Source organism: Paenibacillus sp. GQ49 (assembly GCF_059759055.1).
In genome coordinates, this window is the sequence record NZ_JCAXEL010000004.1 from 403,530 (window position 1) to 461,200 (window position 57,671).

A 57,671-nucleotide genomic window follows, 5' to 3' on the forward strand; every position below is an offset into this window, starting at 1 on the left:
TCATCATATACATCCTTATGAATAATGGCACGGGAACACGCCGAACATTTCTGTCCTGAGAAACCAAATGCCGAAGCGGTAATGGACTCTGCCGCGAGTTCCAGATCACTGTCACTGTCTACAACGATAGAATCCTTGCCGCCCATTTCTGCAATAACCCGTTTGATCCACTTTTGACCTGGAGCTGTTCGTGCCGCACGTTCATTAATTCGCAGTCCTACATCTCTGGAACCGGTGAAGCTGATAAACCGGGTAAGCGCATGATCCACGAGATAATCACCCACTTCACTGCCTGGTCCTGGTAAAAAGTTCACGACGCCATCCGGCAGGCCAACTTCTGCAAGCAGCTCCATAAACTTCGCGGCAATCACCGGAGTTGTGCTGGCGGGCTTTAATACCACCGTGTTGCCGGAGACCAGTGCAGCAGAGGTCATGCCTGCCATAATCGCCAGTGGGAAGTTCCAAGGTGGAATGACAACACCTACGCCCAGCGGTATATAACTCAGTTCATTATCTTCCCCTGCAATTCGCACAAGGGGCTGTGATTCACTCAGTCGCTGCATATCCCGTGCATAAAATTCCATAAAATCAATGGCTTCCGCTGTATCCGCATCGGCTTCAGGCCAAGTCTTGCCGGCTTCATAGACCATCCATGCGGAGAACTCATGCTTGCGACGGCGCATAATGGCAGCTGCTTTGTATAGATAACGAGCCCGTTCATTCGGGTCCGTATGTTTCCATGTGTGGAATGTCTCCGCCGCTGTCTGAATGGCCTTTTCGGCCAATTCCTGATCTGCCTGATGGATCGTTCCGACAACTTGATTCTTGGCTGCGGGGTTCACGGAAGTTAACGTGCGGCTGCTTGTTATTTTTTGCCCACCAATAATAATCGGGTATTCCTGCCCAAGTTCAGCTTCTACCTGACGAAGTGCGTCTTCAAATGCTTCCTGGTTCGCCTGGACCGCAAAGGGTGTGAATGGTTCGTTAACAAAAGGGATATTCATCAATGATTCCTCCTTCAGGATGTGGGATTCGCTGGCTGCTCGCCTGAATTATTTTGCATGTTACTCATCACCAAATATATGTAGCAAAATCCGTGCCAACTCCGGTTGGAACTGAAATATTTTTCTCGTTAAATTCAACTACTGAAAATCACACGGGCCACTCCGATGACAGAATAACCTTTCGATCACTGTTATCCCCAGATTTTTTTGATTCCTTTTTATAGAGGGAAAATCCGGGGATAAAGGCGAGCGCGATAATTTTCATGAAAAATAGTAGACCATCGCCAAATCTGGCACGTTTCTTGCTTGAATTAAGGATGCACAATGCTGAAGGAGGAAACAAAAATGAGTGTGGGAACGGAAATATATCGCAAAACCTTATTAACCGTGGCAGGCAACAAAGCTGTAGAAAACCTGTCCATTAGATATGGTAAGAAGCTGGCAGGCAAATTTATTGCAGGAAACACCTTGGAAGAAGCTCTCGAAGAGATCCACATACTCAATAATAAAGGCATTATGGCTACGCTCGATCATCTTGGCGAAGGCATCACCCGACTGAGCGAAGCGGCATTGTACAGGGATGAGTATGTACGACTGGTAGAAGGCATTGCACGTGAAGGGGCAGACTCCAACGTCTCGCTGAAACCGACACAAATGGGCCTCGCACTTGACCCGGAAGAGGGTTATCGAAATATCCGTACCGTTGCCACACAAGCCAAATTGCATGATCTATTTGTCCGAATTGATATGGAGGATAGTCCATTTACTCAAGCAACGCTGGATATTGTTCGAAGATTGCACTCGGAAGGACTGAACAATACAGGCACAGTATTGCAAGCCTACCTGCATCGCACCGAAGAAGATACACGTGATATGATTCGGGAAGGCATTCGGCTTCGGCTGGTTAAAGGTGCTTACAAAGAACCCGGATCAGTCGCCTATCAGAATACTTCTGAAGTCATTCATCAATTCAAAACGATGATTCGTAATCACCTCGATCAGGGTGTGTACACTGCGGTTGCCTCGCATGATGATCACATCATTAACTGGACGAAACAATACGCCAAGGATCGGGGGATCTCGACGGATGCCTTTGAATTTCAGATGTTATATGGTCTGCGCATGAGCGAACAGGAACGTCTCGCCAAAGAAGGTTATCGCATTCGCTGTTACGTTCCTTATGGCACCATGTGGTATCCGTACTATACCCGCCGTTTGGCCGAAAAACCGGCTAATCTCTGGATGGTCGTTAAGAATATGTTCCGATAGTTATTCTCCAGCTGGATCAATATATATGAAAAAAGACAAAAGAAAACCATGTTGCCTCTTTTTTTCTGGGCACATGGTTTTTTCAGTACGAACACCTTACCAGAGCATCCAACATTCCTTTTCTCCGGTTCTTCTCTTAATGTCTAAAAAATTAGCATCCCCAATTTTAAATGTCTATTTATCTGGACACACTCATTTATTAATCAAAATTACAAGCTCGAAAAGTTTAACTGCTTAACTGTTGAATAAGAATAGAAGCATTAGCATTGGTCTGTGTTCCACCTGCTAGTGTTTGCAGATCAACAGCGGATGCACTGGAATGATTCCGCAATGTCAGCACATCACCGGGAGCAGCCGTAATAATGACCATGCCTGGATTCGGTTGAGTCCCAGCTCCTGAACCATAGACACTGCCACCTACAGGGGCTCCGTTTTGATAAAGGGTGAATTGGTTTGCCTGCACACCTGCAACGTTGAAAAATACCGCATAGTCCCCAGCATTACCAATAATAATCGCAGCGGTATTGAGTGTGTGAGTAATACCGGTAAGATTTGCGTTGCTGTCGAAGATTACATCCGCTTCAATAGCTACAGTTTGAGCTGAAGTATTAAAAATATAGGCGTACGAGGACAACCCTTGCCCTGCTGTACCGGTTGCTCCAGTGACACCTGTTGTTCCGGTGGCCCCGGTGCTTCCCGTTGCTCCCGTAACGCCCGTGGCTCCTGTCACTCCAGTGGCCCCGGTGCTTCCCGTTACTCCCGTAATACCCGTGGCTCCTGTTACTCCAGTGGCCCCGGTACTTCCCGTTGCTCCCGTAACGCCCGTGGCTCCTGTTACTCCAGTGGCCCCGGTACTTCCCGTTGCTCCCGTAATGCCCGTCGCTCCTGTCACTCCAGTAGCTCCGGTGCTTCCCGTTACTCCCGTAACGCCTGTGGCTCCTGTCACTCCAGTAGCTCCGGTGCCTCCCGTTACTCCCGTAACGCCTGTGGCTCCTGTCACTCCAGTGGCCCCGGTACTTCCCGTTGCTCCCGTAATGCCCGTCGCTCCTGTCACTCCAGTAGCTCCGGTGCTTCCCGTTACTCCCGTAACGCCTGTGGCTCCTGTCACTCCAGTAGCTCCGGTGCCTCCCGTTACTCCCGTAAACCCTGTGACGCCCGTGGCTCCTGTGGCTCCAGTTACACCCGTTGTGCTCAGCGTTTCTCCCAACAACTCCTGGGATACCAATCGGTGAGCCGCGACTAATTCGCCTTCGCCATCTTTACCCCATACGGATATTTGTGCTTCTGGAGCAGCCGTGTCTGAGGTTGAAAATACAAACTCAAAAGCATCAAAATTCCCATTATAAACTTTGGTTATGACCTGATTAGGTGATACATTGAGCAGTTCTTCTACATATAACGTCCTAACCCCATTAAGATAATAGCCCAAAAGAAGTACGGTGAACACATCTGTTGCGTTCCGGTTATCGATTTTGACCGTAACGGATTGAGTCGGTCGGATCCCTGTTATCCCTGAAATATTATTCTCAATGGGCCCAGTTGATAGAATGGCCATTTCATCACCCTCCTTTGGTTCTTTTTCATGCGGATTGCCTTCATATAGCATTATTCAGAAGTTTCATAATGGTGTGGACAATTCATGTTCTATATGAATAATCACTTCAACTGACCGTGTAACAGATTTAAAAATAACAGTTCTATCAGATAACTCAAATGTCATTTTTAATAACTCAACCCTCACCTAAATCACTGAATGGACAGTTCAAATTAACATTAATTCCTTAAAATATTATTTAAAAGGAAATATCAGAAATGAAAATTCAACATTCATCTCTTCTGTGCGGATAACATGTATGCTTCATGTCAAAAAATATATACACACTACAACTGGAAAGTTATAATATGGGTAGCCATCATTCTCCAGTCATTTCATTTGCAGATCACTTGTAAGTAACTCATGTAAAAGAAGCCGTTTCCGAAAAGTTATGCTCTAACTGAGGTGATATCGATGAAACATTTACTTCCAGAATTAATGTCTTTATTGCGTACGGATATGGATGTTCTGGATACAGGCCTCCCCACACTTACCATTCCGTCATCAACATCGTTGGTAGATGCCTTCTCCTTATTCGACACATCTTCTTATCTATTCATTCAGGATGATGGACCCCTATTGGGATATATCGCCGTATCCGATGTTTTGCATGCCATGATGCATGCGCATCGCTTAATAGAAGCTTATTTTGAGACCACACTGGAGACAGCGGGTTCAGCTCTGACATTAATTAATGAAGACGCCAAGGTGGCCTACTGGACAACTGGCGCGGAGCATGTTTTTTCGATCAGCAAAAAAGACATCATTGGACAACCCGCAGCGGACTTTTTCCCCCCAGATCGGCTACAGTCTCTCAAGACGTTATATACCGGCGAAACGGTCTATCGCAAACAGCATCAGCCACGGCCCGACCTGTTCGCCCTGATTAATGCTCGTCCTGTCCAACTGGATGGACATATTGTGGGTGCAGTTGCTGCCGAAGTGGATATAACAACCGAAATCCGATTGCATCAAGAACTATTACATATGACTTCCAAAGTCCAGCATCTGGAGAAAGCCGTTGCTCGGCTAAGGCCCGAATTAGATCCATTCGCCAGAATCAAGGGCAGTAGCACGGTCATCAAGCAGTGCATGGAGACCATTCGCAAGATCAGTACCACCTCAGCAACCGTCCTTATCCTCGGAGAGAGCGGCACAGGCAAGGAGTTATTCGCCAAAGCCATTCATGATCTTCGTGAATTGCAGACTGCACCGTTCATCGCTATTAACTGTGGGGCAATTCCTGCTTCATTGTTTGAAAGTGAATTATTCGGTTATGAGAAAGGTGCGTTCTCTGGCGCGGATCCCAAAGGCAAAAAGGGCAAGATTGAGCTTGCCGAAGGGGGTACTCTTTTTCTGGATGAGATCGGTGAGATGCCATTGGAATTGCAAGTGAAGCTTCTTCGGGTGTTGCAGGAGAAGAGTTACTTTCCTGTGGGGGGAACACGCATGAAACAGGCCGACTGCCGGATTATCGCTGCGACCAATCAGAATCTACAGGGTATGATTGCCCGCAATCAATTCCGGGAAGATCTCTACTATCGGCTGAATGTCATTAACCTTGTCATCCCTCCTTTACGCATGCGCAAGGAAGATATATATGAATTAACCCAGACGTTCCTTCAAGAATTCTCATTGCTCTATAACCGTCATATTGAGTTGCTTCCACCTGAAGTGTTTAAGTTACTGTTCCAATATGATTGGCCAGGCAATGTACGTGAATTACGAAATGTGATAGAACGCCTGACGATTCTGACGACAGACGGTGAGGTGAAGCAGGAATACCTGCCGGATACCCTTACCTCCCTCACCATGCAAGAACAGTCCGAAGTTCAATTGACATCCGGAATTTATTCACATGCCAATAACGAAAATCAACAACGTCAGGATTTGGCGGGAGCAGAACCAGAACAAGAACCTCGAACGGTTGCAAATGCGGACGAATTAGATCATTCAGATGATTCCGAACTTGTCTCCAACGTTACCTACCAGCAAAAATTGGATACTTATGAGGCTCAACTTCTAATTCAATATCTGAAAGCAGCAGGTGGCAACAAACGAACACTCGCCAAGCAACTTGGCATCTCAAGGGCAACGCTCTATAATCGCATGAAGAGGCTTGGTCTATGACCAGCCTCTTCTTGTCGTTATTATCGGTATGATGAACGAATAGAACCCTACAAAATCCTCGCCAAGCGAGTCAGCGCTGTTCTGAGATGGCGATAAAATGTCGCCCGACTCATGGAACACGTCTGGGCTGCGGCAGTTGGATTGCCAGCATGCGTCCAGTAGGCCGCGTATAACAGCATCTGATCCTGTGGAGATAGGCCATGCACTCTGCCTTCCAACAGATCCATGACATACAGCTGTAACTGGATTCCATCCCTTACTCCTCTAACCCTGCCAGCATATTCATGCAATTCTCCCGGAGAACGAAGGTATCCCAACATCTTGCGAACATCCTGTTCAGTCCAGACTACACCATCCGCTTTCGTTGTTTCCAGGGGTATACGTTTCTCCGTTGATTCTGGGTCAAGCAGAGACATGACCCACTCTCCGAATTGCCCACTACGCAAATCCAAATCAAGTATGTCCGCCCGGTCCTCGAATCTGTCGCAGGCACGGGTGCGGGTTCTTCGCATCTGGAATCCAATACTCTGCAAAAATAGTTTCAAGTGAGGATTCGTTGCAACGAGCATCGCTCGTGCACCATCACCCAGCAGAGATAGTCGGTCCAATGCCATATATCCCACCAGTTCTTCTCGTGTATAACCAGGCACATCATCTCTTGCCGCCGCCAGTAAAGCAAAGTGCGTATCACTCTGATCCGGGTCATTTTCGAGTTCCTGTGGTGTGAAGCATTCATGCATCTCATTTGGAAAATATTTTAGTAACAACTCACTGCTTTCCCTATGTACAAGGATGGTAATGAACATGGCAATTGTCTTCCCAAGCTTGTCACGCATTAATACGATTCCTTCGGGATAACGATGTGCCAGTTCATCCAGGAAGGGGCCATAGGATAAGGCCTGCCATGGTTCCACGCTGTACTCGCACCATTGCTGTAACAGGCTGTGCAGAACGGGCAGATCCTCGCTTCTCATCGTTTCGAGAGGTGAAAACAAGGAATCACGGGACACATCCGCGTACTTGCGGTATTGAAGCATGGATTCCTGACAGAGCAACAGCATCTTCCGGGCGATCTGGCGACGCTCATGTGGCCCCGCCTGCTCATGCAGCGGTTTCAGCAACTTCACGATCTTGATACGCATGGTCTGTAACCGATGAGGCTCACGCTGTCGAAAATCCCGTAGCAGATGCACCCTGGCCATATCATGCAGTCCAAGACCATCCGGACCGGAACGGATAAACGACATCTGTCTCAGCATGTGGTAGTCTTCTTGCGTCACAGTCATATCCAGTACTGATGATAATAATTCCTGATTGGCTGTCTCAAGCAGTGTTAGTACCTCCACCACAGGATGCAGACGGGGTGTCGTAAGTTCCAATAATAATCGAGCACTGATCATATGCGACAGTTCAGCCCATTCGGACTGCGGAAGATTCCTCTTCTGACCCGCAGCTTCTACAGCAAGGGCCAGCCCCAGCGGATGCCCATCGGTCATTCTCGTAATGGTACCTGCCATCCCCTGATTCAGAAAGCCTGCCACCGTGATGTATTCCGTAATCTCATCCACTGTGAAATGTTGAAGCCGCATCTGTATAAACCTCTGATGTAATCGGGGATGTGTCCGCCAGGTGGACGCCAGTTCCGGGCGTGATGCCAGAATGACAAGTATCCCTCTTAACGGAAGTTTGGATACAAAGACTTCCATGAACCAGCTTTCTAACAGAGCAAGCTCTTCATAATTATCCACGGCCAGAACCAATCTCTTCTCGATCGATGTGTCTCTCAGCAGACTCATTGGTCGCGGGTATCCTTCACTATCCATTGTTTCCAAGCCTAATGTAGAGGACAAATAATCCATAAAAACGGAGGGAGTCGCCCCACATGATCGACCATCCATCCAGATTGCCGTCGCACCTCGATCCCGAGAGACAGATAACATCTCTGAAAGCAAGGAAGATTTACCAATGCCTCCCATGCCCGTAATTGAAAATATGGTTAATGGGGCTTCCGGATGATTGAACCACCGCTCCAGTGTCGTCAGTTCCTTGGTTCGACCAATGAAACGTTTGCCATCCTCAACATATTTGTCGTATTTCGCCTCACTACTGTTTCCCATATATGTCCTCCGTACTAGATACTGGTACTTTTAATATACTTTTTTCTCTCACAAAATTGAGACTATATTGAGACGCGCAATTGCATGTGAAGTGATAGAATCTTGTTAAAAGCCAATTTAATGGAAATATTCAAAACAGCGGACATGGAAACGTATAACAAGGTATACATAAACGCCTCTGCATTATTTCTTAACTTAATGAATCATTCCGCCGATCCAGCACAGCCAACATGCATATGAGTATTTACTGATCTCGAATTCATGCTTCCCTTTCATACCCTACTACCAGCCCGATATTCCAGGAAAGGCGGATTTGTGTGAGAATAAACCTCGATATCTGTAATCTGAGCGGACAACTTGGAATCAATCCCAAACGACTTAATGAATGGCTGCACCAAAGTGGCATTTCAATGGAGGACAACGACGCAGAACCGGAAGTACGCCCTGACCGGTCATCCCCCCCGTATCGGCTGGCTGCACCTTCTTCCTTATCACTGGCACCATCCTCCGGTCAAACGAAGCTATATCGGGGCCGACGCTCCACTTCCATTCTGCAACGCCTGCCTGCTTCATTACAACATACCCGGCGGATTAGTAGAAACTGCTAGACTGTGCTCAAAGTAGTGTAAGATGGGTGCACAGTCTGTCTTGCATTTCATTCACCTCATCAAGAGGATTGCCACTGCCCATTCTCAATCATCGCGTGCGCGAGCAGCGCCATCTCCAGACAGATTCTTCTCCCTTGATCCATGTAATCTGGACCCATCAGTTCTTCCAGCTTCTCCAGTCTGTTGTACAATGTTTGCCGATGAATAAATAACTGGGCAGCCGCATCCCGTTTGGAACCAAAGTTCTGCAGGTACGCATCCAACGTCTCCACCAATCGCAGGTGATGCGTTTGGTCATGTTCAATCAACATACCCAGGTGATCCTGGACAAAGGGTTGCAGGAAGGATTGGGGTAACGCTTTTAACATTTGATATATACCCATACGTTCGTAAAAGTGAACATGTTCCATCAGATCTACCGATCTTGAAACTTCGATCACCTGATAGGCCTCCTGAAGGCTCTCCAGCAGGCTGGTCAAACGGTTGCGTAACTTGCCAAATCCCACATGAATCATAACCTGTTTCAAGTTACGACTGGCAAACCGTTTCACGTCTTGCGCAATCCCCTCCAGCAATCGCAGCAGTTGATGACGTGCAGCAGCCGTTACCGCTTCCTTCGCACAGCACACATATACCTGGTTGTTCTTCAGCATAATCAGGCTAGGCAGATTGTTCTTCTTGAGCAGGGAACGCAGCAGGACAAGAACATCCTGATGATTGGCTTCCATTCGCTCCCGGCCTGTACCCTTCAATCGATGCTCAATCTCGATGACCCCTCCTGCAAACCAGTACTGTCCCTTCACCAGCAAACGAAGCCCCATTCTAGTCTGAGCCTGTTCCTCCTGATGGATGTTGCCATTCATCAGATCCTGGATCAGCTCGTTCTGATTGCGGACCATCTTCTCTTCAAGAAACTGGGATCGAAGCGTGAGCGCTGCCGCCGCCTTCGCTGTATAGTCGAGCAACAGCTTGAGATATTCGGCCGGAGCTGCGGGATGCACAATCATGCCTACAGCCGAAAATACCTGGCCAAAACAGACGACCGGATGACACAGCAGAGCCTTCTCTTCGTCGATGTGGAACCATAATTCGGTATCTGAATCATTCAAATCCAGATGTTCTACCTCCTGCTCATACCAGGTATAGATGGCCTGTTCCATCTCCGGAACAAGTTCGGGCACAAAACTGCCTGGCTCCATGGACGAAATGTACACCACCGGTTTGGTAGCATACTCATGCAACAGGTTCAGCACAGCAGACATATCCGTACTCTGTAACGTTCGTTGCTGAAGCTGACGGGAGTATGCTTCCAGACTTTTCAGCAACTGGTGTTGATGATTAATGAGCAGAGAGTGAATATCCTGTGTAATCTCGACAAAACGGACCGGTTGTTCAAATACGATCAGCGGAAACTGGTGTCTGTCCGCCAGTTCAATCAGTTCTTCCGGGATTCCGTATATGCTGGTACCAAACTCCACACATAGCCCCGCTGCCTCACTGCCAATGAGCTGAAGCAGATACTCTTCGCGCCCTTCTTCCGATTGAAGCCACAGTCCAGTGGATAAAATAAGATCATGGGGGCTTACGAATGGAGATACATTGGTAATCTCCAATACATGAACCCAACCAACCTGACGGTTCACTCCATCCTTCCCTGCCGCTAGTCGTGCTCGGCCAAATACCGGACGTGCAAGGATATCTTTGATCGTAAACACACGGTCATTTCGCAATGTCGATCCCTCTTTGTGTTATTTTTTCTTACATTATAATCTATGGACAAATGTCCTGAACAGTCTTTTTCGACAATATGTTGAGTTCAATGCCTAAAAATTAGACATCAAGTAAGGTGCAAAACGATTATCCAAGTCATAAACTTGTAGTATAATCTAACAACCAATAAATGGACGAGGTGCATGGTGATGAGAATCGGAATTCCCAAAGAAATCAAGAACAATGAGAATCGTGTAGCAATGACTCCGGCCGGGGCTGCTGATTTCATCAGAGCCGGTCACCAGGTACTGATTGAACAAGGCGCGGGGATCGGCAGTGGATTCACGGATCATGAATATCAAGCTGCGGGCGCCGAGATTCAGATTGATGCCAAGTCAGTGTGGACCGAAGCCGATATGATCATCAAGGTGAAAGAACCGCTTGCCAGTGAATATGGATATTTTCGTCCGGGACTAATTCTGTTCACCTACCTGCACCTCGCAGCGGAACCGGAGCTTGCCAAAGCGCTTATTAAAAGTCGGGTAACGGCTATTGCGTATGAGACGTTGGAGGTTAACAATACCCTCCCCCTGCTAACCCCTATGAGTGAAGTTGCAGGCCGCATGGCCTCCCAGATCGGGGCACAGTTACTGGAGAAGACCGAAGGTGGCAAGGGCATTCTGTTGTCCGGTGTACCAGGCGTCAGTCGGGGGAAAGTGGTCATTATTGGTGGTGGAACGGTGGGAACAAATGCAGCCAAAATTGCTATTGGTCTTGGCGCCGATGTGACCATCCTTGATCTGAATCTGAATCGTCTGCGCCAGTTGGATGATATCTTCGGCAATCAGATCCACACGCTGGTATCCAGCCCGTCCAACATCGCAACAGCTGTTGCCGCGGCAGATCTGTTGATCTGTGCGGTGCTGATTCCGGGCGCCAAGGCGCCAACGCTTGTCAGCGAGCAAGTGGTTAAGACGATGGCACCGGGTTCGGTCATTGTGGATGTGGCGATTGATCAGGGCGGGATCGTTGAGACCATTGATCATATCACAACCCACGATGAACCAACCTATGTGAAACATGGCGTCGTGCACTACGCGGTGGCGAACATGCCAGGCGCCGTGCCGCGGACGTCCACGGTGGCGCTGACCAACGCCACCATGCCTTATGCGCTGCAGCTGGCCAACCACGGTGCAGCCGCCGCGATTCGCGGCAGTTCGTCCATTCGCAGCGCGGTCAACGTGCTGAATGGACATATCACGTATGAGGCGGTTGCCCGGGATCTCGGGCATGCCTATGTTCCTGCGAGTCAGGCGCTGGAGAATGCCGCCGCTGTCCAGTAATCTTGATATGATCGTTCCACCCGGCGCCTTGTTGCCAGGCCTGTGGAACGCAATAGAAGCGCAAGTCGGGCAGATGATGTTCCCGGCTTGCGCTTCTTGATTTTTTTCACATATGAAATAACTCATTAGTTGGTATAAGGCCTTTAGGTTCCTTTGGTTTTGGCGCTTCAGACTGCTCGCTCACTGCACACTTCGCGGAAGTTGCAATCTCGGCAGGACCGGTGCGAAGGCATCGCAGTAAAGTAGGTAACGTCCTTGGGACGGTTGTAATACTCATCTTCCACGCAGGATCGCATCTCCTCAATGTAACGACCTACGTTCTCCTCCACCTTCCGGATATCCTCTTCTGTCGCTGTAAACTTTCGGTGTTTTCCGGTTAACAGGTACTCCACTCGCAGTTCAATCTGTTCCAGAGGAACCCGGTAGTGTTCTCTCACATAGGATGCATACAGCATTAGCTGATCCGAGAAGTCATCTTCCTTGCCCGTCTTCCAGTCCACAATGACAATATTGCCGTTACTGCGCCGATACAATAAATCCATCTTCACATACACGCGTGTATTGTGCAGCATCATGGTATCCCATTTCTCAATCTCCAGAATATCCGTACTTGCTCGGGACAAGTCCTCCCACGTAAGCGTCTGGTACAGGTTGCTGACACAGGACGAAGCCCGTTCCTTAATCGTGGCAATCCGGTCATTTAACGTATCATCCCCGTAATAGATCTCGGACAGCATCGTGCGATTCTTGGGGTTCAGCCGCCACTGATCCGCGTCCATGGATTCCACATACGCCTGATTCAGCAGCTTGCGTATCGTCTGTTCCAGGAAGTGTTCACGCGGTTTATCTTTGCCCTCTTCCCTGCTGCGTACCGCCGACTCACACATCCGATGCGCGAGGTCCCCGAAGACAAGATACAGATTGCTGAGCTGCTTCAAACGGTACAGACGAACCTGCATCTCATCAGCAGCGTCTGCCTTCCAGCCGTTATGGGCACCGTAATAATGATAATAATATTTGCGCAGGCACTCATCGAACATACTCGCCCGCGACTGCGAATAAGACCATTGCGGGTATTGTGCCATAAGGTATTCTGCCTTTCTGTATGCCGGATCTGCATGAGATCCCTTAATGCTCACAGTATAAAGCCCGGGCAACATTGCCGCAAGCATGCTTCCGTTATTTTCTTCTGACGCAACCGTTTCCGATTCGATCCGTATCGTTTATATAGTAACATCACCAAAAGATGAAATTGCGGAGCAGAACGCTTAATATACTCTATAGAGGGCAGCGAATCCGGAACCGGGATGCTTGTACGGGTCCAGCCCGGGGCCAGTGTGGGCCCGGCGCTAACGAATCTCACACACCTTATCACGTGGATCACGAGGTTTTACGGAATCTAACGAACTCCAGACACGCTAATTAGTCTTATTTTGGTTGTAGAACGTGTATACTGCAAGCTATGAGCCAATAACGTGTCTCTGATTCGTTACATTTTCAGATCTGCTAGTTTACGTGAAATAAGACTTACTCGGTTCGCTAGAAAATGATTATATGAAAAAAATTGTACAGGCATATCCTAAAAGGGGGCACCACCCATGAATCGACCGGATTGGTTCCAGGCGGAAGAAGCATTACAACATATCCAAGTCATCGGAAGCGACCGGAATGAGCTCGTGAACATCATCGGCGATGTAGAAGGATTGAATTGCATTGGCACAGGTACGGATGCGGCTGTATTTACGTATGACGGCTTGCCGCAGTATGCCTTCAAGATGTACTCGGATCATGCCTTGGACAAACTCGAAAATGAAAAACAGGTATACGAGCAGCTCAAAGGTCTGCCATACTTCCCTACCTATTACGGCAGCGGCCGGAATGTACTCGTGATCAGTTTTGAACCCGGGGATACACTGCTAGAATGTTTGGAAAAGGGAATCCCCGTCCCCGAGCAGGTGATGCTCGATGTGGACGCAGCGCGAGAAGCCGTTCGCAGCCGCGGGTTGAACCCTCGCGACATTCATCTGAAAAATGTAATTCTCCAGAACGGACGCGGGAAAGTGATTGACGTATCCGAGTATATTCAGGACGGCAATGACAATCGCTGGGAGCATCTCGTCTGGGCTTATCACAACATCTATCCACGGATCAAAGGAACGCCCATATCTCCACGTATGCTGCAAACGATCAAATGGGGATACAATCAGTTCGATCATGCCAACGTCAAAATGGACGACCTCGCCAAGAAAGCCAATCGTCTGTTCTCCAGGTTTATGAAATGAGCACGTTGTACACATAGATAATTGTCTTGTTATTATTGAATCAAAACCACCCGGATAACAGCCTTGAAGCGGCCTTTATCCGGGTTATTCTTTGTATATGTGCTCTGCTTCTGCTTCTACTTCTACTTCTACTCACAATTGCGACTGCGAGTTACTTAGGGTCACAATCATCTTTATAGACATTTTATTCGAGACTACTACTAAACTGGTCGTACTCAACCTTCTTTTCTCCCCCGTCCCTGCGAGGGGGTCATGCCCTTGTATTGTTTGTATAACTTCGTAAAATAGTTGGCATTGTCGCAGCCGACTCTGGCGGCGATCTCCGTAATGGTCAGACTACTGCCTTGCAGCAGTTGCTCTGCCTCACTCATCCTGCACCCGTTCACGTATTCCACAAAGGTACGTCCGGTCAGCTTTTTGAACATTTTGCAGAAGTGATACGCATTCAATCCCACATGACTTGCCGCTTCCGTAACAGACATCTTACCTGTGGGGTCCGCTTCAATCTGTGCAATCAACTGTTTGAAACGTTCGCGGTTTGGAAAATACGATCCAACCGATTTATCCGGTAGCTGCTGCGGCATAAAGGTTCGCGCAAGCAGGGTGAACAAGGCATGCAGCTTGGATTTCACCACGAGCTGATAAGCCGGGGGCTGTAACGCCATTTCCTCCACAGCTTCATTCAATAAAGAATAATAGCCTGTGCAGGCTGTGTTTTCCTCTGCCGGTTTGACCGGAAATCTCACTCTTCCTTCCAAATACGGCGCGACATATTGCTCATGCACAGGATCATGAGTGAAATCATGGAACAGTGCACGGTTGACCACAACGGAATCATAATGCACATCCCCGTCATCCAGAGCATATCCAACATGCAATGTACCTCCAGGAATGATGATGACCTCACCTGCTCGAACTATATAAGGTTTGCTATCAATATGAAAAAGCGCACTGCCCTTACGCATAATAATCAGTTCAAAATGTTCATGCCAATGCAAATACAGAATACATTCTTCAGCTTTCATATCTGAACACCGATTTTGGAACAGCTGAAATGGATGTGATTTATGGTCAATTCGGGTATTTTCGTGAAGCGCTTTCAGATCCAGCACGACTTCTTCCCCCTCTTCACAAGATCCGACTATTAATACACAAGATTGTTTAGAGCCATCCCGTTAATCCACGGCTATAATGAGTGTCACGAAGTACTATAAGCCAATATTGGAGTGAATTACAACCATGAATAAATCATTACGCATCGGTACCCTTGTAGGCGGGCAGGACGCCGTCCGCGTTATCCCGCAGATCATGCAACACGGCTTTGAATCATTTAACCTGACCTTCTGGCAAACGACTGGTGACCTGGACTTGGCAGAGACAGCCAAACGTGTCCGTGAAATCGTGGACGAACAAGGTATTGTCATCTCCGCGGTGAGTGTATTTGGTAATCCGCTCACCGGAGCCGGAGACAACGCCGATACACTGGCGAGCTGGGAGCGAGTGATCGATCACGCACAACTCTTTGGTGCAGATATCGTCTCCGGGTTCACCGGACGATTGACCGATCAACCCATTAACGAGTCCATCCCCCGGTTCAAGGAAGTATTTGGTGAACTGGCACGCCGGGCAGCAGACCGGGGTGTACGGATTGCTTTTGAAAACTGTGATATGGGAGGAACCTGGCAGACAGGCGACTGGAACATTGCCCATAACCCAACGGCCTGGGAGATGATGTTTGATGCTGTTCCGGATGAAAATGTAGGCCTGGAATGGGAGCCTTGCCATCAAATGTCCAGCCTGATTGATCCTATTCCACAGCTACGCAAATGGGCTCATAAAGTCTTCCACGTACATGGCAAAGATGCCACGATTGCCTGGGATATTGTCAAGGAATACGGTGTGCATGGCCCACGTGAATTTGTCTGGCACCGCACACCCGGCTTCGGGGATAACAACTGGGCAGACATTATCACCATTCTGCGCCAGAACGATTATCAGGGCACGATTGATATTGAAGGCTGGCATGATCCCGTCTACAAAGACGAACTCGAAATGACCGGACAGGTGCATGCATTGCGATATTTGAAACAATGCCGCGGTGGTGATTTTGTGCCCAATCCGGTATAGAACCCTTGCGAGCTGTATAACACAATCCATGCAAAGGAGATGAGAACATGACTCATCCTTATCGGGTAATTATCGCTGGCTGCGGTGCCATGGCAAACACATGGGCGGACTATGCCTTGCAAAGGCCAGATACAGAAATCGTCGGGCTGGTCGATCTGTATGAACAGACAGCCATTGCTTTTGCTACAAGACATGGGCTCACCTGCCCTACGTTCACCGATATCCGTGAAGCCATTCAGACGACTGGTGCAAATATCGTATTTGATGTCACGATTCCGGCGAGTCATTACGGCATTGCCATGACGGCGTTGAAGGAAGGATGTCATGTATTTGGCGAGAAACCACTAGCAGAGTCCTTCTCAGACTGCACAGATATTGTGCAAACCGCTCGCAGCACAGGACACATTCAAGCCGTCATGCAGAATCGCCGTTTCGATCCGCGTATCCGCGCCTACCAGCACCTCATTTCCGGCGGAGCTATAGGGCAGGTAGGTTACGCAGGGGCTGACTTTTTCCTCGGGCCACATTTCGGCGGATTCCGTGATCTGATGGATAGTCCACTGCTGCTCGATATGGCGATACATACATTTGATCAGGCACGGTATATTCTCGGAGCCAACCCGGTATCTGTGTACTGCCATGAGTTCAATCCTCCAGGTTCTTGGTATCAGGGAAATGCGATGGCGTTATGTATATTTGAGATGTCCGACGGGTCCGTATTCAACTATCGCGGATCCTGGTGCGCAGAAGGTGTACCCACATCATGGGAAGCAAGCTGGCGCGTAATCGGTGAAAAAGGAACCGCCATCTGGGATGGTCATGATGACATCTATGCAGAAGTAGTTACTGCGCAAAGCCTGGATGCTGACGGCAAACCATCCTTTTTCCAGCCAAGTGAGCGGATTGAAGCGGAACTGCCTGTCATGGACAAAACAGGACATCACGGCTGTCTCGAAGACATGTTCGCCGCACTGGAATCAGGGCGATTGCCTGAGACCGATTGCAACGATAACCAGTTCAGCATGGCCATGGTCCTCGCATCACTCGAAAGCGCCCGTACAGGACAGAAAGTGTTCATCGCCGATCTGCTGAAAAACACATAGCAAAGCGCCTGTGTTTTTCACCATAAGCAAAGCCCAAACTGCAAATTTCAGCAGTCTGGGCTTTTTGTCTGCCTACTCTCCTATTCAAGTAATGATGTCAAAAAAAGGTCATGCCAAATAGCAGAAGTAGTGCAGGGAACGAAATCGATTCTGAAGAAACGAAGTGCTCGCCTTTATCACCGGATTTCGACTTTACAGAAGTCGATCAGGAAATCCGGGGATAACAGCGATCGAAAGAACGATTCGTAACCGGAACGGCCACTTTGCAGGCAGTGAGCAATTATTTTTTTGAACTACATCTTTTATAGAATTCCTTTTTTCATTGCCTTATACACCAACTGCGAGAACAGGCTGTTGGACCAGGCAAACCATGGTCTAGTGAACGTGCTGGGATCATCGGCGTGGAAACCCTCATGCATATATCCAGTACCTGCATCCGTGTTCTCCAGTAATTCAATCATCGCCAGTATTTCCTCGTCATTGTCTGCGGTCAGACCCTGCATGGATAGCGCCATGTGCCAGATGTATCCCGGAGGGGTATGGGGGCTACCAATACCTTTGGCTACCAGCCCTTCATAATAGAACGGATTTTCTTTGCTCAAAATGAATCGACGTGTGTTCTGATACACCCTGTCTTCAATCGAAGCATATTCGATATACGGAATGGACATCAGTCCAGGCGTGCCCGCATCATCCATCAGACAAAAGTTACCGTAACCGTCCGTCTCATAGGCATAGATCTGTCCATACTCTGGATGACGGTAAGTACCGTACAGGGAAATGCCATGTCGTATTTCTTCTTCCAAACGAGCCATTTGACTCACCAGCTGCTCATCCCGGAACACCCACTTCGCGATCTCCCCCATCTGGCGCAAGGTTACCGCAGCGAACATGTTCGCCGGAATATTATAATGAAAATCACAGGCATCATCACTCGGACGAAATCCGGACCAGATCATCCCCGTATAATTCACCGGCATACCCAATCCTTCATTACGCAGCGTATCATGGGGTGGACAATTGCGCCGCATGAACCGGTAAGATGAACGCTCTGCGTGATGCTGTTCTGTCTCCCACAGGTGTACGATATTCTCCATCACTTTCTTGAAGCGCTCATCGAATATATCTGTAAGTTCAGTCTCCCGCCAATATGTATAAGCCAGCTTCATGGAGAAACAGAGGGAATCCAATTCAAACTTCCTTTCCCACACCCAAGGTGACGTCTCCGTCTCATCATTGGCATCCCAATGCCATCCATTCTCCGTTTCATTGAATGCATTAGCATAGATATCCATCTCAGCGTAGAACGTATGCCGTTTGATCAGGCCTCCGATAATACGTTGCAACTTCTCGTCATCCTTCGCAAGCGGAACATAATGCATGACCTGCTCTACGGAATCCCTTAACCACATGGCGGGAATATCCCCTGTAATCACGAAGGTTGTCTCATCCTCCAGTAGCTTCGTGGTCGTTTCCAGTGTATTCGGAAAACAATTGCGAAACTGAGTCAGCAATCTCGGTCGATGTTGCAAACGCTCGTCCGCCTCAGTCAGAATATCCTGCACAGCTTGCGGCAATTCCAGATGCGGCATAGGGATTTTCGGTAATCTGAACTGTTCCATGGATGTCGTCTCCTTATAACTCTATTGTTATTTTTGTTATGATAAATTATAATAACATTATTATTTGTAAGTGTACTGTGTCAGAAGATGATCGTCAAATGAAGGAGTAATGATATGTCACGCAAAGTATCCATTCAGACGCTGGCTGACCAGCTCGGATTATCCAAATATGCCGTCTCCCGCGCACTCAGTGGCAAGACGGGTGTCAGTGAAGCAACACGCGCACGGGTTCTGGAACTCGCTCGGGCACTGGGGTATCGCCAAAGTACTCCAGGTACTAGCAATAGTTCTGCTGCTGCAAACCATGCAGATCCGTCCGATCCACCGTTTGCTCTCATATGCATGAATCAGCTCAATCGCGGTGAACCTCACTACTGGCAACGTGTTCTGTCAGGCATGATCTCCGCCTGTAATGAGCGTGGTTGGCATCATGCCATTGTATCTCCCTCACTCGGAGTGACGGACGGGAACACCTCTCCCGAAAAAGCTATTGCTCCTCATTTGGACTGGGAACGATGTGCCGGAATTATTGTCATGGGTGCTTTTCCTCATACGGTTCTGCAACGACTCTCTCAGACGGGTCGGCCTATTATTCTGGTGGATCATCAGGAACCATTGTTGAATTGTGATACGATCAGCCATGATAATCTGGAAGCTGGCATCACCGTGGCTAGATATCTAATGTCTATGAATTGCCGAAGGATCGGCCTCATCACAGATGATGGTCGTGCTGCAAGCTTCGCCCAGCGGAAGATCGGGATTGAGTTGGCTTTGAACCATTTCCATGTGGACACCAGTCATACGACCAGCTTCAGAGAATGGAACATTCCGTATGAGAACGGCGAATGGGTTAACCAACTGGCTACCACCATTCAAAACATGCCAGATAACGAACGCCCTGATGCCTGGATCGGTGTTAATGATGATATTGCTTTGCAATGGATGCACAAACTACAGGAGATAGGCATCTCTACACCTAAAGATTGCCTTGTCATTGGTATCGACAATGTACATTCTGCCGTTACGTCCTCCCCGCCCCTGACCACAGTTAATCTATGCAAAGAGGAACTTGGACAGCGTGCCGTTGAAGCTTTACAACGCCGGATCGAACGCCCGGGGACGCCGAAAGAGACGGTTATGTTATCGACCACGTTGATTCCAAGGGAATCGGCATAATTCGGAAAGGGTACTGTTCTCTTCTGAAGATGAATTCGTTAGGTACTTGCCTTCGCCGTAAATCTGGTAACATACAAAAGAGGCCCCGCATACCATTATGCAGGGCCTTTTCGTATATTAGGCTTATATCCTTATATTCCTGTACATTTACACTTAAATCTACTGATCCATCCACCCATCCTTATACATCCATTCGAAGCTTCATTTACTTTATGTCTGAGAATTGTACTACTGGTTATTTCAGCCAAGGCAGGCTATCGTACGACGGAAGATCCACTTCCCAATTCACATCGCGATACTCTCTATTGACTACGGTTCTTTTCAAAGTGAATTTTGTACCCTTTTCTTCGTTAAACCCCCGAATTTTTAATTGCAGGTCATCTTCAACGTATTCACCGTTATTATTAGGTTGATCCGGATAACCGTTCACTTCAACAGGATACTCTTTTCCATCCGAATCTACTGCAACCCAGCGATCACCCATGAAAGCATTTCGGAACGTCCCACTCCCCTTCAGAACTAGTGAATACCCTTCCTTTACATCAATCTTCGGAGGATCATACGATTCCATCAGTGGCTCGTACTCAAAATCATAGAATAATATTTTATCTCCAAGCTGTTCAAATTGTGCAAAAGTATAAAAATTCGTGTCCTTACGCCTCTTCTCCAGATCAACTTCCACTGATTTCTCTTCTTTCACCGGCAAGGTGTAACCATCCAGAACAAAGCGAATGTTCTTCGCATCTACCGTTACCAACGCAGGGTCCCATGTCTCTGACAACTTCAACGGCCCACCATTTCTTAAGTCACTCTGATCTTGGAGCTGGAACTTGGCTTGACGGGCATCTGGTCTTATTCCATTGAAAATTCGATATTCATTTGTTTCAGGAATCTCAAGATGGTAGATGATACTCATATAGCTCGCCCAATTCTCATCAACTTTGGCACGAAGTTCATCATCCAGACTCACATTCAGGTCAAGCCGGGTTCCGTTTGGCGTGCGTACAAGCTGTGTCATATCAAGCTTTAGTCCTTCTGGCGTCGTATATGTGTTATCCATAGAATTTTCAACAGCCAATGATTTGGCTTTGGTCATATCGATCTTGAATTTGAAGCTCCAATCCACCGTAACATCTCTATCTTCGTAGGATTTCTTCTCGTAATCATAATATCTGCCCACATTTAAATTACGCAGTTCACCCCGCACGACCACTTGATCCGGAATTTCATCATGAAACTGGAATAACAATCGTTCAGTTAGAGGGCCCTTTGTTCTTGCATCTCTTGCAAGAGTGGCAACCTGTCGCCCCTCTTCATCCGTAACATGAATTCTCCCCAAATCAGGCAGAAACCGTGATACCCCTAATCCATCAGGTGTTGTTTGTTGCATGGTCATTACCATATGAGATCGGTCTACAAGCACGTCTTCAATTTTAAGCGTGTAGCCCTGGTCATTGATATTGATATCCGGATTAACCACAAGTCCAAGAGGTTTAAGACGTTTATAATCATCCGCAAAATAGGAATATTTCAATGCTTCAGGCACAGGTATGTTAGGCAATGGCAGACGATCCACAGCATTTACCGCGGGTTGTGCTGGCTCTGCTGTTCGTTCGAAAGCAAACCAGGCCCCTCCCGCAAGAATCACAACTGCCGCTGCGGCGATTCCAGTCCGGCGCATCCAATGCGCTCTCTTGGATTTTTTCACGAATGGATGCTCTTCTTCTCCATTTTCCATAGACACGCCATCCAGCTTCTGCATGACCTTAAGCGTAAAATCCGCATCCGGCTCCTCACGGTACAGGTGATCCTCCCACAACCGATCTTCATCCTTTGAAATAGGCTTCATACGTAGCTAAACCTCCTTTGCGTTCCATTTGCTTCCTCAGCGTTTTTTTCCCGCGATAAAGGGCGTTACGCACTTTGGTTGAACTCATGCCTGTAATATCTGCAATCTCTTCATAGCTCAACTCGTTTGTGTACTTCAGTAATAACACCAGGCGATATGATTCCGGTAACTGTTCTAGCTGGCGGTATATTTCACGCTGCATCTCCTTATGCAGCAGACGCTTTTCAGGTGTTTCATTACTGACAGGTTCGATCCCCTGATCGACTGGAGACATGACGGGTTTCTTTTCCCGTATAAAATCCCGCATCCGATTCACCGCAATGGTGTACACCCATGACGAGAAACGACTTCCCTCCCGCCGTGACGGAAGATAACGATAGATGCGAATGAATGTATCTTGAGCGAGATCCTGTGCATCCGGATGACTCGCGCCCATTCCGCGCATGATGCCGTAGACTTTATTTTTATATCGATCCACAAGCACGGAGAACAACTGCTTATCCCCTGCAACAATGCGCTGAATAAGCTCCTCCTCCGGTATCTGTTGAGTCATGTAATCCCCCTTCTCTACAGCTTCCATGCATGGTTCTGTACTATATAGACGGAAGCCGTTCCCGAAACCTCTCACTTTATCCAAAAAAAGAATTCGCCCTTATCGGCGAAGCCGACTGGGTGAACTCTGCTTACTTGCCTCTTAATCTTCCCTGTTCCTCTCCGCAACAAAATCAGCAAGCTGGGAATAGATCGCCACAATCTCATCCATCGACATGCGCACGAGTCCACTGGACGACGGAGCGACGAACTCCTGAATTTCCTTGACGACCGGGTCGTCCTGAAATCCCCATTGCACTTTGGTACGCTTGCTGTACTGGGTGTATACACCTTTTCCGACAAAACAAGCGATGTCCGGTCGGTATTTCTCCAACTTTTGCCGTAAAATCTGTCGTCCTTCTGCGTACTCTTCCTTCGTAATATCCTCCATACCTCTGGTGGGACGGGCCACAATATTCGTGAATCCATATCCCAGCTTCAGCAACTCTCCATCCTCCTGTGCATCATATAAACGCGGGGTTAATCCCGACCGTTCAAGGATGCGCCAGAACCGGTTTCCTTTGTAAGCATAATGATGACCCGTCTCTCCAGACGTAATGCTCGGATTGAAGCCTATAAACAATATCGATAAACCAACATCCAGATGATCTGGAATCATGATGGGAAGCCCCCTTATCTTTTTTAGCTAATTAAATCTTTCGTGTGTGTATAAAATGATATAATAAGCAAAGCATTTTCGAAATCGGATTGAAATTTTCATGAAAAAGGAAGCTGAACTAATGATTGCAGACATCATGCTTGAAGTCGTCCTACCCGTCTTTCTCTTGATCGCCGTCGGGTCCTGGATGCAAAAGGTGTTCAAGCTGGACTTGTACACACTCGCCAAAATCAATTTCTATTGTATTACCCCAGCAGCCGTCTTTATGAGCATGTACCACTCGGATATGTCGGGCGAACTGCTTGGGACCGTGACACTCTTTTACGCGATATATGTATTGATTCTCTATATTGTAGGTTCTGTATTTGCGCGCTCGCTTCGGATGAATAAAGGCATGAAGGCTGCTTTCAACAACAGTATTATGCTGGATAACGCAGGCAACTATGGCCTGCCCATCAATGCACTGGTATTCCGTGGCGATCCACTCGCCTCATCCATTCAAGCGCTGGTTATGTCTTTACAGGCATTACTGACATTCACCTATGGCGTGTTGTCCATTCAGGGCGCGAAGCTCAAAGGTAATTACCGTGCCGTGATTATTGGATTTCTTAAAATGCCCGTTCCGTATGCACTCTTGCTGGGGATTCTGTTACACATGTGGAAGGTTCCCTTGCCTACGTTCCTGTCCATGCCGCTGACCTATGCGCAGCAAAGTATGGTCGCTGTGGCACTGTTGACACTCGGGGCACAGATTGTAAAATATCCAATTCAACTGTACCGTCTTGATGTGTATATTAGCACATTTTTGCGTCTCCTGATTGGCCCGGCTATCGGGATTTCAATTGTGCTTCTGCTTGGGTTGGAAGGTATCGCTGCACAGGCACTCATTATCGCTTCCGGTATGCCGACGGGTGTCAACGCATCCATTCTCGCGGAAGAATACGATAATGAACCCGATTTTGCAGCCCAGACGGTGCTAATCTCAACGTTGCTTAACATCATTACAATAACGGCACTGATCTCTTATGCTAAAACGTTCTAAAATGAAAAATAAGTCCATGACCCATGAGCAGGGTTGTGGACTTATTTTGCGGTGCTGAAACTATGATTCAAACGTCGTTCGTTCCGGGAACTTGCCGCCTTCCCTGAATAAACATCGTACCAGTCGCTGCGCGGCTCGGTTAAAGAAAAAACTCGGGCTTACCCCGTCCACCTGGACAGGTTCCAGTTCCCTCACACTTTCCTTGATCTTATTCATCTCAATGAGCCCCATCTTTCGCTCATTCGGTCCGAAGCGATAAATAACCTTCTCATCGTCCTCCGTCTGTTTCACCAGCAGAATCACAGATGCCATACAGGTTACCCCCTATCGTTACGTTATGAGATTCCATTAATCACTTGCCTACTATAATTATTACCCAGATTCTAGTGGAAGGATATAGGACTTAAGTTAGTTATACCTAAATTAAATATCCTGATATAAAGATTCTCTGGAATGAGTCGTTAGGCTTACAAATACCGTGTTTACACTATCCTAATGGATAGTCACTGTCATGAAAGTGCGTACTGCCCAAGTCGTTTTTCTCCGTTTATACTAACGTTATCTTGAATTTCCAAAGGAGAGAAATATATGTCTACAGCTCAAATCTATAGCCACGGTGTCCCGTGGGAAGAGGCATTCAGCGTTGCTCAGGGATACAGTGTTAACGGTACGATCTACATTGCAGGACAATTTTCGCATGATATGCAGGGAGACTTTATTGGTGTCGATGATATTGAAGCACAGGTTCGCCAGACATTGGATAACTTGGATCGCGTGCTCGCAGGATTTAACGTGACCAAGTCGAACATTGCTGAACTGGAGATTTTTTTGGTTCACCCGCAGGAGCATCTTGAGCCATGTGTTGCCGTATATAAAGAGTACATTGGTACGCATCGTCCCGCTGTTACGATGGTTGGTACATCGGGTCTGGCCTTCCCTCATCAACTGATTGAGATTCGCGCCGTTGCTCATACCAACTGATTCGGAAAATCCCTAACGCAAGTTTATACACAAAAAAGCAGGGTCGGATAAACTCCAAACCTGCTTCATCATTTATTCTTTCACTTTCACACTTTACAAACGCGGGTCTACTCGCTCTGACTCCAGAGATAACGTTGCCAGCACACATTCATGAATTCGTTCCACTGGCTCTCTGCGTATAAAGCGCTCAATCCCCTCCATGCCCAAAGCACTCTCCATTAAGGCGTGACGTTCTTTTTTGGACGTTTTGCGTTTACGAAGTCGGGACAGATTCTCGGGTGCCAGGTAATCCATACCATAGATGATGTGCAAATATGCACGTCCTCGTACTTTAATCGCAGGCTGGATGATTTTGTTGCTATTCCAGGCACGGAACGTTTCAGGTTTGATCACAATTCCCTCATGTCCTTCCGCCGTAATCTCATCCCACCAACGAGTGACATCCGCTTCATCTGCCTCACTTGCGATCACACGATATTCCGTCTCCATCATCAAGGTCGACATCCGGGCGAACTCACGGTTTTGTTCCATATGCCATTCATGGGTTTGCTCCCAAAATGCTCCTGTGCTATGTGCTAGTGTATGAAACGGCGCAATCCGAATGTCCCCGATATCATCCACATCCCAGCAGTATTTTTGGAATACATCGCGGAACGTCTCGGCATTAGCGAGTTTACCTGCTGTCTCCTGCAACCACTCCTCTACGTTACGACCTGCTGCTTGGGCTTCGCGCAGTTTGTCCAGTACCGTAGAGCGTTCCATGAGCGAGGCTTCGGCCACGTGTGCATATTGTGAAGCAATCAGCTCACGCGCCTTCAGATTCCAAGGTACAATCTCCGCATCGAGCAGTACAAACTCCGTCTGATGACGATCAAAATAACCATCTGCGGTCAAGTCCGCATGTAATCCGGAAAGCACGGCCTGCTCTGTCGAAGGGTCAAAAAAGGATCGGCCCGTCCGGGTCACAATGTTCCCCAACATCGGCCTACCCACTCGCTGCACCGCAGCTTGCTCATCGCGGAAAAGAAGCAAAACGGCCCGGCTGCCCATGTGTTTCTTCTCGGCAACCATACGGGTAACGCCCTGTGAGCGATAATATTGGAACGCATCCTTTGGATGCTCTAGGTATCCCTCTACGGAGCATACACCCGGCGGAGGACTCATCGTAGGCGGGATGTAAATCAGTTCTTCCAGAGGCACAGTATAATGGGAAAACGTATCAATCGCCGTCTTCGCCACCTCACCGTGCACAGATACATCAAGCTTAGATGCTGTCTGAACCGTGAAACCCTCCTTGAACTTACGTATGTTGGGCGGAGCAAAACGCCGCTGTTCCCAGCGCTTTAATGGACTATCTGGAACTCCAGCATAATCCTGCCTCGCCGGAACACTGACTGCCTCACGTTCTGGCATTCGCCAAGCAGTGAGCATACCACCAAAAACGACACCTTGATCAATGTTGACCGTATCATTCACAATCGTAGGATATGGACGGGGATCATGTCCCCAGACGATGCATTCACCCGAATTGTGATCCACGTACCAATCCTTGCGCACAGGCCGCCCCTGCTCATCCGTGCCTTCCACATCGCCATATCGGCAGTAATCCTGAATGCGTTTGGACTGTTTTCCGATAAAATGATCTCGAATCCCTGCGTGTGCAACAACCACTTGTCTTACCCCGTTGCGGGAAAAGACCAGATGAGACGGTGCATCAAGCAGAAAGCTCCTTAGCTCTGCACGTACTCGCTTTGCTGTCTCTTGGCCTTGCTCCCGCTCAAACTGTAGCAGTTCCATCTCCACCCGTTCGTCACCATGACTCAACGTAACGTCACGACCATCCAGATAACGCGCGATCTTCCAGCCGTGATTACTGTCAATCATGTAGGCGAGCTCGGCGGCACAATGCCGTTGCCAGAACAACAGACATTTTAACGATTCTGGCCCACGGCTCGTTACGTCACCAACGGAGACCAATTTGCGTCCTTCAGGGTGACGGTACAGGCCACTCCCATCCTCGTCCACATACCCGAGACGCACGATTAATTCCATCATTTCATCGTAACAACCATGAATATCTCCGATGATATCAATACCTGCACCCATGTCGGTCACCAGCGGATTGGATGTGCGGACAAATGTAATCTCATCCGGCTGCTTCATCACATAACTGGCATCAAAGCCATCCTCACGGATTGAGCGCAATGTGCGCTTGAACTGTTGCACCTGTTGTTTCACCCGTTGACGCCCACGCGGATAATCCCGTCGGGCATCACGTTCCAGCAGTTCTTTTTCAGGGATGTCCAGCACCACAGCAATTACAGGCACATGAGCTTTCCTTGCCACCTGAATCAGGCGCTCGCGATCCTCGGGATACAGATGTGTCGCATCGACCCAGGTCAGCTTGTTCAGACGACAGCGGGTTGCGAGCATCGCTTCCATCGCTTCAAATGCTTTGGCCGATACTTGCTGATACTCCGCATAGATCACATCCGCTTCACTGCGGGGGCGGTGTTTCCAATCCACATACTCATCATCTCCAACCAGCATGCGGAATTGATCTGACGAGATGGCTTCTGTACGGCGAATGATACTTTCTGCAACGAGACGATCCAACATCGTACTTTTGCCACTGTTGGACGGGCCAACAAGAACCACAATGCCTGCATGTGGTAGACGAATCTCACGTTGTCTTTCCTCCATCCCATTTTTCCGATCCTGCTGCCCTCTGCCCGCACCAGTTGTTTCGCGAGAACCCTTTTCTTTACTCATGATTGACTCTCCTTTCTCCGCTCAAAAATGACCAGTTGGGTAGGTTGTCCATAGCCTTCTGCATGCTCACCGATGCCCTTAATTTCATAGGCATAGTTCCCTTGTTGCGTCCATTCCTCACACCGGGAAACCAGCTCCGCACGGGTCCACTCAAAGCGATGATCATGGTGGCGGAAGCTTTCCTGCTCCATAGCGTACACTTCGTTATATTCCTTGTTCGGTGTAGTGACAAGCAGCACTTCTGGCTGATATTCGTTCATGATTGTATCCATAATTCCGTTCAGACGATATTCCTCAATATGCTCAATCACTTCGCACAGGATCATGACGTCCTGGTTTTGCATCTGCTCGTCAAAATAAAACAGTGAACCGATGATTGGCTCCGGCATAGCCACCACTCCTGAACGACCCTCCAGCTTAGCAAAGCGCTCCATAGCCCGGAGCCGCGACTGACCGGAAGGTTCAACGGCCAGAATTGCCTCCACACCGGGAATGTACGCCAAACGGGCAGACAGCTTGCCTTCACCCGCTCCCATATCAACAATGCTCCGTTTGACTGGCAACGCTACAACCACATCCGTAATCGCTCGATAACGCAGTTCATTTAAACGCACAGGAGGTTCAGATTGTTCAGATTGCCCACCATCGCTAACAGACTCGGACACACGTTGATCTTGTTCTCTTTCTTCCCTATGTCCTGCTTGTTTCTCCTGAATAATCGCTTCCGAGATGTGACCTATTCCTCTCTCCTGTCCAAGAGACGCAGACAAAGCACCCTCTTGTCGCTCATACTGCCGAATCAGTTCGGCAAATCGTAACGTACGCTTCACAATGAGTTCTTTCAGTGGGTGAGCATCCAGCCACCCTTCACCATACCGTTTGATTTTATCGATCTCATCTTCACTGATGAAATAATGTTTGTAATTATCCAGCACTGGAATCAGTAGAAAAAGCTGACGCAGTGCATGTTGTACCGTATTACGTCCACGCAGGATGATATGGCGAACCGTGCTTTTATTTTTCAGATCAAATGAATACGATAGCTCTCCGCGCTCCACCGAAACTGCGTATCCTAATGGCGAGAATAATTCCTCCACAACCTTATCGGGCAGATCGGAAGCCACTGGGCCAAATTTCAGTTCCAGTTCGAAGGCATGATTCACCCACTGCACATAGTCTTCCTTCGGCTTACCATTCAGGGCCGTCCCAAGCGCCGCACGTATGTAGGAGCAGAACAGACTGCTGGTCACGAACTCACGATCGTTAATATATTGCGTAATGTCATACCCATCAGGTGTTCCTCTGACGAGATCCACAGGATCAGGCTCGGCATGAATCAGCACTTCCGTTTCGTTCTCTGTAGCCGTAGTGTACACCATTCTTACACGCACACCTTTGTCTACGCGGTCATATATATTCAGCGGATTCTTCGCTAACAGATGGGATACAACCCCCGCGTCAGCGCCGCTTGTTTTCAAGATCAGATGCATCGTTTCTCCTCCTTCGGATCAATTCTATTCTCTTTCACGATTTCCGTTGTCATCAAGCCCTAATTAGTTCCCCATACCTCTTGCAATGCAAATCGAAAAATCCGGTCCAATTCTTCAATTTGAATAATTTGCTCATTCTCCATCTGGCCAGCCAGTCGTTCAAAATGCTCGATCTTCTCTGTCAAAAAAGCTTGTATTGCTGGCAACTGCGGCTCCAGATCCAGTTCCTCGCCCGCCCTTTTCCGGCGCAGCAATTCATGAATCTCCGTATATAGCGGTGTAGTCGCAGGTACAAGTTCTTGCACTAGCTCTTCAAATGCCATCGGTGGCATTGCATTATAACGTTCGATCCAGCCACAAGCGAGCAATGGACGAAGCACGTAGAAATACTTTTTGATCTTCACCTGCTCACCTTGTAAATAATCTCGGAAATTGCCCTTCGCCATATTCAGATAATGATACATGCAGGACTTGGGCGAGAAGGTCAACGGTGACAGCGCCCGGATATGCTGTGCCACGTTATACTGTTCATCATACTGAATGGGGGATTGCAGCCACTCCAGCAGCGGTGGATTGGATTTGCGAAACAGCTTCAAGGCCTTGCGCAGATCCCAACCATTGATGTCGAGCTGATCACTGATTGGGCGTTCGATCACATCCCTTTTATCCTCAATCGACAAGTACCATTCCAGCGGTCTTACATACAGAAAACGCACATCATAATCACTATCCTGGGAAGGAAATCCCCAAGCCCGACTGCCCGATTCACAGGCATAGATGATCCGTACCTGCTCCTCTTGTTCAATCTGCTTCAGCTGTTGTCTAATCATATCTCTCATTTCTTCATGAACATGAGTCATGTCAGTCGCCTCCTTTTAAAAAATTACATTATGTATCACAGATTCCTAATCCCTTCTCGCATTGTTCACCAGATCGATTAATCGTGTTTCCCTGCCTCGCTCATACCCTCATTATGACCCAAGCATGATACATACGAACATGGCAGAAGTATGGCGACGAATCACTTTCATCACTCATTAAATTATCGTTTACCTTCATAAGTTTAAATGAAACCTGCCGCTCATCCTGCTACAATGAAGGGATAACAAGGAGTGAATGTTCATGGCAAGAGAGAGTTTTGACAAAGAAATTCAGTTCTTACGCATGTTATCCCTAACAAGCGGTGCGTATAACCGCAAACAATATGCCGAGCGGCTTGGCATATCCGTACATACCTTTGATAAAACCAATCGCAGATTAAAAGAAATCATGCAGACCGTTGCCGACCAGCGCTCAGGTGCCGAAGCAAGCCGGGAAATAGCGGATCTCGTTCGCTTCCAGTATGGAGAGTCGGCTGAACCCATGCTGCTCTTCCTCTTCCGCGCCAAGTCGATGAAAGAGACTGAAGTTCAGCGGCTTTCTGTCCTTTTGCATACCTTACAACATAAAGCCTTAACCGCGATGGAACTGCTGGACGCCTGCTGTGCTGATCTGCCGGAAGATCTGGCGTTACCTGACGAGAAAACCATTCGCTCCGATCTAAAGTATCTGGAAGAGGTTGGGGTTATTCGAAAAGAGCCAGGTGGCAGACCATATCGCTATGCTTTACAACAGGATGTCCTTACCGAATTAACAGTGGAGGAACAGCTGGAGTTGTATGATTTTGTGGATATGATGGCAAACACTCAGGTACCGTCCGTACAGGGATATTTATTGCGGGATAGTTTGAAAAAAGCCATTACGGCAAGTTTCCCGCAAGAAGAAGCTACCGAGCCCTATATCTATAAGTATCACTATTATTCTCGTATCCTGGACGAAGCTCATCTCTACACACTGCTTAGTGCGATTCGTCAGCGCAAACGTGTGCAGTTCCTATACTATTCACCGAAAAAACCATCCAGCTACAGTTCACAGAATACGAATCCACGCTTTGAACGGAAAGCAGATGGTCGATCCAACCGAATCGTGCCCCTTGAAGTGATTTATGACCATCAGTATGGTCGTTGGTATGTAATTGGATATCAGGGCCGCCGCGGCTTTGTGAAATTCCGCATGGAAGGCATAACCCAACTGGAGGAACAGGATTCAGTAGAAGAGCAATACATGCTCAAACTGAAGCAGCAGTGGACCGACATTAGTCGCTACAGTTGGCTCGTGGATACGGGAAATACCGTGACGGTTCAAGCTCGCTTTTTCCACCCGGAGCGTGGTCAGCGCAACTTTATTCTGGATCGGGTTCGTCTGCAAGGTCAATGGGGCAAAATTATACCCGAAACGGATCATACCTTTCTCTACGAAATCCAGGTCAACGGTACCACCGAGATCAAACCGTGGTTACGGAGTTTTGGCTCAAGCTGTGAAATAATTGCACCTCAGAGACTACGCCAGGAGATGATCAAGGAATGGAAGGAGATTGGGGAATATTATGAACCTGTTCGAGAAGATGTTTAATTACCAGATGATGACACGACTGAATGAAACCGGACTGTTCACCTGGACTTCACAGGAACGGGCCTGGCTTCGCATGATGCTGAATCACCCTGCTGCGAGAGAAGCGCTGAGCCCTGTAACATTGGATAAAATGTACAACATGCTTAATGGTGAGCAGGACCTGAACCTTCAGGATTACCTGACCGAAAAAGCCAAAAGCGAAGAAAACAGTGTCTCTCACCCACTACTTCGACAGTTACGGCTAATCATTCTGCATCATCAGGGATTTCGCATGACGGGTCGCGTCCGCAATGGACGCACGAGCCATGATGAATTTGGTTTCCCGTACAAACTGGAGTATTCCATGGTCAAAAAAGAATGGTACGTGCTATGGTATGCGCCTCGGTTCGACAAACTCATGTCCACCAAACTGCACAGCATTGTTACCGTGGAAGCCCAACCGGTTGAACCGGATACAGCTTCGGGTTACACTGCCCGAATTGCTGCGATAACAGAGAAGCGTAAAACGACCATCACCATCGAGGTACTGCCCCAGTTCAATCAGGAACTGTCCCGAATCCTCTATGCCTTCTCCTGCTTTGAGAAACAGGTCGAGTACCTGGAAGCAAAGCAGACATATCGGATCGAACTAACCGTTCCGCGCAATGAGATGGATTACGTCTTATCCAAAATGCGTTTTCTCGGCAAACGGGTTCGAATCGCTGACCACATGGTACTGCGGGAGCGAATGTCCGAAACAGCTGCGAAGGCACTGGCACGTTATGCCGAAAAAGATCCTGATACGCATTCCGAACACTCCAATGAAGCCCAGCACCGCCAACGTGAGGAAAAACCTCTTGCGAAAGCTGATGGTCAATGATTTTGTAAGATTGGGTTAACCATAACTATTGCTCAAAAGTAAACCCATATCTATATCCATATACGAAAAAAAGGTCTGGAGAATCTCATCCAAACCTTTTTGGTATACATGCGCCTAAACTACGTTCCTCCACTGCTAGCTGCCGAGTTCCGTCTTTTGTTAATCGCGTGCACGCCCATGACCACTGCAATTAATTCATACGTGTCCAGTTGTTCAGACTGATTATCTAATACAAATGCGCCTGAACTAAACCAGCCGCTGGTGCGACGGAAACTGGCCACGATGCGGCCACCACTGCCACTTATATCATATTCCTGCGAAAATGCTGGAGCAGACACATCATATGTACCTCGTGATCCTGCGTCATATTCATACTTTTTACTAAAGAAACTGAACCTGGCCCTAAGCACACCCAGATGTCTCCCATCTGCTGCAGTGATATCCCAGCGATTGGTTAACATGCGGAATTTACCGCTGCAGACTAATCCTGAGTTATCTGATACATCGAGTGAAGAACCAAAGACACTTTTCAAATCCAGATGCCCAGCCTGTTCCTGATTCGGATTCATAATCTCGGTGTAACCTGCGTTAAAAAAGTTATCCCTGAAGTATAGTTCCATAACACTTTCTCCTTTCCCTTACAGATCCTTTTGTTCTCTTTAACCTAATCTCGCATCGAGCACACAATATATCTATATTTACGTATCATTAATGGGATTCGATTCAAAAAGTGGATTATTACTGGATGCAAAAAACGAGCAACCCTGGTTGCTCGCATCACGTTCAAGTTATCTTGTTATCAGACTTCAACTTTTTTGTTGTTCAGGTAGATGGTAGCCCACACCAAGATAACGGCTACGATGATTTCAAATACAATGCTTCCCCACATGCCGTCCGACCATAGTACACCATTGGCTGTGATTGCAATACCTGTACTTTCTTCCGTATACCGGAACATCTCATTTGGACTGAAGCGTCCTGTCGTAATGATATTTTCCAACCAGCCAAGCAGATTAACGAGGACCAAGAATGCAACGATGCCGATCCAAGGCCCAGTTTTCCAACGGAAGCTGCCTGCAATCGAGATCGAAAGGAAGATAATGACGGTCATGAATACCATAACCCATGCGCTAAACAGCAACAAACTAATATAATCCGAAACATGCAGACCCGAAAGATCAATATTGCTAGCCATGTTCATTCTGAGCTTCATTGAAATATAGATGTAGGCATGAGTCGTAAAAATAATGACTAACCCCAACCCGCAAAGTAGTCCAAAGATCAAAGGAGACAACACATGTGATAGGCCCGTTACGGGTAACAAACGGCGATTATAAGAGCGGATATTGGACGTGTATGTTTTGATCATTTTCACATAAATAGCCACACCTACTCCAACATATCCCATAATGCCAAGCACAATCCCTGTGACCTCAGACACGAAAAGGGAAAGCCCCACTTGAGCGATAATCAAAATAACTAGCCCAGCCAGCAGTGTATTCCAGTTCCTTCTAAAGTCATACTTCAATAATGTCATCATTCCGCATAAACCTCCTTGAACATCTCATCCACACTTTTCCCATATTTCAGACGGAGCGTTTCCACTTCTTCCCGCATCACCAGCTCACCCTCGCGAATAAAGACAACTTCATCAAAAATCCGTTCAATATCATTCACAAGATGCGTGGAGATGATCAGACTGCTGTCTTCATCATAGAATTTGACGATCGCATCCAGAATCTTGCCTCGTGCAACCGGATCTACTCCGCCAATCGGTTCATCCAGCAAATACAGACGAGCCTTACGAGAAAGTGCCAGTGTTAGTTGTAGTCGTTCATTCATACCTTTTGACAGATGCCGTACCCGGTCACTCTCGACAAGGTTCATGAATTCCAGCATCTCCCGTGCCTTCTCTTCATCAAAATCAGCATAGAAATCGCGATAGTATGCAATTGCATCCCGCACTTTCATCCACTTCTCGGTTAATGGACGATCCGGCATGAACGAAACCAGTGCCTTCGTCTCCAGCCCAACAGGCTTACCTGTAACTTGAATCGTTCCGCTGCTCGGATGCAACAAACCTGCAACCAGCTTCATGAGCGTACTTTTTCCACTACCGTTGCTACCCAGCAGACCTACGATTCGTCCTGGAGCAATATCCAATGTAATATTACTGAGCGCTTTCTTATTGCCATATGTTTTATTGATCTGGTTCAGTTCAAGGATGTTACTCATGCGTTGTTCCTCCCTTTCCTTCCGCAACAGCATCGGCTACGATGGATAAGATGTCCTGCTCTTCGATCCCCAGTTCCTGCATTCCGGTCAGAAAGCGTTCCAGCAATTCACCGGCCATCTCTTTTTTGATCGTCATAATCTTCCGCTCCTCACTGGTCACATATCTGCCCAAGCCCCGTTTGGTTTCGACCACTTCTTCCCGCTCAAGCTCCTGAAATGTCCGTTGTACTGTATTTGGATTGATCTGTAGTTCAGCCGCCAGTTCACGAACCGAAGGAATTTTGTCACCTGCCTGAAGTGTCCCGGTTACAATCTGTCTCTTGATGTACTGCATGATCTGCAGATAGATTGGTAAATTGTTATCAAATTCCATAGTCACAAAGTTCTCGCTCCTCTCTGTACTGGTGTGTTAGTTACATAGTACACTAGTGAAATAGTGTTGTAAAGCCCATTTGTTAAAACCTATTTTCGCTTTGGTCCTGCGGAAGCTTCGGTTATCTGTTTCTGGGAGTAGGTCTGTATAGATACATGGACACAAAAAAGAGCAGATCGGGTAGATCTGCTCCGCATGACTTATTAGTCGTATTTTCATCTATTTCACACGATATCTAGAGGTACTTTGCCTTTAGGTGCAGGAAACGCCTCATCCAAACGGGTGAGTTCCTCTTGTGTCAAAACGATATTCACTGCTGCTGCATTGTCTGCCACATGATTCAGCTGTACCGCCTTCGGAATCGCCAGTACATCTCCATCCCTGATCACCCAGGCTAATGCGATCTGCGAAGTCGTAACTCCTCGATCCTGCGCAATCTTCTGAATGACTGGATGCTGCAACAATTCACTTCGCAGTCTGCCACCCTGTGCCAGTGGACAATACGCCATTACAGGAACGCTACGTTCCCGCATCCAGGGAAGCAGATCATGTTCAATACCACGCGAAGCTGCATGGTAGAGCACCTGGTTCACCATGCACTTAGTCCCCTCCGGCAGACTCCATAATTCCTGCATATCCCTTGTATCCAGATTTGATACACCCCAGCGAAGGATTTTACCGGATTGCTTTAATTGTTCCAAAGCCTCAACCGTCTCTTCGAGCGGTACTCCTCCGCGCCAGTGAAGCAGATACAGATCCAGACGATCTGTACCAAGACGCTTCAGACTACGTTCACACGCCGTAATCATCTGCTTGCGATCCGCATGATGGGGATATACTTTGGATACGAGAAAAACTTCATCACGATGGCCCGAGATGGCCTTTCCCGTAACAACTTCTGCCCCACCTTCTGCATACATCTCCGCCGTATCAATCACGGTCATTCCCTGTTCAATACCGGAACGAAGTGCTCGTACTTCTTCTTCTTGGCTAGATTGCTTCTCTCCCATGTTCCATGTGCCTTGTCCTATCGCAGGCAGGGCAGTTCCATCCGGAAGTAGAATCGTGCGTGTTGCATCACCATGCATCATCTCTATTCCTCCATTCTGAAGACTTATGGACGTTCTGACCTCTCTAACGACGATGATACGAATCATACATCATGTTATCACTCACATGTCTCCAGTGGCTCATCATCATGATATACAATTGATCCAGTGGCACTGTGAGGCTACTTTGGGCAACGCTGATGGTCGCATCGACCATATTGCTGTTGACCGTCATCAATTTACGTTTCATCCCGTTCTGGCGATCCAGAAAGGCTTTCTCGTCCCGCAATTTGACCCCGATCATTTTCTGTCCCATTAATTCATACATAAAAATATTCTCAACGTCTTTCCAGGCCACGGCTCCTCCTGCAGTATAAGAAGATGCATCCACAAACCCATCCTCATCGATTACAAAAGAAGGTTCCTTCTTAATCATCTTTACCAGACTGTAGCAGAAACATAGCCCAAAAAACAAAATGGAAAGAAGTCCAATCACATCCGAAAGGATGGAATCATTCGTAACTGAAGAACTATCAAAAATCAAAAAAAATCCGGCTGCCACAAAGAGTGCCGCCCCTGCCGTAAGCCACGCCATTCGTTTCCGGCTTGGATATTCCACATGCTGCTCATAGGATGTGCTCAACGTGACGTTCCTCCTCCATTGTGACTGAATCATACAAGTTCTATATAAACGAATGGCTATGAACCAAATAGCTGAATGCAGAACAGGAATTGCATTGTACATTAAACCAAATTCACCAATGTTAAACATTAAATGAAGACCGTTTTTCGTCATTTCTGCGCTTATTCAACATTAGGATTCGTCATCCTTCGAGCAAATCCTTTAACACACCTATATGAATTGAACAAAGAATGTTTGCACCGGCCACTCCGATGACACCCTTATTGTCCTGTCCCTTGCTTTCCGTTAATATAAATGGAAAGGTTAGGAAATTAACCAATTCTAATTCATGGCGGGAGGACAAACAATGATGAGTCAGCGCGGCATAACATCGGAAGATCTTTATCAGATTACCTGGGTTAATGATCCAACTCCGTCCCCTCAAGGCGGACAACTGGTATATGTAAGCCGGAAAACGAATGAAGCACGTGACGGTTATTGTTCTCACCTGAGACTGTTGCATCTGGGGAATCAAAAGGACAGGCCCTTTACCTCTGGTGAGAAGGATCATTCCCCAGCCTGGTCGCCGGATGGGTCTCAGCTTGCCTTTTTAAGAGAGGTTGATGGGAAATCCCAAGTTTGGATTATCGCATCAGATGGCGGAGAAGCACAGCAAATCAGTCACCTGAAACATGGCGTCAGTTCCCTGCTCTGGTCACCGGATGGTCATACTTTGCTTGTGAAATCATCCGTGGATATGAGCGGAGATGAGGAATCAGAACCTACAGATCCTATAGACGATGGACCTAAACTGCTGCAAGAACATGTCGTAGACCGGATTCGCATGAAATCAGATGCCAGCGGATTATGGAACGGTAGACGTTCCCACCTCTTCGCTCTCGCACCGATCGATGTGGAACCACTCCCTGTAACTACAGGTCATTATGACGTTGGAGACTACGCTTGGTCACCGGACGGAAGATCCATTGCATGGATTGCCCAGCTGCCCGAAGATGGCGAGGATCATAACGATTACACTCTAACCAATCATGTGTACCTTGCCAAGGCAGACGGATCGGATGTGCAGCAGTTGACCCCGGAAGGATATACGTTCAGCCGGCTGGCCTTTGCACCGGATGGACAATCCATTGCACTGCTCGCCAGTGACCGTTCCTATGGAAATGCCACGCTTGTGAAGTTATACAACCTTCCAATATCAGGTGGTGAACTTGTATGTCTGAGCACCGATTGGGACGTACAGTTGAATCACAGCATTGTTGGCGACATGCGATCACATCTGACAACCACGGGGCCTGTATTCAGTCGGGATGGTTCCTCCATCCTGTGTCTAGCAACCATACATGGCAGTGTCCGCATTGCCAAATTCGCACGAGACGGCAGCAGTGCCGACTATATATGGCCTGACGAACGTGAGATTTATCAATTTGCCGAGTTGGAAAACGGGCAGATCGTGGCCGCTGTTGCCGACACACGAAATCCTGGCGATCTCTATATGTATGAACAACCGGAAAATCCCGGTGTAGAGCCGGTTCGGCTCACCCGCAGCAATCCACAGCTTGAGGATGAGATCCACCTTAGTACACCGGAAACCTTCTGGTTTAATTCCTCGGATGGCCTGCGGTTGCAAGGATGGATCATGAAACCTCATGGCATGGTCGACGGGGTCAAAATCCCGACCATTCTGGAGATTCATGGCGGTCCACACATGATGTATGGTTTTACATTTATGCACGAGTTCCAGATTCTCTCCGCACAAGGCTACGCTGTTATATATATCAATCCACGCGGTGGCCTCGGATACGGGCAGCAGTTTGTAGACGCCTGTCGCGGAGATTATGGTGGTGGCGATTATCGCGATCTCATGGAGAGTGTGGACTATGCCCTGTCCCAATATGCGTTTATCGATGAATCCAGACTGGGCGTAACCGGAGGCAGTTATGGCGGATTCATGACCAACTGGATTGTTGGACACACGGACCGCTTTAAGGCGGCTGTTACCCAGCGTTCCATCTCCAACTGGCTATCGTTCTACGGCGTAAGTGACATTGGCTATTTCTTCACAGAAGATCAGATTGGTGGTAACGCATGGGATGACACGGAAAAACTGTGGAAACATTCCCCGCTCGCTTATGTCGGCAACGTGAACACCCCGCTGCTCATTTTGCACGGCGAACAGGACCTGCGGTGTCCAATTGAACAGGCCGAGCAGTTGTTCATTGCGTTGAAGCGGCGCAAGCAGACCACAAGGCTTGTTCGTTTCCCAGGTGCCAACCATGAGTTGTCCCGTGGAGGCCATCCTCATCTGAGGATACGCCGTTTGGAGCATATTGCCGGATGGTTTAACGAGTACCTGTAACGGACTAATATTTAGACTATTAATTCAGAGTATAGAACCAGATATGGATTCAACCCTAAAAGCCGCCCAATGAAATCAGTTATGATTTCCACGGGCGGCTTTTGCTGTTCACCTTTTATAGAAGGAAAGATTACTCTTCGCCCCAAACTACGGTGATTTCATTCAGATCCTTGTTGGTTGCAGATACCGAACCTGTGATGGTTACGGCATATTTGCCATCTTCACGACCCACGATGCTGAAGCCGTCTGCCTGGATATCCTGCGTGTTCTGACTCAAGTTTTTGGTCTGGTAGTAGTCTTTGTAGGATGTTCCAACGGTTAGCACTGATTCTTTGGTTGTGTACGTGAGCACGACTTTTTTATTGTCGCCGTCTACATTGCTTTCAATGAGACTTGTTGCCTTCGCATCCTTCGGTAATGGGAAATCAGCCGGAAGATACTTGGACTTCACACCTGACGCCTGTGTGTTCGTGCCTGTGGATGGTAATGTTGATCCGCTGTTGCCTGTGGATGTTGACCCACCAGAAGAGCTTGAAGAACCGATGCTTACTTTATTGTTATGGGAATCATACTTCACTTCGGTCTTTAATGCATCGGCAATCGAACGAACGGGGAGATATGTACTACCTTGATATGTAATTGGCGCAAGCTTTTTACCCTGGTCACCCGTCGGTGTATATTTCTGTCCGTTCACTTCGATGGCGAGCCCATGGTTCAGATAAGCTTTGATTGTCTCCAGTTGTGTACCTGCATATACACCTGCCGATCCGGTTAACACCATGCCAAACACACCCGCAGCAATCAACACTTTTTGCTTTTCATCCCTAAACGCCTCCTGAGTTCAAATGTCAGCCCTATGCATAATACGATTCAAGCGATCGCTCGATGTACGCGAAAGACTCATGTAGTTATGCTCATCATGTATGGGTTATGGGTACGAGCTTATTCGGATAACAGCCCGTTGTTCCACCAAATGTTAGCAATATAATAGCATCTGACAAGAGGTTGTAAACGATAAATGGACAAAACAGGAACAAGGGCGTACAAAAATAGTCTTTGTCGTATGCCCGCTGTTCTCTGGCTCGTTAAGTTGTTCTTATATGAATAAAGTCCCGAAATCCGGACCATACATTATGAAGCTAATCATACACGCACAATAGTTGCGAAATTAACCAATGTATTAGATAATTATTTGTCGATTTGTGGTCGAAGGAACGGAACTCAAGGGGGATTAAATACGATGAATAACAATAACAGTACATTTGACCAGCCTATTAACCGGATCTCTACCGGATCAGAAAAATGGGATGCGCTTGAGGATATCTTCGGTGCTGCTGATGCGCTTCCGATGTGGGTGGCCGATATGGATTTTGCTGCTCCACCATCCGTCATTCAGGCCCTGCAAACACGGATGGAGCACGGGATTTTTGGTTATACAGTGCGGACTGAGGCGTATCATGCAGCTGTTGCAGACTGGATGGAACGGCGCCACAACTGGAAAATTAACGATGACTGGATTGTATTCACTCCAGGTATTGTGCCCGCACTCAGCATTGCTGTACAACGATTCACTCAACCGGGAGATGCAGTGGTCATCCAAACTCCCGTGTATGCTCCCTTCTATGAAGTAGTACGTGGTCAAGGCCGTGAACTGATCACCAATCCTTTGATAGAGAATAACGGTCATTACACGATGGATCTGGAACAACTGGAATCCAGCTTGCAGACCGGTCGAGTCAAAATGCTGATTCTGTGCAGTCCTCATAATCCGGTTGGACGGGTATGGACTCGTGAGGAACTTGAAGGGCTTTCGTCACTGTGTCTGCAATACAACGTACTGATGGTTTCAGATGAAATCCATGCCGATCTTGTTCATCAGCGCGGAACTCATACACCACTGACCCTGATCTCGGACGCCGTCTCTGATCTAAGTATCATCTGTACGGCTCCAAGCAAAACGTTCAACATTCCTGGCCTCTGCACATCCAACATCATCATCCCCAATGCCAAGTTGCGGGAATCGTTCGCGCAGGGTGTAAAAACGATGGGACTTGCCAGTATCAGTACACTGGGGGCTGTTGCAACCGAAGCTGCATACAACGGAGCCGAGGAATGGCTGGATGAGTGCATTGCCTATATCCGTGGAAATATGGAATATGTACAGCAATATGTTGCGGAACATATTCCTCAGATTAAAATGCATCTGCCCGAAGCAACCTATCTGTTGTGGATGGATTTCCGGGAACTGAATATCCCACATGCACAACTATGCAATATGCTGCTTCATGAAGCAGGGCTTGCTTTCAATGACGGGAGCTTCTTTGGAACAGAGGGTACAGGGTTCATGCGTATTAATGTAGCCTGTCCACGTTCTACGGTTGAAGAGGCGATGCGCAGATTATCTGTGTTGCTAAGCAATGTGTCGGGCAAATAAGCTTTCAGTCACATCTATGTACGTTGCCAACAGAACGTGTACTGTTCGTTAAATGACGAATATTGGTCAAAAGTGAAAAGGGGTGCCCCGTAGTCAAGTCCATGACTCATATTCATGGTCAATGACTTCACAAGGGGCACCCCTTTTGCATTCGATCATTTTATTTATTCAAAACATAATTAAAATTACAGTCACATCGATATCGGCATCGGTGTAATTCTGTCGCACAACCTGTTCAACAAATCCCGATCATGGCTTATGATCAGTAATCCCAGATCACGCTGGCGAGCCACTTCCATCACGGTATGCCATATCTGTGCCTGAGTGATTGCATCCAGCATCGTTGTCATCTCATCTGCGATCACATAACGTGTCGCTGTGCCAAGCGCCCGCGCCACACAGAAACGTTGCAGTTCTCCACCGGATAATTCAGTCGGCCTACGGTCCAACCAGGTCTGCTGAATACCCAAAGCTTCGAGCAACTGTTCATCCTGCACAGACGCCTCCTGAAGTACACGACGCATCCGCCAGCGTGGATTCACAGCCTTCTCCGGGTGCTGGAACACCAGCTGAACCGGACATACTCCTTTACGGGGGAGTGGTTCACCATCCAGAAGTACTTGTCCTGCCACAGGTTCGGCATATCCTGCAAGAATGCGACCAAGACTTGTTTTGCCACAGCCACTTGGTCCCCACAAGCCAACCACTTCTCCCCGTTGCACCTGCATATTCATCTGCTGGAACACCCACGATTTCGGATCATAACGGTAACTCACGTCCCGTGCTTCAAGTGACATGGAAACACCTCACTTCTCCGCCCCGTACCTTACGAAGTTCTGGACGTTCGCGGGTACATGCAACGGTTGCTACGCTACATCGGGGAGCAAATGAACATCCTTTCGTAATCTCTTGACCTGCCAACGGCTGGGAGCCTGGGAGTGGCTGAAATCCGTTCTGCGGCAACGCATTCCAGAGCGCTTTTGTATATGGATGACGCAGACATTCTCCATTCCCTTTAAAATCATCCACCTGCGCCGTCTCTACATTGGTACCCGCATAAAATACAGCGATGCGATCAGCTGCCGTCAGGGCTGTCGTAACATCATGCGTAATCCACAGGATGCCTACGCCTTCATTCGCGAGCTCGCGAAATTGCCTCATCGTCTCGGCCAACACTTCCGGATGGATGCCTGGTGTCGGCTCATCTGCAATGATCAGCTTCGGCTGACCTGAGGTCGCTGTCGCCATCAACACCCGTCTTGCCATACCTCCGGACAACTCAAACGGGTATTTCCCGGATGTTCCTTGAGGAAGATGATAACGCTCCATCAGCTCCTGCTCCGTCTTTTTCATATGGGATCGAGCTATGAAGCCTCGTTTCCGTCCGGAATCTCGGGTTACCAGCTGAACTTGCCTCCCCACCTTCATCAGCGGGTCCAAATAACTGACGGATTGCGGGATTAACACCAGCTCCTCACCACGCAGATGAAGTTGTCGGTCTGGGGTCAAAGGCTCGCCACTATAGCTAATACGTCCCTCTAACCTGGCATTGGCAGGCAGAATGCCCATGATGGCCTGCGCCAGCACACTTTTACCCGATCCACTTGCGCCTACAACAGCCACGATCTCGCCCTCGTTTATGGAAAGATCAAGATTCTGAATGACATAAGTATGTTCGTGCCCAAACCAACCACGGGCGCGCCGAAATGACACCGATACTCCCTCAATATCAAGAAGAGCCATATTACCTCACCTCCCTTGAACTACCTGTACCCATCAACGTCTTCAGACTGTTGCCCAATACATCAAACGCACGAACAACCAGTAACAATGCCAGTCCAGGGAAAAAGGCGAGCCACCACATGCCAGCAGATAAATATCTCATCGACTCTGACAAAATAATTCCAATTGCCGGTTGTTGCGGGGACAACCCCAGCCCCAGAAACGTAATGGCTGCCTCATGCAGAATCGCATGGGGAAAGATTAGCAGTACGCCCACGAACAGCTGCGGGACCAGATGTGGCAGCATATGCTGCATCGCAATCTGTAACCGCGATTGACCCAACTTGTGTGAAATCTGAATGTATTCTGCGGATTTCAGTTGAATCATCTCCGCTCGTACAATCCGGGCCAGATTCGGCCAGTGCGTCAGCGCGATCGCTGCCGCTACTCCTGCCAGACCTCCACCGAATACAAAGGCCAGCATGACCAGCGATACCAGATGTGGCACACTCAGAAACAGGTCGATGATCCATGAGATTACCCGGTCAGCAACCTTGCTAGAAGCCGCCCCCAGTCCAAGCAGTAGTGCGATCAGTCCGCCACCACATGCAGCAAGCAATCCCACTTGAATGCTGGTTGCCAATCCTTTTAACGTACGCATGAACATATCTCTTCCGAGCCAATCTGTGCCAAATGGATGCGCCCAGGTTGGTGCCAAATTCCGATCCATTAGTGAAGTCAGCGTAGAACCAGCCGGAAGCAGCCTGCCCGTCAACCACACAACGGCAATCCAGATCACCGCGAGGCTTCCCCAGATCACCGCTCTTTGGCGAGGGTTTCGGAAATTTTGGTCTCTGGCAGCCGTATAATCTTTTCTCGTTGGGCGTGTTGTTCCTGTTCCTTTTCCAGTCTCAGCCTGTAGAGACCTTGTATTAATGTTGTACCGTACCTCTTGATTCGCAGTTTTCACTTTCTGTACTTCGGCTGTTTCTGCCGTCTGCTCGGAGGAGCGTTCTACCGTCTGTTTCATGACATCAGCTCCTCCTTCATCCGTGGATCGATCATACGATACAGAATGTCTGCAACCATATTACCTGTAAAAACAAAGATTGCACTGCACATCACAAGTCCGAGCAGCAGTGGAACATCACCGCGCAACCCCGCCTGAACCGTTGCCTGACCAAGGCCGGGGTATGAAAATACCTGTTCTGCAAGCACAGCCCCACCAAACAGTTCACTGAACGAAGCAAATTGTAGTGTTATGGCTGGCAAAACAACATGTCTGAACCCATGTCGACGGAACAGCTGAAATCCACGCTCACCTCGCGCTCTCGCAAACAGAATATAATCTGACTCGAGTACATCCGTGAGTTTCTGCCGGGTATGCAAAGCGATCGAAGCTACCCCAGTCAAGCTGAGGGTCAACGCTGGCAGAATCATATGAATAGCTCGATCTCCCCATGTGACCTGATCAGCTGACATTCCTGCGGGTACCCCAAGGCCAACTGGAAGCCATCCAAGCCACACCCCAAATACCATCAGCAGCAACAGCGCAATCCAGAATACTGGCGTGGAGGCCAGCGTATAACAATACCAACAGATCAGGCGATCCAGCTTCGAATTCCGTCTCATCGCAGCAACTACACCAAGAGTGAAACCAATGATGCCGGATAATATCCAAGCCACAGCCATAAGCGCAACAGAATTCATGAACCGTTCCTGGATAATATCCGCTACAGGCTGTCTGTAGATCATTGATGTCCCCAGATCTCCCTGAATCAGCGTTTGTCCCCAGGTTAGTAATCGTTCCACGGGAGATTCATTCAATCCCCAACGTTCTTCGATTAAACTGCGCTGTTCGGCGCTTACCCGGATCATGTCTCCACCAATGTAGGCTTCGATCGGATCAACAGGAGAGAATTGCATTAATATAAAAGACAACACACTGACTCCAACCAATAGAGATACAAGTCGCAACATTTTAAAACCAACAAATCTGGCCCATCCATTCCTGCCTGTCATCCAATCTCTCCCCAATTCAGGCTAAAGCTACCGTTGCGTTTCCTACTTTGTAATGTTATCCCAGGACCATTCCTCCAGATTTGTTGTCACCGGCCAGCCGTGACCATGAGGATGGATCTGCTGCTCACCAATGTTCAGTCCATTCGTAACCAGATACAGATGATCTATGTTCACAAGCCATGCCCATGGCGCATCACCCTGATAACTGAAACCTGTTGTTCCATCCCATTCCGCTTTCTGCCAGAACGGCAATGCCTCTTCTTCACTTGTTGCCTGAAGGGCTTTGTCCATCCAAGAATCCACGACAGGGTTACTGTACAGCCCCACATTGTAATACCCTTCTCCTTTATGAGCACTGCTATAGAGGTTATAGGTTTCCAAAGGGTCATGACTGCCCCACCCAAACAATACAGCGTTGGAGTAAGCCATCTTTTTTGTCTCTTCACGGCTTTTGCCTTCAACATTGATTTTGATTCCCGCCTGAGCTACCATATCCGCAGCAGCCAGTGCCAGAGATTGTCTTGTTAAATCACCTGCAAAATAAAGCAGATTGAATTCGGCCTTAACGCCGTTTTTCTCGACGATACCATCACCATCCGCATCCACCCAGCCACCAGACGCCAGAATGCGCTTCGCTTCTTCGAGATTGGCATCTGTAAATACAGCTTCTGCATTGCTCCAAGGCAGATCATCACTGACGGAATACGCTGGACGACCGTACCCTTCCAGTACACCCTCAACCAAAGCCTCACGATCAATCACAACATTCACCGCCTGGCGAATCGCCAGATCAGATGTCACATCATTCCCTGCGGGAAGACCATCGCCCGACTTGGCACCAGCAGGTTGCATGGGGAACATGATGCCCCGGTTATCTACGGTTTTCACAGCCTCTAATGTCATGCCATTCACCTCTTGCTTGCTAAACGCTGCTGGGATAGCAGCGATATCCACCGTACCAGCCTGCGCAGCAGCGTAGGCTGCATCTTCATCCAGATAGAGGAAGGTGAGTTTGTGGAATGCAGACTTGTTACCGTAATATTCTTCATTCGCTTCCACGATGGCCTGTTGTCCTTTGTCCCACTGAACCAGCTTGTACGGTCCTGATCCGACCGGATGCTCTGCATAATCGGCACCATAGGCGTGTTCAGGCACAATGCCAAGTGTCGTCAGCAGACTGATGAATGTAGACTGCGGCGATTTCAGTGTAAATATGACCGTGCTATCATCAGGTGCCTGCACATCAGCCATATTTGTCAAATCAATCACAGACCCACTCTGAGCAGCCGTATCAAACGTAAATTTTACATCTTCAGCCGTAAGTGGCTCCCCATCAGAGAATTTTACATCGTTCCGGAGTGTAACCGTCCAGGTCAGCCCATCTTCACTAACGGAGTATGCGGTAGCCAGATCGTTAACCAGTTGTAACTTGGCATCCCTCTTCAGCAAGGTACTCTGGAAAAGCGGTGACCCATATTGCCCCCATCCGGTTGTCGGATCAAACCCACCTTCCGGCTCGGTGCCAACGGCCAGCACCAATTCGTCTTTGGTTAAGGCTGGAACTGACTGTCCATTCTCTGCTGATGAAGCTGTTGGCGCTGTGCTCTGTGCACAACCAGATAAACCAATGGAACATACAAGCAAGATACCTAATCCTGTTCTACCTTTTCGTTTTCCCCATCTCCATGAAAATCTGCCCATTCTGGTCGTTCCCCCTCTAAATATGTGTTGCACTCCCTTTTATCGTGTTACTTTTCAGAGAAATTGTAGCACAAAATACAAATCATATGTCAACAAAGTTAACTTCGCAATCCATATTTTTTCATATTTCAGAATTAATAAATAAAAAGTTGTATAACCGAGCATTTGTAGTGCTCTATAAAGTCAGGTATTATAACAAACAAAAAAAACAGACAGTTGGCATCTAACCACTGGTCTGTTCTTTAGATTTGCTATATTTTCATAGAAATTACATCCGTATTTGTCTTACTCCGCAGAGCGATGATGATGATGGCTGTGACCATGCTGACCTGCACTTTGATTGTGATCCAGACTTTGATCCGGATTGCCCTCCTGACGACTCTGAGCATGAGCCAGTTTGTTGAGTTCATCTACATAAGTCACAGACAGCTCCGCATACAAAACACCTTTTTGTACCTGGATCTGTTGATGCAAATGACGCAATCGTCCCAGGTTACCCCGTACGGCAATTACCTCCAGGCATTGGTCATGGTTCAGGTGCACGTGCATATTGGAAATGATATCATGATGCGCCTCATGCTGGAGCTCCATCAAACGAATGGGAAGATCACTGATATGGTGATCGTAGACCATCACAATGGTGCCTGCCACATCCTGGTCGGATTGTAATGCAGAAGGTTGAAGTAATGTTTTGCGAACAAGATCACGGAAAGCCTCAGATCGGTTTTTGTATCCCTGTTCCTCAATATACTGGTCAAACTGCTCAATTAGAGGTGTAGGAAACGCCACCCCGAACCGGGTCAAATCTTCTTTATCTGCCATACTTCTCCTCCTGCGCCCTCATTTGCTTCGAGTGTACCACAGACTTGTCTGCTCATCGACTATACTGTTGCATGAATCGTACTGCCGAATGTATCGCCTGTTGTCCAGCGTCACTCTCCAGATCAAATTGATAATCATGTCCCAGCTTCTCTGATGAGTTTGAGAAAAACAAGGTTTCCACCTCAACATCAAGGCGCTTCAATACTTGTGCCAGCTCAATCGATTGACTGGTCAACGGGTCATCATTGCCTGAGGTAATAAATGCAGGTGGATACTCTGTTGTGGCCTGAAGCACGGTCGACATTTCATGCAGACGTGGATAGTCTTCAAATGTTTTGACTCCCGTATATGACCAGAGAAATGTCCGTATGAGTGGAAAGCCTGTATTGGCTACCGTGCTTAGATTGTATGGACCACAGAATAGCAGAACCCCACGCAACTCTTCCGGCTGGGCGGCTGGTGTTATGTTCATCAGCTTGGCGAGAGATGGATTGGTCACCACTGCCGCAGTCTGACTTGCAATCTGGGCACCTGCCGAATTGCCTGCGAGAAATATGTTTTCCGGGTCACCCTTATACTCACTGACATGGTTCTTCACGTAAGTCAAAGCCTGATTCGTCTGGATCACGGGAATGGGATATTTCGTATCCGGTGCGAGCGCATAATTCATACTGACCACAACGTAACCCTGTTTGGCTAATTGTACGGCATAATCTGCGATATCCTTTTTGTCACCCAAGACCCATCCACCACCATGAACCCATAACACAACAGGCAAAGGTTCCGATGTTACGGAAGGATAATAGATATCCAGTGTACTGTCATTACTCCCTTCGTCTGCATAGGTAACATCCGCAACACGAGTTATCCCACCCGAGAGCATAGTATCCTTGCTATTTGTGTCTGGATCAGTAGTTTCAATTAATGATTTTAATAAAAATACCGTTATTTTGGGTGTCCATTGTGTACCAATCCCAATAAAACCTATGATCAAAATTAGTACAACGCTGGGAATCCAGTAACGTTTACGTTTAAAACCTTTTGCCCCCGTACGTTTCGTTTCCAACTTGGACTGCAATAGCTCCACCTCGTTCCATCATCATCGAAGCGTCTTTACATCTAAAGTTGTGTACGTTGCGGAGAGGACCGGGTTTCCTCTTATTTGGGTCTCTTGGCGATTTCCTGTCTGACTTTCACATACGTAGTGGATACTTTTTGCTCCAGTGTGTGGATATGTTGTTTTGTGCCTGCCCACTTCTCTGCTGCAGACGCCAAGGTGTTCAATGAGCTGAGTACACGTGACGGTTGGCCTTGCTTCGTGCTCTGTTTGAACTGTTGTAGAGCGTTGGAATATCGTTCTTTCGCCAGACTTGCCTGTTTTTTAGCCGTTTGAATCTGTTTCTTCGCGGAGTCGGCCCCTGCTAGCATAGTTCGTAAACGTTTTATTTCAGTGCTCTTCCGTTTGCGTGCTTCAGCAAGTTCCTTTTTCTTGATCCGGATATCTTCTCTGGCAAGCTTCACAACCGGTCTCAACGTCTCTGCCTGAGTGCGGATCGCTGCACTCCATTCCTTATTTTTGATGGCTTTGGCTGCATCCAACTGTCTATTGACTGAACTATAGAGGGCGAATAGCGGTTCATATCGGGCCTGTGTTTGCTTTACCTTTTCAGCTAAAGCTGCGACCTTCGCTTCATCGGTTTGTCTTATTTCTACACGTAATCGCTCCAATTCCGCGGTATTGGCAGCATGAAGTGTCTTTATCTTTTGTTCCCAAGCCTGCTCTTGAGCCTTCCAGTTCCCCACTTTCTCGTAAGCTTGCTTCAACGTTAACTTGGTTTGTGCATCGGCTTTGTTCAATACAGAGTCCCATGCTTTTTGCGCGGTTACGCCAAGATCTATATCCGCTGCCTCGACTGAAGAAGCAAAATAGATCGTGCCTGCGCTGAACAGAATCACAAGCCCTATAAGCAGGCGTGATCTGAAAATAAGATGAGTCATCGATGGCAATTGACGATGCCGTACGTTACTTTGTTCCATCATCTGACTATGGCTACCTGCTATTGCCTCCTGTTCATTTATCGTTTCCTTCCACGCTTCTGTTTGCATGCGTCTCTACACCCTTTCTTCTAATATATTTAGTAGAATAGCCAACGAAATCAGCGAACGACAAAAAAGCACCCGCAAGTCAGGCATTTGCCTGCTCTTACGGGTGCTTCCCTCATAAGCCGTTCCATATGGGATTCGATTGAACGAGTCACTCGAACCCTACCTTTTTCTAATATATTCCATTCATTGTGTCTGGTCAAGTAAATCTGGTTTTACTGGTTGAATAAAACTTTCGATCAACGGGAGAACCCTTCCCGCTTATAGTTAACAACTGATACCGCTCAGCTTATTGATTGACCAAAATAGCTTTCATTTCCTCGGTCAAATCCTCTTCTTTCAACATCATATAGATGTTCTCGCCACGTGTTACATTCAACTTGATCTGATAAATGGTATCTTTCTCTGTTAGATAACCAGACCGTTGACGTTTGAGCAAATCACTAATGATTTCTTTGTTTTTAGTCGCTATCTGTTTGTTACCACTTAGATTTCCATCGATATATTCTGGCTGCGGAGTAGTCCACTGAAGCGAACCCGGACTGTTAATCTCCTGCTTCGCAAACTGAGCGGAGACAATCTCATCTGCCTGGACAAGCAACTGGTCGTATAATTTGTTCTCCTTCAGCCAAGTCAATACCCGATCATAGCTAGGTTTGATCTCAAAATTCCACATCTCCCTCGGTTGAAATGGATCTTTCGAAGTAGAGTCCTGATTCATCTCCGCGTAAGCAAACGACTGCCACGGGGAGCGCTGTTCTTCATAGGTCTGATCCAAAATGTCCTGTTTCAACAATGCTTTGAACTCACGGACTTGCTCCGGATTGCTAATATAAACCTTCCGGTATGAACTTATGGCAGAACGAATGCCGAAACTTAACGCATCTTCATCCAGCTTATACGTTTCAAAGGCGACTCTTTTGTAATCCTGGGACTGTTTCAGAGCCATTAATTCCTGATGGAATTCGGCTTCTGGAATGTAGTATTTACGTTTCATCACTTTGCCGTTATCCAGCTTGTAGTTAATTAATATAGACTCATCATTACGCATACCTGTATTAATCGGATCATCCAGTAAAGGAAGATCGGAATCCACAATATTTTGATGAAGAGCGATAACTGCCCCCATGTATTCCGGATCATTAGAATAGAGGTGAGCATCGTCCTTTTTCTGCCTGACACCGTTACTGTACGTATAACTCTCCCCACCAAGCTTGATGCTGTTCACCTTGCTCATTTCAGGCACTCGAGCGGCGTATCCATTCCAGTCGGCAATAGGTACGTACAGTATCAGACCAGCGATGATACCATATAGAATCAGCTTGGGTAGCAGCCTGCTGCTCCAGATCAGCCATGTTTTGCGAATAATCATCTCCGCAACGATATAACCTACAATTCCTCCGAGGATATATCCGAAGATTCCCCATCCAGATGATCCTCTTGGAGCAATCATTGTAAAGTAACCTCCGCCAATCAGAACCAATGTAAACATCAATCCAAAGTGGAATATAGGTTTTATAAGCTTAAACGTAACTGCTTGAGTAGCAGATTCAACCTGTCTCTTCGCATAAAGTACATAGGTTAGAGGAATAAGCAGGATTGCAAATATAGCATAGATAATTAACTCCTGACGGATTACAGGGAGGTTACTGATCGAACCCACACGCAGGACAAGTGAGAGTTTCTCCGCATTAAAGCCCACTTCTTCAAAAGCATATCCGAGCAAATAATGCTGGAGATGAAGTGACATAATGAACCACACGACTACAGGTAACAAGACGAGCGCGTACACGGTAAGTCCCTGCAATACAGATTGACCAATACACATGCCCACCGCCACAGTTAGCATGAACATAAACAGCGAGTAGATACTCATGCTCAAGCCCCACATCCAGATTGTACTGCCATCAAACAGAAACGCAGGTTGATCCAGTACCGCCCATACCCAGCCGGTAATCGCAGTTGTAATCCAGATTGGAATCAGGATCATGGCATATCCGGTCAACAGATTCACCGTTAACAGATGTTTACGACGTAACGGCAAACTATGAAATAGATCAGAAGGTGCACCGGATTGAACATAGCGGAAAAGAAAGATACCCGCAGCTACCGGCAGTGTAATGGCGAACAAAATCTGCACTTCACCATTAGCCTGAAACAAACTTGTAATCTGTTGTGGCACATCCCTGTACTCGGTAGCGATATATAACGGAAGTGAGAACAACAATGTGATCAGGTAGAGGATGCCTATCCATCCATGCTGTCTGAAATTTTGGATCAGGATGCCCCGGTTACAGAACAATCGGTTGAATATCATACCCTGCGTCCTCCATTTCGTAAATAAAGATTTCTTCGAGCGTCAAAGGCAGTACATCCAGCAGATACGGATCATGTATACGGAATTGATCCGTTACCTGTTGTCGGTTGCCTTTGACAATGTACAGGGATACGCTTCCCCGTTTCTCTTCATGCAAAATATCAATCTGCTCATCCATGGCTTTGGCATGGTCCGGGTGGCGGAAAGCAACCTGGATTTTATGCGTATCGGCCTTCAGATCATCAAGATCCTTCTCTACAATAATTCGGCCTTTGTGCATAATCGCCACATGGTCACACAGATCTTCGATCTCACGCAAGTTGTGCGACGAGATGACAATGGTTACCTGACGTTCAGCTGCTTCCTGGAACAGCAGGTTTTTGATCTGCTGGCGCATGACCGGGTCGAGGCCGTCAATCGGCTCATCCATCAGCAGCACTTCAGGCATACAGCTAAGTCCCAGCCATACGGCTGCCTGACGGCGCATGCCTTTGGACATGCGATGTAACTTGCGTTTTACATCCAGTTTGAACACGGTAGCCAGTTGCTTGAACCGTTCCTCATTCCAGCGCGGATATACCGAACGATAAAATGCAGCCATCTGAGTTATTGAAGATTGCGGGAAAAAGTAGGGCGAATCGGCCATAAAAATTGTGCGGCCTTTGAGATCCATATTTTCATAAATCTCATTATCTTCGATACGAACAGTCCCGCTGTCCTGACGATAGATGCCAGCCATCATTTTGAGCAGCGATGTCTTGCCTGCCCCGTTGGAACCGAGCAAACCATAGATCGACCCCTTATGTATGTGCATCGTTACGCCATCCACTGCCTTTTCCTGTTCAAATGCTTTGACGACTTGATTCAGCTCAATCATGAGGCTCCTCCTTCTCTATACGGGCCATCGCTTCCTCAAACAAAAGCGTCATATCCGCTTTGGTCAAACCGGAATACGAAGCTTCTGCAATCAACTTCACCAGAGACTCTCTGATCTCATCTCTCATGGCTTCATTCGGATGTTCCACTGATGATGATACGAAGCTCCCTTTTCCCTGCAAAGAATAAATGTAACCTTCACGTTCAAGCTCACGATACGCTTTCTGAATCGTATTTGGATTCACGGTCAGCTGCGTGGATAACGCACGAACAGAAGGAAGCTGCTCGTCGGGCTTTAGAATACCGTATACGATCATTTCTTTGACTTTGTCCACTAGTTGCTCGTAGATCGCCTTACGGCTGCGTACATCTAATTCGAACATCCCGCACCTCCTTTCTGTAAATGTGTGAATAACCTATGGGTTTTAAATGACTGTATCTGAGGTGTATGTGTAGTTATCTAGGTGTAAAAAGGCGGTACCTAAGCAGTACAGCTGTAGAGCCGTACATATTCAACTCTTAGGTGTATTAACTGTACTATTATTATTAATACAGTTAAATCGAATTGTCAACCGTTGACTTTGACTTCTTGTTTTATTGGGAGTACGTTAATAAAGATAGGTTATATGGTTTAAATGACATATATAATTTGGGGAAGCAGGTTCATTTCGACTTAGGACGGGGCTCGATCAGGATTGCGTTCACATGAAGTGAAGCAAAACCGCTATCTGAAGCGATGTGGCTAGATGTGGCTACTTGAAGTGATACGGCTACCCAAAACTTTGCTTGACCGCTTTTGACAGAATTACATGCAAAGGTTGTTCAGGTCTTTCCCCTTCCGTTATGATGGGGATGAAATATTGTTCAATAATCACTGTATCTTTGTTACTTTTTTGTGCGCGTTTAATCTGATTGATTGTTAGGTCTGTTATGCGTTATATATGTTTTCTTGCGTTATAGATCTATTGTCTGCACTATTGTCTGAACAGTAGTTGGCTGTTTAGCAGGCAGATATATTAGAGTTAGCAAGACTGTGTATTTGCTTTAAATTCGGGTTTGCACAAATGAGCTACTATGCAGTGGTCGAGTGTAGACTGGGCCCGTTATTCATTTGGCTTGTTGGTCTAAAATCCGAAGGCTATATATGATTCGCGTTGGATGGGTCGGGCAGACTCCAGCCTTTTCAATCGTTTATCTGTTCGTTTGGAGGGCCAACTCGAGCTGTCCGCACTGAGCATACATATTGTAGATATGTCTTTCAAAGGGTGGACACAGACATGAGAAAGCACTTCGGAATTGATATTCTACATATAGATCATTTTTAATTTTATATCTAAAAACATCTATATGTAGTGTTTCATATTCCTGGATGGATATAGTATCTTTTTAGAAAAAGTGTCCACTCTTTGAAAGACAAAATGAAGATAAATGTCCTTTTGTAGTGGACAAATATATCCCCGAATTCCATTTATATAAGTTGAACTATACATTACAAGGAAATATAGAAGTCAGTAATAACCCTAAGAAGTGTAACTAGAAGCTTGCTGTAAGAAAGATACTATGGAGGCATATGTTACACTTCTAATACCTCATAAGGAGAATCCGAGATGAATGAACATAGACAGGATAAAGATCAGAATAATAAACCAAACGCATCATTCGAAAATAGTGGACACCACGGGGATTCAACTGGGGAAATAAACACTTCAGATATAAGTCCGGTACAAGGAAATTCATCACAACGTGTGTTAATTGTAACCGCGGTTGATGCGGAGAAAGATGCGGTCCTCCGTGGTTTGGGAGACACGGGGGCGGAACGATTTGACGTCATCGCAGCGGGCGTTGGCCCAGCCTCGGCCGCAGCAGGAACAGCCGCTACATTGGCATATGCCGTAGCGGCTGCAAGCACAAGGGCGTTGGCGCAGGGTTCCAATGCGCCAAGCCCATCCGATGTGGCACAGGCATCTGCCACATCTTCAAGGCCGGGGCCCCTTGCCGGAGCCGGATCTTCACCAGCCTACATGCTGGTGATCAGTGCCGGCATCGGCGGCGGGTTCCCCGGCCGGGCAGACGTCGGCTCCCTCGTGGTAGCCGACGCCATGGTTGCTGCCGATCTGGGCTCGCAGACGCCAGACGGCTTCCTTAGTGTGGACGAGCTCGGATTCGGCTCGTCCATTGTGGCGGCGGACGCGGAGCTTGCCGCTCGCTTGCGCCATGAGCTGCAGCGGGCCGGGCTCGCTGTAAGCGGAGGCACTGCGGTCACCGTGTCCACGGCGACCGGAACAGCGGAGACGGCCGCGGAGCTATTGCGCCGCGTGCCGGATGCCGCCGCCGAAGGCATGGAAGGCTTCGGCGTGGCAACGGCTGCCCAGCAGTTCGGCGTGCCAGCACTCGAACTGCGGGCCATATCCAACGCGGTCGGTCCACGCGACCGCGACGCTTGGCGCATCAAGGACGCCCTCGATGCGCTCCAGGCCGCAAGTTCCATTTTACGGGAGGTTATTACATCATGAAAATTGCATTTTCCCCTTGTCCAAACGATACATTTATCTTTCACGCGTGGGTGCACGGGTTAATCCCGGGCGCACCTAAGCTGGATGTCCGTTATGCTGATATTGATATTACCAATGGTCTGGCAGCAAATCCGGATGGACCCGACACACCTGAAGTGATGAAAATATCTTATGCAGCACTGCCATACGTGTTATCTGACTATGCTCTGCTTCCTGCTGGAGGCGCACTTGGCAGAGGCTGTGGTCCTTTGGTTCTGACCGAAAATGGCACGACCGATCCAGCATATCTGTCTGGACGACGGGTTGCTGTGCCAAGTGAACGTTCGACAGCATATCTATTATTCCGTCTATGGGCAGCGCAAAATGTTCCTGGCGGTGTAGGCGAGATTGTTGTCATGCCATTCGACCAGATCATGCCTGCTGTTCGTGACGGCAAGATCGATGCCGGACTTGTTATCCATGAAGCACGCTTCACGTACCAGAACTATGACCTCAAACTAATGACAGATCTTGGGAACTGGTGGGAAAGCGACACCGGCCTTCCGATCCCGCTTGGAGCGATCATCGCACGTCGCAACATGGACGCTCATGCCCTCGCCGGATGGGCACGCGCCTCCGTTGAATATGCATGGGAGCACCCGGATGAGTCGAGAGCATACGTTATGGAACATGCCCAAGAAATGGACCCTGACGTAGCTGCACAACATATCGGCCTGTACGTTAACGAGTTCAGCGCCAACCTAGGTGATGATGGTTACGGTGCAATCACTGCACTGCTTGGCCGCGCCATGAAAGAAGGACTCGTTCCCGAGTTCGACCTTGATCTGTTGCGAATCTAACTTTGATTTAATTTGAGTTAGTTTCTCTTCGCTCTATATCTAAAGAACACAGCACATCTTATTTAGCCGAATAACGTGGTATGAGAATTCTAAAGAATCTCAGACACCGTATTCGGCTAAAATTCGTTCATATCACCGACAAACTCGCTTCATTCCACACAATAACCCTTCTTCGGTTCGTTAGAAATTGGTATGTGCGGATTTTCGGCAAATAGCGTGTGCTCGATTCGTTAGATTACTACGTAGTGATTCGGGGCTAGAAACCTCTTAGCTAGCCAGGGTGATTGCGGTATCCTTGAGTTTTTTTTTTTAGAGCTTGGTTACTTAGGATCAGTATAGGTCATATTCAGGAGGGTCACGAATCGGAGTCCTACTTTTAAACTCCCCTTACCGATTTTGCTAATCCCTACTTTCCAGCAAAAGTTGTATAAGCCTTATTGGGTTTCGGGTTTGTTGTTTGCGGTTTTAGAGTCTAATTTTTAACTTGGCAAAAAACTTTCATCAAGATAACTGATGCAAACTAGTAACCTCACTAACCATGTTGGACTACACTACACATGACACACGAAATAGAAAGAGCTGTCCCCTAACGTCAGACTTATGACGATGGGACAGCTCTTTTTTCACTTTATATTCAACTTCATATTTATACTCATATCCAACACTCTGCTCAACCCAAGATCGAAGCAGACAAAAACCATGCAACTACACGCTCTCCACGTCATCTTGAACCCTACTGTAACCGATCCCAACCCACTGCTCTCCCTCTCACAACAGCGGTCTACGAATCCAACCAACCGTCACCTACGATCTGCTGCAACCGCAACCGAACGATCGCAACCATCCCCTACGACTCAGCAACAACCGTGCGAATCATGATCCGCAGCGCATCCAGCATCATGGGAATAGGCAGCGATGGAACGGAAG

Annotated in this window: 49 protein-coding genes (2 of these 49 cut by a window edge); 16 read left to right on the forward strand and 33 right to left on the reverse strand. The window is 47.7% G+C overall.

What is annotated here, in order from left to right:
• On the reverse strand, nt 1-1,004 hold the 5' portion of the coding sequence (gene pruA / locus AC6CIF_RS11125; protein ID WP_498199642.1) for an L-glutamate gamma-semialdehyde dehydrogenase. Its footprint begins 544 nt before the window's first position; only the first 1,004 of its 1,548 coding nucleotides appear in the window; it begins with the start codon at nt 1,002-1,004; the stop codon falls past the left edge of the window.
• Nucleotides 1,005-1,349: 345 nt separating this feature from the next.
• Between pruA and AC6CIF_RS11130 the strand changes: the two genes are divergently transcribed.
• Nucleotides 1,350-2,273: a proline dehydrogenase family protein gene (locus AC6CIF_RS11130; protein WP_498199643.1), complete on the forward strand. Its 924-nt coding sequence runs from the start codon at nt 1,350-1,352 to the stop codon at nt 2,271-2,273.
• A gap of 226 nt (nt 2,274-2,499) precedes the next feature.
• Here the strand turns inward: AC6CIF_RS11130 and AC6CIF_RS11135 are convergent, their stop codons facing one another.
• On the reverse strand, nt 2,500-3,828 hold the full coding sequence (locus AC6CIF_RS11135) for a hypothetical protein (RefSeq protein WP_498199644.1): 1,329 nt from the start codon (nt 3,826-3,828) through the stop codon (nt 2,500-2,502).
• A gap of 453 nt (nt 3,829-4,281) precedes the next feature.
• Here AC6CIF_RS11135 and AC6CIF_RS11140 point away from each other — a divergent pair, with 453 nt between their 5' ends.
• Nucleotides 4,282-5,997, forward strand: coding sequence for a sigma-54 interaction domain-containing protein (locus AC6CIF_RS11140; protein WP_498199645.1), 1,716 nt, complete (start codon nt 4,282-4,284; stop codon nt 5,995-5,997).
• A gap of 47 nt (nt 5,998-6,044) precedes the next feature.
• Here the strand turns inward: AC6CIF_RS11140 and AC6CIF_RS11145 are convergent, their stop codons facing one another.
• Complete coding sequence (locus AC6CIF_RS11145; RefSeq protein WP_498199646.1) at nt 6,045-8,114, reverse strand: nSTAND1 domain-containing NTPase; 2,070 nt, start codon at nt 8,112-8,114, stop codon at nt 6,045-6,047.
• Between the two features lie 317 nt (nt 8,115-8,431).
• On the opposite strand from AC6CIF_RS11145, the gene AC6CIF_RS11150 reads away from it, so the two are divergent.
• On the forward strand, nt 8,432-8,722 hold the full coding sequence (locus AC6CIF_RS11150; protein WP_143760370.1) for a hypothetical protein: 291 nt from the start codon (nt 8,432-8,434) through the stop codon (nt 8,720-8,722).
• Nucleotides 8,723-8,781: 59 nt separating this feature from the next.
• Here AC6CIF_RS11150 and AC6CIF_RS11155 read toward each other — a convergent pair whose 3' ends face one another.
• Nucleotides 8,782-10,452 (reverse strand): PucR family transcriptional regulator, encoded by a 1,671-nt coding sequence (locus AC6CIF_RS11155; protein WP_498199647.1) that lies wholly within the window; start codon nt 10,450-10,452, stop codon nt 8,782-8,784.
• Nucleotides 10,453-10,641: 189 nt separating this feature from the next.
• On the opposite strand from AC6CIF_RS11155, the gene ald reads away from it, so the two are divergent.
• Entirely contained in the window at nt 10,642-11,775 is a 1,134-nt protein-coding gene (gene ald / locus AC6CIF_RS11160; RefSeq protein ID WP_498199648.1) for an alanine dehydrogenase, read from the forward strand.
• 167 nt (nt 11,776-11,942) lie between these two features.
• Here the strand turns inward: ald and AC6CIF_RS11165 are convergent, their stop codons facing one another.
• Complete coding sequence (locus AC6CIF_RS11165; RefSeq protein WP_498199649.1) at nt 11,943-12,860, reverse strand: PD-(D/E)XK nuclease family protein; 918 nt, start codon at nt 12,858-12,860, stop codon at nt 11,943-11,945.
• Nucleotides 12,861-13,373: 513 nt separating this feature from the next.
• Here AC6CIF_RS11165 and AC6CIF_RS11170 point away from each other — a divergent pair.
• Nucleotides 13,374-14,057, forward strand: a complete 684-nt coding sequence (locus AC6CIF_RS11170; protein ID WP_498199650.1) for a serine/threonine protein kinase — start codon at nt 13,374-13,376, stop codon at nt 14,055-14,057.
• A gap of 215 nt (nt 14,058-14,272) precedes the next feature.
• Here AC6CIF_RS11170 and AC6CIF_RS11175 read toward each other — a convergent pair whose 3' ends face one another.
• Complete coding sequence (locus tag AC6CIF_RS11175; protein ID WP_498199651.1) at nt 14,273-15,169, reverse strand: helix-turn-helix transcriptional regulator; 897 nt, start codon at nt 15,167-15,169, stop codon at nt 14,273-14,275.
• 127 nt (nt 15,170-15,296) lie between these two features.
• Here AC6CIF_RS11175 and AC6CIF_RS11180 point away from each other — a divergent pair, with 127 nt between their 5' ends.
• A complete protein-coding gene (locus tag AC6CIF_RS11180) occupies nt 15,297-16,184 on the forward strand; it encodes a sugar phosphate isomerase/epimerase family protein (protein ID WP_498199652.1) in 888 nt (295 codons plus the stop codon).
• A gap of 47 nt (nt 16,185-16,231) precedes the next feature.
• Nucleotides 16,232-17,287, forward strand: a complete 1,056-nt coding sequence (locus AC6CIF_RS11185) for a Gfo/Idh/MocA family protein (RefSeq protein ID WP_498199653.1) — start codon at nt 16,232-16,234, stop codon at nt 17,285-17,287.
• 302 nt (nt 17,288-17,589) lie between these two features.
• On the opposite strand, the gene AC6CIF_RS11190 is transcribed toward AC6CIF_RS11185, so the two are convergent.
• On the reverse strand, nt 17,590-18,909 hold the full coding sequence (locus tag AC6CIF_RS11190) for a glycoside hydrolase family 125 protein (RefSeq protein WP_498199654.1): 1,320 nt from the start codon (nt 18,907-18,909) through the stop codon (nt 17,590-17,592).
• A 114-nt stretch (nt 18,910-19,023) separates the two neighbouring features.
• On the opposite strand from AC6CIF_RS11190, the gene AC6CIF_RS11195 reads away from it, so the two are divergent.
• Nucleotides 19,024-20,085, forward strand: coding sequence for a LacI family DNA-binding transcriptional regulator (locus AC6CIF_RS11195; RefSeq protein ID WP_498199655.1), 1,062 nt, complete (start codon nt 19,024-19,026; stop codon nt 20,083-20,085).
• 235 nt (nt 20,086-20,320) lie between these two features.
• Here the strand turns inward: AC6CIF_RS11195 and AC6CIF_RS11200 are convergent, their stop codons facing one another.
• The 3 genes from AC6CIF_RS11200 to AC6CIF_RS11210 all read right to left on the reverse strand — a co-directional run bounded on the left by AC6CIF_RS11200 (nt 20,321) and on the right by AC6CIF_RS11210 (nt 23,144).
• Complete coding sequence (locus tag AC6CIF_RS11200; RefSeq protein ID WP_498199656.1) at nt 20,321-21,934, reverse strand: hypothetical protein; 1,614 nt, start codon at nt 21,932-21,934, stop codon at nt 20,321-20,323.
• Nucleotides 21,912-22,487 carry an RNA polymerase sigma factor gene (locus AC6CIF_RS11205; protein ID WP_433583074.1) on the reverse strand — a complete coding sequence of 192 codons (576 nt, stop codon included), beginning with the start codon at nt 22,485-22,487 and terminating at the stop codon, nt 21,912-21,914. The genes AC6CIF_RS11200 and AC6CIF_RS11205 overlap by 23 nt, the downstream gene beginning before the upstream one ends.
• A 141-nt stretch (nt 22,488-22,628) precedes the next feature.
• Complete coding sequence (locus AC6CIF_RS11210; protein ID WP_498199657.1) at nt 22,629-23,144, reverse strand: mismatch-specific DNA-glycosylase; 516 nt, start codon at nt 23,142-23,144, stop codon at nt 22,629-22,631.
• Between the two features lie 121 nt (nt 23,145-23,265).
• Between AC6CIF_RS11210 and AC6CIF_RS11215 the strand changes: the two genes are divergently transcribed.
• Nucleotides 23,266-24,186, forward strand: coding sequence for an AEC family transporter (locus AC6CIF_RS11215; protein WP_017690279.1), 921 nt, complete (start codon nt 23,266-23,268; stop codon nt 24,184-24,186).
• Nucleotides 24,187-24,246: 60 nt separating this feature from the next.
• On the opposite strand, the gene AC6CIF_RS11220 is transcribed toward AC6CIF_RS11215, so the two are convergent.
• Entirely contained in the window at nt 24,247-24,498 is a 252-nt protein-coding gene (locus tag AC6CIF_RS11220) for an RNA-binding protein (protein ID WP_047841868.1), read from the reverse strand.
• Nucleotides 24,499-24,774: 276 nt separating this feature from the next.
• Here AC6CIF_RS11220 and AC6CIF_RS11225 point away from each other — a divergent pair, with 276 nt between their 5' ends.
• Nucleotides 24,775-25,167, forward strand: coding sequence for a RidA family protein (locus AC6CIF_RS11225; RefSeq protein WP_339299582.1), 393 nt, complete (start codon nt 24,775-24,777; stop codon nt 25,165-25,167).
• A 93-nt stretch (nt 25,168-25,260) separates the two neighbouring features.
• On the opposite strand, the gene AC6CIF_RS11230 is transcribed toward AC6CIF_RS11225, so the two are convergent.
• The 3 genes from AC6CIF_RS11230 to AC6CIF_RS11240 form a co-directional block, all read right to left on the reverse strand.
• Complete coding sequence (locus AC6CIF_RS11230; protein ID WP_498199702.1) at nt 25,261-27,870, reverse strand: polynucleotide kinase-phosphatase; 2,610 nt, start codon at nt 27,868-27,870, stop codon at nt 25,261-25,263.
• 65 nt (nt 27,871-27,935) lie between these two features.
• Nucleotides 27,936-29,429 (reverse strand): 3' terminal RNA ribose 2'-O-methyltransferase Hen1, encoded by a 1,494-nt coding sequence (locus AC6CIF_RS11235; RefSeq protein ID WP_498199658.1) that lies wholly within the window; start codon nt 29,427-29,429, stop codon nt 27,936-27,938.
• A gap of 59 nt (nt 29,430-29,488) precedes the next feature.
• Nucleotides 29,489-30,289: a nucleotidyltransferase domain-containing protein gene (locus tag AC6CIF_RS11240; RefSeq protein ID WP_498199659.1), complete on the reverse strand. Its 801-nt coding sequence runs from the start codon at nt 30,287-30,289 to the stop codon at nt 29,489-29,491.
• Nucleotides 30,290-30,551: 262 nt separating this feature from the next.
• Between AC6CIF_RS11240 and AC6CIF_RS11245 the strand changes: the two genes are divergently transcribed.
• Together AC6CIF_RS11245 and AC6CIF_RS11250 are read left to right on the forward strand one after the other, a co-directional pair.
• Entirely contained in the window at nt 30,552-31,880 is a 1,329-nt protein-coding gene (locus AC6CIF_RS11245) for a helix-turn-helix transcriptional regulator (protein WP_498199660.1), read from the forward strand.
• Nucleotides 31,855-32,739, forward strand: a complete 885-nt coding sequence (locus tag AC6CIF_RS11250) for a WYL domain-containing protein (protein ID WP_498199661.1) — start codon at nt 31,855-31,857, stop codon at nt 32,737-32,739. The genes AC6CIF_RS11245 and AC6CIF_RS11250 overlap by 26 nt, the downstream gene beginning before the upstream one ends.
• Before the next feature lie 119 nt (nt 32,740-32,858).
• On the opposite strand, the gene AC6CIF_RS11255 is transcribed toward AC6CIF_RS11250, so the two are convergent.
• From AC6CIF_RS11255 to AC6CIF_RS11280, 6 genes are all read right to left on the reverse strand, one after another.
• On the reverse strand, nt 32,859-33,359 hold the full coding sequence (locus AC6CIF_RS11255) for an LURP-one-related/scramblase family protein (RefSeq protein WP_036606430.1): 501 nt from the start codon (nt 33,357-33,359) through the stop codon (nt 32,859-32,861).
• Nucleotides 33,360-33,538: 179 nt separating this feature from the next.
• Nucleotides 33,539-34,279 carry a hypothetical protein gene (locus AC6CIF_RS11260; RefSeq protein ID WP_498199662.1) on the reverse strand — a complete coding sequence of 247 codons (741 nt, stop codon included), beginning with the start codon at nt 34,277-34,279 and terminating at the stop codon, nt 33,539-33,541.
• Nucleotides 34,276-34,974, reverse strand: coding sequence for an ABC transporter ATP-binding protein (locus AC6CIF_RS11265; protein WP_498199663.1), 699 nt, complete (start codon nt 34,972-34,974; stop codon nt 34,276-34,278). The genes AC6CIF_RS11260 and AC6CIF_RS11265 overlap by 4 nt, the downstream gene beginning before the upstream one ends.
• On the reverse strand, nt 34,967-35,353 hold the full coding sequence (locus tag AC6CIF_RS11270; RefSeq protein WP_026081254.1) for a GntR family transcriptional regulator: 387 nt from the start codon (nt 35,351-35,353) through the stop codon (nt 34,967-34,969). The genes AC6CIF_RS11265 and AC6CIF_RS11270 overlap by 8 nt, the downstream gene beginning before the upstream one ends.
• 218 nt (nt 35,354-35,571) lie before the next feature.
• Nucleotides 35,572-36,438, reverse strand: a complete 867-nt coding sequence (locus tag AC6CIF_RS11275) for an aldo/keto reductase (RefSeq protein WP_498199664.1) — start codon at nt 36,436-36,438, stop codon at nt 35,572-35,574.
• A gap of 43 nt (nt 36,439-36,481) precedes the next feature.
• On the reverse strand, nt 36,482-37,039 hold the full coding sequence (locus tag AC6CIF_RS11280) for an STM3941 family protein (protein ID WP_498199665.1): 558 nt from the start codon (nt 37,037-37,039) through the stop codon (nt 36,482-36,484).
• Between the two features lie 346 nt (nt 37,040-37,385).
• Between AC6CIF_RS11280 and AC6CIF_RS11285 the strand changes: the two genes are divergently transcribed.
• The gene (locus AC6CIF_RS11285) at nt 37,386-39,395 is read left to right on the forward strand and encodes a S9 family peptidase (protein WP_498199666.1); all 2,010 of its coding nucleotides are present in this window, start codon (nt 37,386-37,388) and stop codon (nt 39,393-39,395) included.
• A gap of 130 nt (nt 39,396-39,525) precedes the next feature.
• Here the strand turns inward: AC6CIF_RS11285 and AC6CIF_RS11290 are convergent, their stop codons facing one another.
• Complete coding sequence (locus AC6CIF_RS11290; RefSeq protein ID WP_498199667.1) at nt 39,526-40,203, reverse strand: stalk domain-containing protein; 678 nt, start codon at nt 40,201-40,203, stop codon at nt 39,526-39,528.
• Nucleotides 40,204-40,635: 432 nt separating this feature from the next.
• Between AC6CIF_RS11290 and AC6CIF_RS11295 the strand changes: the two genes are divergently transcribed.
• Nucleotides 40,636-41,829 carry a MalY/PatB family protein gene (locus AC6CIF_RS11295; RefSeq protein WP_498199668.1) on the forward strand — a complete coding sequence of 398 codons (1,194 nt, stop codon included), beginning with the start codon at nt 40,636-40,638 and terminating at the stop codon, nt 41,827-41,829.
• A 191-nt stretch (nt 41,830-42,020) separates the two neighbouring features.
• On the opposite strand, the gene AC6CIF_RS11300 is transcribed toward AC6CIF_RS11295, so the two are convergent.
• The 11 genes from AC6CIF_RS11300 to AC6CIF_RS11350 all read right to left on the reverse strand — a co-directional run bounded on the left by AC6CIF_RS11300 (nt 42,021) and on the right by AC6CIF_RS11350 (nt 53,775).
• Nucleotides 42,021-42,626, reverse strand: a complete 606-nt coding sequence (locus tag AC6CIF_RS11300) for an ABC transporter ATP-binding protein (protein WP_498199669.1) — start codon at nt 42,624-42,626, stop codon at nt 42,021-42,023.
• A complete protein-coding gene (locus AC6CIF_RS11305) occupies nt 42,616-43,572 on the reverse strand; it encodes an ABC transporter ATP-binding protein (protein WP_498199670.1) in 957 nt (318 codons plus the stop codon). Before AC6CIF_RS11305 ends, AC6CIF_RS11300 begins: the two co-directional genes overlap by 11 nt.
• A 1-nt stretch (nt 43,573) precedes the next feature.
• Entirely contained in the window at nt 43,574-44,581 is a 1,008-nt protein-coding gene (locus AC6CIF_RS11310; protein ID WP_498199671.1) for an ABC transporter permease, read from the reverse strand.
• Complete coding sequence (locus tag AC6CIF_RS11315) at nt 44,578-45,573, reverse strand: ABC transporter permease (RefSeq protein ID WP_498199672.1); 996 nt, start codon at nt 45,571-45,573, stop codon at nt 44,578-44,580. Before AC6CIF_RS11315 ends, AC6CIF_RS11310 begins: the two co-directional genes overlap by 4 nt.
• Nucleotides 45,574-45,615: 42 nt before the next feature.
• Nucleotides 45,616-47,274: an ABC transporter substrate-binding protein gene (locus AC6CIF_RS11320; protein WP_498199673.1), complete on the reverse strand. Its 1,659-nt coding sequence runs from the start codon at nt 47,272-47,274 to the stop codon at nt 45,616-45,618.
• Between the two features lie 285 nt (nt 47,275-47,559).
• Nucleotides 47,560-48,096 (reverse strand): nickel-responsive transcriptional regulator NikR, encoded by a 537-nt coding sequence (nikR, locus tag AC6CIF_RS11325; protein WP_076214421.1) that lies wholly within the window; start codon nt 48,094-48,096, stop codon nt 47,560-47,562.
• A gap of 52 nt (nt 48,097-48,148) precedes the next feature.
• Nucleotides 48,149-49,174 carry an alpha/beta hydrolase gene (locus AC6CIF_RS11330; protein WP_498199674.1) on the reverse strand — a complete coding sequence of 342 codons (1,026 nt, stop codon included), beginning with the start codon at nt 49,172-49,174 and terminating at the stop codon, nt 48,149-48,151.
• A gap of 80 nt (nt 49,175-49,254) precedes the next feature.
• On the reverse strand, nt 49,255-50,202 hold the full coding sequence (locus AC6CIF_RS11335) for a hypothetical protein (RefSeq protein WP_076214418.1): 948 nt from the start codon (nt 50,200-50,202) through the stop codon (nt 49,255-49,257).
• Nucleotides 50,203-50,488: 286 nt separating this feature from the next.
• Complete coding sequence (locus tag AC6CIF_RS11340; protein ID WP_498199675.1) at nt 50,489-52,516, reverse strand: hypothetical protein; 2,028 nt, start codon at nt 52,514-52,516, stop codon at nt 50,489-50,491.
• Nucleotides 52,491-53,393, reverse strand: coding sequence for an ABC transporter ATP-binding protein (locus tag AC6CIF_RS11345; protein WP_036606401.1), 903 nt, complete (start codon nt 53,391-53,393; stop codon nt 52,491-52,493). Before AC6CIF_RS11345 ends, AC6CIF_RS11340 begins: the two co-directional genes overlap by 26 nt.
• Nucleotides 53,386-53,775: a GntR family transcriptional regulator gene (locus tag AC6CIF_RS11350; protein WP_036606399.1), complete on the reverse strand. Its 390-nt coding sequence runs from the start codon at nt 53,773-53,775 to the stop codon at nt 53,386-53,388. Before AC6CIF_RS11350 ends, AC6CIF_RS11345 begins: the two co-directional genes overlap by 8 nt.
• A 1,224-nt stretch (nt 53,776-54,999) precedes the next feature.
• Between AC6CIF_RS11350 and AC6CIF_RS11355 the strand changes: the two genes are divergently transcribed.
• Both AC6CIF_RS11355 and AC6CIF_RS11360 read left to right on the forward strand, forming a co-directional pair.
• The gene (locus AC6CIF_RS11355) at nt 55,000-55,905 is read left to right on the forward strand and encodes a futalosine hydrolase (RefSeq protein ID WP_498199676.1); all 906 of its coding nucleotides are present in this window, start codon (nt 55,000-55,002) and stop codon (nt 55,903-55,905) included.
• Nucleotides 55,902-56,744, forward strand: coding sequence for a 1,4-dihydroxy-6-naphtoate synthase (locus AC6CIF_RS11360; protein ID WP_498199677.1), 843 nt, complete (start codon nt 55,902-55,904; stop codon nt 56,742-56,744). Before AC6CIF_RS11355 ends, AC6CIF_RS11360 begins: the two co-directional genes overlap by 4 nt.
• A gap of 847 nt (nt 56,745-57,591) precedes the next feature.
• On the opposite strand, the gene AC6CIF_RS11365 is transcribed toward AC6CIF_RS11360, so the two are convergent.
• A protein-coding gene (locus AC6CIF_RS11365) for a pyroglutamyl-peptidase I (RefSeq protein WP_498199678.1) crosses the window boundary here: on the reverse strand, nt 57,592-57,671 show its 3' end. The gene runs 544 nt beyond the window's last position; the window shows 80 of its 624 coding nt (coding positions 545-624); its start codon lies off the right edge, out of view — the gene reads right to left on this strand; its stop codon occupies nt 57,592-57,594.

Coding starts and splice junctions, on each gene's coding strand:
- AC6CIF_RS11205 (WP_433583074.1), bottom strand. CDS start 22,487: ATGACTCAACAGATACCGGAGGAGGAGCTTATTCAGCGCATTGTTGCA.
- AC6CIF_RS11135 (WP_498199644.1), bottom strand. CDS start 3,828: ATGGCCATTCTATCAACTGGGCCCATTGAGAATAATATTTCAGGGATA.
- AC6CIF_RS11315 (WP_498199672.1), bottom strand. CDS start 45,573: ATGACAGGCAGGAATGGATGGGCCAGATTTGTTGGTTTTAAAATGTTG.
- AC6CIF_RS11295 (WP_498199668.1), top strand. CDS start 40,636: ATGAATAACAATAACAGTACATTTGACCAGCCTATTAACCGGATCTCT.
- ald (WP_498199648.1), top strand. CDS start 10,642: ATGAGAATCGGAATTCCCAAAGAAATCAAGAACAATGAGAATCGTGTA.
- AC6CIF_RS11210 (WP_498199657.1), bottom strand. CDS start 23,144: ATGATTCCAGATCATCTGGATGTTGGTTTATCGATATTGTTTATAGGC.
- AC6CIF_RS11240 (WP_498199659.1), bottom strand. CDS start 30,289: ATGACTCATGTTCATGAAGAAATGAGAGATATGATTAGACAACAGCTG.
- AC6CIF_RS11145 (WP_498199646.1), bottom strand. CDS start 8,114: ATGGGAAACAGTAGTGAGGCGAAATACGACAAATATGTTGAGGATGGC.
- AC6CIF_RS11200 (WP_498199656.1), bottom strand. CDS start 21,934: ATGAAGCCTATTTCAAAGGATGAAGATCGGTTGTGGGAGGATCACCTG.
- AC6CIF_RS11215 (WP_017690279.1), top strand. CDS start 23,266: ATGATTGCAGACATCATGCTTGAAGTCGTCCTACCCGTCTTTCTCTTG.
- AC6CIF_RS11245 (WP_498199660.1), top strand. CDS start 30,552: ATGGCAAGAGAGAGTTTTGACAAAGAAATTCAGTTCTTACGCATGTTA.
- AC6CIF_RS11360 (WP_498199677.1), top strand. CDS start 55,902: ATGAAAATTGCATTTTCCCCTTGTCCAAACGATACATTTATCTTTCAC.
- AC6CIF_RS11250 (WP_498199661.1), top strand. CDS start 31,855: ATGAACCTGTTCGAGAAGATGTTTAATTACCAGATGATGACACGACTG.
- AC6CIF_RS11275 (WP_498199664.1), bottom strand. CDS start 36,438: ATGATGCATGGTGATGCAACACGCACGATTCTACTTCCGGATGGAACT.
- AC6CIF_RS11285 (WP_498199666.1), top strand. CDS start 37,386: ATGATGAGTCAGCGCGGCATAACATCGGAAGATCTTTATCAGATTACC.
- AC6CIF_RS11235 (WP_498199658.1), bottom strand. CDS start 29,429: ATGCATCTGATCTTGAAAACAAGCGGCGCTGACGCGGGGGTTGTATCC.
- AC6CIF_RS11190 (WP_498199654.1), bottom strand. CDS start 18,909: ATGGAACAGTTCAGATTACCGAAAATCCCTATGCCGCATCTGGAATTG.
- AC6CIF_RS11180 (WP_498199652.1), top strand. CDS start 15,297: ATGAATAAATCATTACGCATCGGTACCCTTGTAGGCGGGCAGGACGCC.
- AC6CIF_RS11335 (WP_076214418.1), bottom strand. CDS start 50,202: ATGCAAACAGAAGCGTGGAAGGAAACGATAAATGAACAGGAGGCAATA.
- AC6CIF_RS11230 (WP_498199702.1), bottom strand. CDS start 27,870: ATGGAGGAAAGACAACGTGAGATTCGTCTACCACATGCAGGCATTGTG.
- AC6CIF_RS11220 (WP_047841868.1), bottom strand. CDS start 24,498: ATGGCATCTGTGATTCTGCTGGTGAAACAGACGGAGGACGATGAGAAG.
- AC6CIF_RS11305 (WP_498199670.1), bottom strand. CDS start 43,572: ATGGCTCTTCTTGATATTGAGGGAGTATCGGTGTCATTTCGGCGCGCC.
- AC6CIF_RS11265 (WP_498199663.1), bottom strand. CDS start 34,974: ATGAGTAACATCCTTGAACTGAACCAGATCAATAAAACATATGGCAAT.
- AC6CIF_RS11185 (WP_498199653.1), top strand. CDS start 16,232: ATGACTCATCCTTATCGGGTAATTATCGCTGGCTGCGGTGCCATGGCA.
- AC6CIF_RS11310 (WP_498199671.1), bottom strand. CDS start 44,581: ATGAAACAGACGGTAGAACGCTCCTCCGAGCAGACGGCAGAAACAGCC.
- AC6CIF_RS11195 (WP_498199655.1), top strand. CDS start 19,024: ATGTCACGCAAAGTATCCATTCAGACGCTGGCTGACCAGCTCGGATTA.
- AC6CIF_RS11320 (WP_498199673.1), bottom strand. CDS start 47,274: ATGGGCAGATTTTCATGGAGATGGGGAAAACGAAAAGGTAGAACAGGA.
- AC6CIF_RS11170 (WP_498199650.1), top strand. CDS start 13,374: ATGAATCGACCGGATTGGTTCCAGGCGGAAGAAGCATTACAACATATC.
- nikR (WP_076214421.1), bottom strand. CDS start 48,096: ATGGCAGATAAAGAAGATTTGACCCGGTTCGGGGTGGCGTTTCCTACA.
- AC6CIF_RS11225 (WP_339299582.1), top strand. CDS start 24,775: ATGTCTACAGCTCAAATCTATAGCCACGGTGTCCCGTGGGAAGAGGCA.
- AC6CIF_RS11255 (WP_036606430.1), bottom strand. CDS start 33,359: ATGGAACTATACTTCAGGGATAACTTTTTTAACGCAGGTTACACCGAG.
- AC6CIF_RS11300 (WP_498199669.1), bottom strand. CDS start 42,626: ATGTCACTTGAAGCACGGGACGTGAGTTACCGTTATGATCCGAAATCG.
- AC6CIF_RS11140 (WP_498199645.1), top strand. CDS start 4,282: ATGAAACATTTACTTCCAGAATTAATGTCTTTATTGCGTACGGATATG.
- AC6CIF_RS11130 (WP_498199643.1), top strand. CDS start 1,350: ATGAGTGTGGGAACGGAAATATATCGCAAAACCTTATTAACCGTGGCA.
- AC6CIF_RS11340 (WP_498199675.1), bottom strand. CDS start 52,516: ATGATATTCAACCGATTGTTCTGTAACCGGGGCATCCTGATCCAAAAT.
- AC6CIF_RS11355 (WP_498199676.1), top strand. CDS start 55,000: ATGAATGAACATAGACAGGATAAAGATCAGAATAATAAACCAAACGCA.
- AC6CIF_RS11345 (WP_036606401.1), bottom strand. CDS start 53,393: ATGATTGAGCTGAATCAAGTCGTCAAAGCATTTGAACAGGAAAAGGCA.
- AC6CIF_RS11165 (WP_498199649.1), bottom strand. CDS start 12,860: ATGGCACAATACCCGCAATGGTCTTATTCGCAGTCGCGGGCGAGTATG.
- AC6CIF_RS11260 (WP_498199662.1), bottom strand. CDS start 34,279: ATGATGACATTATTGAAGTATGACTTTAGAAGGAACTGGAATACACTG.
- AC6CIF_RS11350 (WP_036606399.1), bottom strand. CDS start 53,775: ATGTTCGAATTAGATGTACGCAGCCGTAAGGCGATCTACGAGCAACTA.